The sequence below is a fragment of the Streptomyces brasiliensis genome (assembly GCF_014647875.1).
Lineage (GTDB): Bacteria > Actinomycetota > Actinomycetes > Streptomycetales > Streptomycetaceae > Streptomyces > Streptomyces brasiliensis.
The window spans coordinates 1-57,039 of sequence record NZ_BMQA01000042.1; the positions used below are offsets into that span (position 1 = coordinate 1).

Genomic DNA, 57,039 nt, shown 5'->3' on the forward strand with positions numbered 1-57,039 from the left:
CCGGCGAGAAACCTGTTCGACTTGCATGTTCCATGATCGGTTGAGATACGGCTTCTCAGAACCTTCGTCGCCCGTCAGGCGGAGGGCCGACATGTTTCCGCGGAGCTCACACGGAATGTATGGGCCACTCTGCGCAATACAGCGGAAGCCGGCCGAGCGCGTGGCGCCATGGAGTTCTTCCTCCTGACCACCTCCCGGGACGGCGGCCTTCCCGCCTCACTCCTCGTGTCCTTGGTGCCGCTGGGCGGGACACCAGGTGATCCGCAGAAGTACGCGGCGTGGCTCGAAGCGCGAGAGCCTGACGGCGGGGCACGAAAGCAGGTGTCGGTGGTGGATCTCCCAGCGGGCGCTGCTGTGCGGGTCATCGGCACCACGACGTTGAGCGTCCATGCCCTTGTGCCCGGCGGGGCGGGCTACTTGACGCTCTCCTTCTCAGCACCACTCACAGGTATGTCTGGCCCGATGGAGCGCTTGTGCGACGCCATTGCGAACTCTCTGCGGTGGGTGGTGTGAGACGTTGAGCGGACCGCCTTACGTCTTCGAAGTGGCGGTGCCTGGCGGTGTCTTCGCTCGCTCTCGGGGCGTCGGGAATTCCGTCCGATCTCCACTCACTCGTACGGGGAAACCGTGTCGTGAGTGAAACGTGCAGGCCTCATGGGTAGGCAGTGAGGGTGAGTGTGTGACGGCCCATGGCATGGGATGGTGAGGGGTTCGCTGGCGCACAGGTTCTGGGCGTGTTCGACCCGTGCTGTTCAAGTGGTTTGCAAGCGGCCGTAGTTGCAGAGCCTAACGGCGGTGCGGGTGGCGATCGCGGAGGCGAGCGCGCCTTGAGGGCCTTATGCCCGGCTGATACGGTGCGATCGCTTGACACTCACCTCGGTGCTGGGTAACTGACCAGGTCGGGCGGTGCGTCCAGCGCGTTCCGCGTGTCGCGCACGGGCGTTCGAGGGTGAAGTGTCCGCTTTTATTGAGGACTTGGCAGACATTTTTCGGGGCGTACGGGGAGCGGTTGCGTGAAGATCCAAGAGCGTACGGGGGCGGGCGCGGGTCGTTCCGCCGCTCCGGCTCAGCCGGCGGTCGGTGACCGGCTTCCCACCGCACCTCGCGAGCGCAAACCGGCACTGGCCGCGCTTGCCGTGCTGCTGATTCTGGTGGGTGCCCTTGGCGCTACGACCCTTGTGCTGCGCGCCGGGGACCGGATCGAGGTCATCAAGGTGACCAAGCCGATCGAGGCCGGGGAGTCCGTCAGCGACAGCAACGTGACGTCCGTGATGGTCGCCGCCGACGACAGCATCGACTACGTCAAGTGGGACCAGCTCGCCACCCTGAAGACCCTCAAGGCCAAGTCCACCATCTACCAGGGCACGGTCGTGGTGGGGCAGATGTTCGCCGGGGGCAGCTCGCTTCCCGCCGGAAAGGCGTCCGTCGGCGTCGCCCTCAAGGAGGGGCAGTACCCCGCCGACATCAAGGCCGGTGACACCGTCGCCGTCTACAACGTCGACTCCAGCGGCTCGGGTTCCGAAAAGACGACCGACTCGACCGCGACCTCCAACGGCGGGCTCCTCGTCGCAAACGCGCGGGTCAACTTCAAGAACGACAGCAGTGACTCCACCATCAGCACGGGCAACCTCTCGCTGACCCTGCTCGTCGACGAGGCCGACGCCGCCGCTGTGACGCGTGCCGCGGCCGCCGGTGCGGTCTCCGTCGTGCACGTTCCCGGCAACGGCAACTAGAAGGCGGCCCCGACCCATGGCCCTCATCGCTCTCGCCGCCGACAAGGGATCCCCCGGCGTCACCACCGCGGCCGTCGCCCTCGCGGCGGTCTGGCCGCGTCGGGTGCTGCTCGCCGAGGCCGATCCCGCCGGCGGCGACCTGGTCTACCGCAGTGCCGCCGCGCACGGCGGGCCGCTCAACCCCAACACCGGCATGCTGTCCATCGCGGCCACCGCCCGCCGCGGGCTGGTGCCCGACCAACTCTGGGACCACGTCCAGCCGTTGAGCGGTGGGCTGGAGGTCCTGGTGGGGCTCGGGATCGCCGAGCAGGCCACCGGACTCGCAGGCCTGTGGCCCACCCTCGGGCAGGCCTTCGCCGCCCTCGCCGACTCCCCGAACGCGCCCGCCGACGTCATCGCCGACTGCGGACGCATCAGCGGCGACACCCCGGCCGTGGAACTGTTCCCGCACGCCGCCCTCGTCCTGCTCGTCTCGCGCACCGAGCCCGAGGCCATCGCCCGCGTCCGGGACCGCGCAGCCGCCCTCTCCACCAAGCTGCACGGCGGCCCGCGCGGCGCCGCCGCCCTCGCCACCCCACTCATCGGCGTCGTCCTGATCGCCGACCCGAGCGCCGCGGGCAAGCTCGCGAGCCAGGTCAACGACATGCTGGTGCACGCCCAGACCGGCGCCCGCGTTGTCGGCACCATCGCCGACGACCCGTCCGGCGCCGAGCAGCTGGCCGGCCGCAAGCGAGGACGCCTGGAGAAGTCGCTGCTCATCCGCTCGGCCCGCAAGGTCGCCGCGGACGTCCACCAGCAGTACGGCGCCGCCTGGGCCGTCTCCGCACAGGCGCAGCAGGTCCATCAGCAGACGCATCACATGCCCCAGCAGCCCCACCAGGGCCACGCGGGAGCCGGACGATGACCGCTGTCGACCACCAGTTGGTCAAGCGGTTCCGGCAGGACGCCGGTGACCGTATCGCCGAGCAGCGCCGGCAGGACCAGGTGAGTGGCGTCACGCCGATGTCCACGGAGGACGAGCGGCAGTACGCCCGCGCGGTCATCGCCCAGATCCTGGAGGAGTACGCCCGCACCGAGATCAACGCGGGCCGTACGCCGCTCGACGCCGAGACCGAGGAGCAGTACGCGGCCGCCGTGCACGCCGCGCTCTTCGGCGTGGGCCGGCTCCAGCCGCTGCTGGACAACCCCGACGTCGAGAACATCGACATCAACGGCTGCGACCAGGTCTTCGTCGGCTACAGCGACGGGCGCGAGGTCAAGGGTGACCCCGTCGCCGAGACCGACGAGGAGCTCATCGAGCTGATCCAGGTGCTCGGCGCCTACTCCGGCCTGTCGTCGCGTCCCTTCGACTCCGCCAACCCCCAGCTCGACCTGCGGCTGCCCGACGGCTCGCGTCTGTCGGCCGTCATGGACGTCGCCCGCCGGCCCGCGCTGTCCATCCGCCGCGCCCGCATGGGCAAGGTGTTCATCTCCGACCTCGTCGGCAACGGGACCCTCACCCCCGAGGTCGCGCACTTCATGGCCTGCGCGGTCCGCGCTCGCAAGAACATCATGATCGCCGGGGCCACCAACGCCGGTAAGACGACGCTGCTGCGCGCGCTCGCCAACGAGATCCCGCCGCACGAGCGCCTCATCACCGTCGAGCGGGCACTGGAACTCGGCCTCGACTCTTTCCCCGAACTGCACCCCAACGTCGTCGCGTTCGAGGAACGGCTGCCCAACTCCGAGGGCCAGGGCGCCATCGCCATGGCCGAACTGGTCCGCCGTTCACTGCGTATGAACCCCTCCCGCGTCATCGTCGGTGAGGTCCTCGGCGACGAGATCGTCACCATGCTCAATGCGATGTCGCAGGGCAACGACGGCTCGCTGTCCACGATCCACGCCAACAGCTCCAGCGAGGTCTTCAACCGTATCTCCACATACGCGTTGCAGGCCTCCGAGCGGCTGCCCATCGAGGCCAGCCAGATGCTGATCGCGGGCGCGGTGAACTTCGTCGTCTTCATCCAGCGGCGCAACAACTACCAGACCGGCGGCCGCCTCCAGCGCATGGTGACCTCCGTCCGCGAGGTCAACGGTGTCGACGGCCGCGTGCTGTCCAGCGAGATCTTCGCCGAGACCCCCGACGGACGGGTCGTACCGCACGCGCCCATAGCCTGCCTGGAGGACCTGATGGCGTACGGCTACCAGCCCCACGGGGCGTGGGGGTGAGCATGAACCTCGGTGCACTCGGCTCCATGGGCGGGCTCTTCTCCACCACCGTCCTGTACTCGATCGGCAGCGGTGTCGCCGTCGGCGGCGGACTCGCGCTGTTCCTGGTCGCCGTGCGCGGACTGCCCGTCAAGCCCGACCACGAGAAGCAGAAGGCCAACGAACGGGCCGCCGAACTCGTCCGGTTCGCCGGTCAGCGCGGTTCGCTCGCCGCGATCACCGGGCTCGCCGTCCTGCTGCTGACCCGCTGGGCCGTGGCCGGCGTCGCGGCCGGCGTCCTCGTCTTCTTCTGGGACCGCCTCTTCGGCGGCGCCGCGGAGGAGCGGGCCGCCATGCGCCGTGTGGAAGCGCTCGCCTCCTGGACGGAGTCCCTGCGCGACACGATCGCGGGCGCCGTCGGCCTGGAGCAGGCCATCCCGGCCTCCGCGCGCGCCTCGGCCCCGATCCTGCGCCCCCATCTCGGCGCCCTCGTCGACCGGTTGCGCGCCCGCACCCCGTTGCCGGACGCGCTCCAGATGCTCGCCGACGAGATCGACGACGCGTCCGCCGACATCATCGTGGCGGCCCTCATCCTCAACGCCCGGCTGCGCGGCCCCGGTCTGCGCCAGGTGCTCGGCGCGCTCGCCAAGTCGGCCCGCGAAGAGGTCGACATGCGTCAGCGCGTGATGGCCCAACGTGCCTCCACGCGCCGCTCGGTGCAGATCGTCGTCGCCGTGTCGGTCGCCTTCGTCCTCGGACTCGCCGTCTTCAACCGCGACTTCGTGGCGCCGTACGGCACCGCCGTCGGCCAGCTCGTGCTCGCCGTCGTCTGCGCCCTGTTCGCGCTCGGCTTCTGGTGGCTGCGCAAGCTGTCCACGATCGAGACGCCCGAACGCTTCCTGGTGCGGGACGAGTCGTCCGTGCAGTTCGTACGGCCCCGCGGTGCCGCCCAACCGGCCGCGCAGGCCTCGCCGTTCCAGCAGGAAGAAGGTGTACGCCGGTGAACCTGACGATGCCGATCATCGTCGGCGTGGTCCTCGGACTCGGTGTCTACGCCCTCATCCGCGCCCTCATGCCGTCGAAGCGCAGCGCCGTCGCGCAGGTCGCGCGGATCGACGCGATGCGGGCGCGCGGAGCGGCGTACGAGTCGGCGCGCGGCACCAAGGACACGGGACGCTTCGGCTCGCTGCGGGCCGAAGTCGGCACGCGCGTCGCCGAGTTCTATCTCCAGCAGGGGTGGGAGCAGCGGTCGCTGCGGGCCGACCTCGCGGTCCTGGACCGCAGCTGGGAGAAGTTCCTCGCGACCAAGGTGCTGCTCGCGACGGCGGGTCTCTTCTTCGGCCCGTTCCTGTTCGCGGTGGTGTGGACGATGGGCTTCGGCCGCAGCCCCGTCATCCCGGTCTGGCTCGCCCTGCTCTGCGCCGTCCTGTTCTTCTTCCTGCCCGACCTGGAGGTACGGCGCGACGCTGCCGACAAGCGCCGGGACCTGCGCCGCGTCATCGGGGCGTACCTGGACCTGGTGTCGATGAGCCTGGCCGGCGGGCGCGGTCTGCCCGAGGCGCTGATGGCGGCGGCCGAGGTCTCGGACGGCTGGGCCACGCACCGCATCCGCAACGCTCTGGCCGACGCCCGCATCACCGGCATCAGCCAGTGGCAGGCGCTGGGCGCGCTCGGTGAGGAACTGGGCGTGGAGGAGCTCAAGGACCTCTCCGCCTCGCTAGCCCTGGTCGCGGACGACGGCGCCAAGGTCCGTGAGTCGCTCGCCTCGCGCGCGGAGACCATGCGGCACCGCGAACTTGCCGAGATCGAGGGCAGCGCGGGTGAGAAGTCCCAGTCGATGCTCGTGGCCCAACTGCTGCTGTGCGCCGGCTTCCTGGTGTTCCTGATCTTCCCGGCCGCGATGAGGGTGTTCCAGGTGTGACGCGGATTCGAGACCGTATCCAGAACTGCCCCGACTAGCTTCGAATGACAGCGACCTAGCTTCGAACGACGGCGACGCGAATCGCTTCGAGAGGACAACTCATCATGAACGGACGGAACTTCAGCACCGGGATCCCGGCCGTGGACTTCCTGGTCACCTTCCTGCAGGGCCGGGTGCAGCGTGCCCGCTCCGGCGAACTCGACCGCGGCGCCTCCGCCGTGGAGTGGGTCATCATCTCCGCGGTCGTCGTGGCGATCGTCGGCGTGGTCGCCGCCATCATCAACACCGCGCTGAGCGACGGCGCCAACAAGGTCGGCGACTGCATCAAGGGCGCCAGCGCGAGCAAGACCTGCTGATCGCGCCAGCGACGCGGACGACGGGACGACGGGGACGAGAGCGGGGACGGCGGCGGGGATGCGGGCACAGGTGGCCGGACGGTTGCGCCGGCGCGCGGAGGCGGCGCGCGGCGCCTCCGACTCCGGCATGACCGCGATCGAGTTCGTGCTCCTCACGCCCGTCCTCTTCTTCATGATCTTCGCAACGGTGCAGTTCGCCCTGTACTTCTTCGCCGACCACGTGGCCCAGGCGGCGGCCCAGGCGGGCGCCCGCAAGGCCCGCGCCACGGCCGACGAACAGCCGGGGGCCTGGCGGGGCGAGGCGCGGGACGTCGTGGACGCCTACATCAGCCAACTCGGCCCGCAGCTGGTGCTGGCGCCGAACGTCACGATGCTCCAGCCGGAGCAGAACACGGTGGGCGTGGAGATCACGGCACGGGTGCCGACGGTGTTCCCCGGCCTCGACCTGACGGTGCACGCGCAGTCGTCGGGACCGGTGGAACGGTTCGTACCGGAGGGGCAGAACTAGATGCTGCTCGTGTCCTTCCTGCGCCGGCGAGTCGATGCCGTACGGGCCGACCGGGGTCTGTCCACCGTGGAGGTGGTGATCCTCGCCCCGGTGATGATCATGTTCATCCTGGTGCTGGTGGCCTTCGGGCAGCTGGTCGACGGCCGGGGCGCCCTGGACGGCGCCGCGCGCGACGCGGCCCGCGCGGGCTCGATCCAGAAGGACCATGCGACGGCGATGGCCGAGGCCCGCAAGGCCGCCGAGGCCGACCTGGCGGACGTCTGCTCCGGCCCGGTGTCCGTCGTCCAGACCAGTCAGGGCTTCGAACCGGACACCCTCTTCACGGTCGAGGTCAGCTGCCAGGTGCGGGGCCTGGCGATGCTGGGCCTGGACGTCCCGACGCGGCTGTCGGCGAGCTTCAGTTCCCCGCTGGATCCGTTCCGGAGGTCGGCGTGATCGGCGTGAGGGGTGTCGTACGGGACTGGTGGGCCGAGCGCAGGCAGGTCCTGGACGACCGGGGCTCGGGCGCCGGCGCGGTGATCATCTTCGCGCTGGTCTTCCTCTCCCTGTCCGCGTTCGTGATCGACGGCGGCCTGTCGATCTCCAAACGTGAACGGGCCGCCGACATAGCGGAGCAGGCGGCGCGCTACGCCGCCCAGGACATCGACAAGGAAGCCCTCTACGACAACCAGGGCGGCCCGGCCCCCATCAACTTCCAGGACTGTGACGCGCGGGTGAAGACCTTCGCCCGCGAGATGGACATGAGCGGCGCGGACGTCGCGGCGACCCACTGCGTGGCGGCCAATGCCCAACAGGTCGAGGTCGAGGTCCAGTTGACGTACCAGCCGGTGTTCACCGGGATGTTCTACGGGGGCGACGTGGTGGTGCACGGCCAGGCGGTGGCGGAGAACGAGGTCGGCTGAGCAAGCGGAGCCCGTCGGCGGCAGGTACAGCGGAACCGAGAGAACCGGGGGTGTGGCACACATGAGTGATCAGCAGGCGGACATCGACCGGATCAGGGAGTGCTCCAGGGCACTGACCCGCATCAGAGGCACCTTCTCCGAGCGCGCCGACCCGGCGGACGGATACGGAGTGGGGGAGCTCGGTTCGCAGAAGCTGCTGGACGCCTTCGAGAAGTTCGGCAGCAACTGGAAGATCCATCGCGGGAAACTCACCGAGGAACTGGAGAAGCTCGCCGAGATCACCAAGACTGCGGCGGACTCCTACGACGCGCTCGACCACGAACTCGCGGAAGCCCTCCGGAACGCGGACAGACAGGGCAAGCAGGGTAAGGGGGGGAAGAATTGACCGCGCGTCCCGCCGCCCACCGCTGGGCCGTCCTCGACGAGTCGTCCGATCCGGTGCCCGGCGACCCGGAAGAGGTCGCCGCGCTCGGCCGGCAGCTGCGCAGGACCGCCGAGGCCATCGAGAAGGAGGCCCGCGAGATCAAGGCGCTGGCCTCGGTGGAGAACTGGAAGAGCAAGACCGCCACCGAGTTCCGCGAGGCCGCCGACGGGGCGGGCGACAAGCTGCGCAAAGCTTTCAAGCGGTACGACGAGGCTGCGAATGCCCTCGGCACCCAGGTCCGCGACGGGGTGTGCAGCAACGAGTACGCCTCCGAACTGCACCGCGCCCAGCAGATGGCCGACCAGGCGCTGCATGATGCCGAGGCGGCTCACGACGACCTCGGCGCCGCCCAGCGGTCACTGGACGGCCTGCCCGACGACACGCCGAAGGACGATCCAGACACCAAGAAGTACAACCGGCAGAAGGATCAGGCCTCCTCCTCCCTCTCGGCCGCCAAGGACGCCCTCGAAGCCGCCAAGGGCATCCGTGACCGTGCCGCCAGCGCGGCCGCCGACGCCATCCACGACGTCATCGAGGGCGACGGGCTCAAGGACGGCTGGACGGACAAGTTCAAGAACTGGGTGCACGACAACGCCGGGTGGCTGACCCAGATCTCGAAATGGGCGGGCCGCATCGCGCTGTGGGCGGGCGTGGCGGCCCTCGCCCTGGGCTGGATTCCGGTCATAGGCCAGGCCATCGCCGCCGTCGCCAACGCCGTCGCCCTGGCCGCCAGTGTCGTCGCCCTTGCCGCCGACCTGGTGCTCGCCCTGGGCGGCGAGGGTAGCTGGAAGTCGGTCATCCTGGATGCCGTGGGCGTCGCGACCTTCGGTATCGGGCGGGCGGCCATGTCGGGGGCCCGGGGAGCGGCCGCGGGAACCAAGGCGCTCGCACGCGGCAACCTGTACCGGCAGGCGGTGGCCGCAGGCGCGAAGACGAACAAGGCCTGGAAGATAGCCAACAGGGGTGCGCAGGGGGCGATCCGCGGCAAGAGCGCGGCCAAGGCGCTGGCTGCCATGCCGAAGGGGAAGCTCTTCACCCCGAGCAATCTCAGGGAGGGGTTCAGTCCTGTGTCCATGTACCGGGATACAGTCGACGGAGTGAAGTCGATCAGGAATGCCTTCTCCACACAGGGATGGCGCAACGGTTTCAAGGACCTGGCGGCGCCGCGCTCGGCGGGAACCCTGGATCCGGAACTGGCCAGGACCGCCGCCGGTCTCGACGGCATGGCTCAGGCCGCCAAAGGCATGCCGGACGTCGCCCGTGGGGTGAGCAACTTCCACGGCCAGACGAACGTGTGGCTGGGCGCCACGGCCACGGGGGTCGCAGCCGGCGCCGAGGGTGCGTACGGTGCGGTGACGGGGCTCTACGACAAGGTCACCGGATGATCCCCGAGCCCGCCCTCAGACCGGCCGGCTCTCGTGGACCCGGGCTGGAGCGGTGCCATCGCTCCCGGATCTTCCTGGACCAGGGCGACCTCGTGGTGCGGACGCGCACGCGGTCACTCCGTCGGCCCGTGGGAGAGAACGGGATCGCGCGCGCGGTCTTCGTCGACGCGGGCGGCGACGACATGGAACGCATGGGGCCGACGATCCCCGGCTCCTGGGGCGAGGTTCAGTTGCAGGACCGGGACGGGGCGCTGATCGGCTGGTTCGACATCGAGGACTGGCTCCCCGAGTCGCCTGCGCTGGTCAAGCGGTCCGTCCAGGGTGAGCAGGCGCTCCGCCGTACGGGCGCGGCCGATCTGTTCCGGTCCGCGGGGGTTCCCGTGCACATCGTGCGGGACAGGAACGATCCCAGGGTCGCGCCACGTACCCGTGCGGGGCGGGGCACGGCGCTCGGTCCCGGAAAGTCCTTCCCGGCCTGGTACTGGAACACGCGCGCCGTGGCCGGAGGCGTCTGGTTCGCCACGATCACCGTGATCATCCTCTCGGGTTCGACGGCGCCCTGGCTCGTTCTCCTGTCCGCCGTCGCCGCCCTGGTCGCCCCGACGGCGCGACTGGCTCTGCGAGCCTGGACCCGCCGGCGCCTGAAGCGCTGTGCCCCCGTCGTCCGGGAGCGCGTCAAGCCCGCCCCCGCGGACGAGCTGGGAGCGACCGTCAGGTTCTGCCGCGACACCGAGCTGCGCGTGCAGGACAGCGATCTCGTGCTGCGGGAGCTCGGCGGGCAGGAGTACTGGTTTCCCCTGACCGGACCGCATGCCCTGACGGCCCTGGTCCTGGTGCGCGACCGGACCGGTGCGCCGCTCGGCGCCGAACTGCGCGGACCGGGCGATCAGGTACGCGTCGTGCTCCCCTGGGGCCCCTGGTTCGCGGGGGAGGGCGGCACGGACGGGTGGTCCCGGCTCCGCCGGTCCGCCGGGCTGTCCGTGTCCGAACGCAGCCTGACGGGGAAGGGCACCTGGCCCAAACCGGCGCTGGGGTCCCGGCCCCTGCCGCAATCCGGTAGGGAAGCCCGTGCCATGTCACGCTTCCCGGGCACCGTCGCCGGTGCTTCGTCCACGGCGGTCATGGCGGTCGGTTCCTTCTTCTCCCTCACCCTCGGAGCCCGGATCGAGGACTCCCACCCCGGTGCCGGGGGTGCCGCGATCCTCATGGGCGCGCTGGGAGCCGTACTCCAGGCGCTCCCGTACGGCATCCACCAACTGCGCAGCAGGCTGTGGCTCGACCGCCCGGTGACCCCGGCAGGGCGGCAACCTCTCACGGAGCGGACGGCATGACACCACCCGAGGACACCGCGCCGCCCCCGGGCGACTACCGCCTCCTTCTGCCGGAGGGCTGGTTCCGGATCCTTCTCGATCCGCCGGACCAGCGGGACAAGGCGGTCGCCGCCCTCGTGGAGCGCCAGTTCCACGGCATCGACAACGCGCCGCATCTCAAGGAGGACTTCCGCAAGGACCTTCGGCGGCGGGCCACCAAGGCGGCACGCAGCGGCGGCATCGAGCTCTACCTCAGCCTCCAGGAGGTCGGCCCGATCACCATCCCCGCCTCACTCCTCGTCACCTTCGCCCCGCTCCGGCACCCGAACCCTCAGCCGCTTCCGCTGGAGGCGCTGGCGGACGCGCTGTCCACGGACGCGGAGGGAGAGGCGACGGTGAGCATCGAGGAGCTGCCGTCCGGTTCCGCGGTCCGGGTCCGCAGGCTGACCCGGCAGCCCGATGAGGAAGCCACCGGCCACGCCCACAACTCGGTGTCGGTGGAGTACCACCTTCCCGTCCCCGGTTCGGCGGCATTCCTGCTGCTCACCTTCTCGACCCCACTGGAACCGATCGCCGACGCGATGGCCGGGCTCTTCGACGCGATCGCGGGCTCACTGGCCTGGACGGAGTGATGACACCCATGACGGACGACCTCTCGAACCTGGGCCTGGAGTGCTCGCCGGACTGGGTGCCCCTGCCCGTCACGGACACCGTGGACCTCGACTACTGGGCCCGTTACCAGGCCGCGGAACTCGTCGAACGCTACGCGCGCGACGGCGAGAAGGGTGATGCGGGCCAGCTGGAGCGAAGTCTCAGGAGCGCGGTGACGGACAGCCGCAAGCGCACGCCGCTCGCTGCGTTCGCCCTCTATCTGAGCGGCCAAGCCTTCATGGCGGCGGGCCTCGAACTCGACGCGCTCCATCCGGACGCCGAGTATCCCGAGGTCACCCTCGCTCTGCTCACCGAGCACATGTCGGTCACGGACTTCGGCGAGCCGAACGTCCGCCGGGTACGGCTCCCGTTGGGCGAGGCCGTCCGCATCCGCCAGAACCTCATCGGCGAGAAGAAGCGCTGGTTCGGCGCTCGCCCGGTGATTCGTTCGCTCTTCTACGGGGTCCGTCCGGAGGGCATGGGGACGGCCGTCACGTTGACCCTCTCCTGGGAGGAGGCGGTCCTCGACGAACCGGTCGAGCAGATGGGGGACGCCATCGCCAGGACGCTGACGGTGTGACAGGCGGGAGCCTGAGAATGCGCTGACGCTGTCCGGGTGTTGCGGGATGTCTGAGGGCCTCTGGAAGATGTGGGCCACAGGTTTGCAGACGATGCGTACGCGACGGGGGCTGCGACGGCATGGTGGGGTATCGGCCTGCGGATTGGCATCCGCTGGATCTGGACAGGGACCCGACGCCGGGGGATCCGGACCGGGTGCGTTCGCTGGCCACGCAGTTGCACGACTTCGCGCATGATGTCTCCGAGGCGTTGCGTCTGGTCAAGGGGATGGCGGGCGAGGACACGCTGCTGGAGTGGGCGGGCAAGTCGGCGGAGGTGTTCAAGGAGCAGTTCGGGGATGTTCCGAAGAACCTGAAAAAGCTGAAGACGTCGTACGAGATGTGCGGGGACGCGCTGGCGGACTTCTGGCCGAAGCTGGAGCGTGCGCAGGCGTTGGCGGACCGGGCGCTGGCGAAGGCGAAGGAGGCGCAGGACGACCTCACGTCCGCCAAGTCCCGTCCCTCGTCGGCTGATTCGTGGGTCAACCGGGCCAACAAGGAAGCCGACAAGTACACGGACGACCCCACCGGCCGTAAGTCCGACGGGGACAAGCCGGACGAGGCGAAGGTCCGTGCCGCCACCCGGGACGTGCAGAACGCCAAGTCGGCGCATTCCAAGGACATCTGGCGCTACACCTGGGACGCCGACGACCGGCTCACCTCGGTCGTCACGCCCGACGGCACGCTCTGGCGCTACCTCTACGACCCCCTGGGGCGCCGGGTCGCCAAGCGGCGGATGGCCGCCGACGGGCAGGGGATCGCCGAGGAGACCCGTTTCACGTGGGACGGCGCGCACCTGGTGGAGCAGACCACGGTCCGGGCGGACTCCTCGGAGACGTCCACGCTGACCTGGGAGCGGGACGGCACGCGGCCGCTGGCCCAGACCGAGCGCATCACCCTGGCCGACGCACCGCAGGAGGTCGTCGACGAGCGGTTCTACGCCATGGTCACCGACCTGGTCGGCACCCCCACCGAACTCGTCTCGGAGGGCGGCGACGTCGTCTGGCGCGCCGACGCCACGCTGTGGGGCGTCCCCGGGCCGCAGGAGTCGCTGGACACCTCCACGCCGCTGCGCTTCCCGGGCCAGTACTTCGACCCCGAGACGCAGCTCCACCACAACTTCTTCCGGTACTACGACCCGGTCGCCGCGGCCTACATCAGCGCCGACCCACTGGGCCTCGACGCGGGTCCGAACCCGTGCGCCTACGTCCCGAACCCGCTGTCGTGGCTCGACTATCTCGGCCTCCTCACCTGCGCCGAGAACGCCGACCTGCTGGCGAAGAACCTGGCGCGGGAGGGACGGGCGAAGAGTGCGGGGGAGGCCGCGGCCCATATCGTGCCGTCGGGAATGAAGCGCAACGGGGCGGCGCAGGCACGAGCCCTGCTGGAGAAGTACGGGGTCGACATCAACGACGCCGCGAACGGTATTCCGTTGGGGCATCCCCGGCCGCACAACTTCACGCACCGCAAGATGTTCCTGACACGCGTGAACGCGCATCTGAACATGACGGTGGACAGTATGACGGCTGCCGGCTACGGCGCGCGTGCCATCCGCGGTGCACTGCGTCAGGAACTGCGCTCCATCGGCCGGCAGGTCGAGAGCGAGTTGGCGGGTGGGCAACCAGCGGTGAACGCGATATGGACCGCACCGTGATGGACCATACCGAGAAGACGACGAAGACGACGAATACGGACGGTGGCGCAATGGCTGAGATGCCGGACAAGGGGCTGTCGGTGTACCGGCTCCTGCCGAGCCTGAGTGAATACCAGACGCTGCATCTCAACAATTTTGATGCGGTTGCGCTCATGCGCTGGCAGAGTGCGGGAGGCAAAGCGGACCGGCCCACTCGGCTGCGCGCCGAATGGTTGGGCGAGAAGCGCTGGTCCAAGAGCGAGTTCCCCACCGGCTACCACGGTGCTCCCATCCTCAGCCGTCGTCTTGTCGAGCGCTTCGGGGGCGAGTTGCTCACGGCCGGCAGTCTCGTGCCCGTCGACATCGACAACGCGAAAGACGACGAGTACAGCCTCTACCTTGTGGAACAAGTGGTCGACTGCCTCGACACCCGCAGGTCGTCGAAGCCCAAGCGGAGCGGCGAGATCAAGAAGGAGGTGTTCCTCCCGGAGGCGCTGCCCGTGGACCTCCCGGCCTTCCGCCTGCCGCAGTTCCCCACCGCCGTCCAGTGGAACGGCTGGGCCGCCGACCGGCTCGTCGAGCTGACCGGCGACGAGATCGAGGCCCGGCTGCTGTGGTCCGAGAACCCGAAGGCCACGCCGCACCCCGACCCCTGGGGGATCTGAGCAACTCAGCGGTTGACCGACTGGATCTCCTGGACGTCCATGTCCTGGGTGGTCTCGAAGGTGCCGTCGGGGAGGTCGCCCTCGGCCCCTCCGGTGCCGACCCAGGTGATCTTCCAGGTGACACTGGCCTTCAGGTGGTACGGCGTGCCGCTGGTGGCGCGGAGATACCTGATGCCACAGGGCGGGGTCCTGTCGGCGTCCCCCTTCGCGTACGGCGTTCCGATGGATCCGTCGTCCTTGAACGTGCAGTCACCCGAGGCGGGGTAGGTCTCGGCGTCTTCCGTACCCGGGTCGAGGTGGAGGGAGACGGGTTTGGCGGTTGTCTCGGCCCAGAGACCGGTGCCGGGGAGCTCGGCGCGAACCTTGATGTCTCGGAAGGTTCCCTGGTCCAGCCAGACCCAAGTAGGCAGGTTCACCGTGGACTTGGTGGACGGCTTGAGTTCGGTCTCGGTGTCGGGGACCTGGACCTGGTTGTAGGCGTACTCCGCGAGCGTCTTGGGCGTGGGGGCGTGGGGGATCCTGGGTATCTCGCCCGCGTCCTGCCAGAACATGATCCTGCCGCAGTCCCAGGAGTCGGGGTCGGTGTCGTCCGGTGCCACGCTGCGCCAGAAGTAGCCGTTCTTGCCGATGTTGTAGTCCTTGTACCCCTCGGCGGTGCTGAACGCGTCGTCGAAGTTGGTCTCCGGCTTGCCGTCCCGGTAGTGGTCCGTCCACAGCTCTTTGCCGAACCAGGCCTCGTGGATGCCCACGTCGCCGTTGCCGTCCGTCCGGTCCACGAAGTTCTTCAGCCCTTCGCCCGTGAAGACGGGCTCGTACCAGCAGGCCGGGGGCTTCCAGTTGACGTCCACAGAGGAGATACGACCGCGTTTGCCCCCAGTGGGGCCGCTGACTTGGCGGACCTTGATCCGGGAGTAGGTCGCGGAGGCGTAGATGTTCTTGTCCTTGGTGCCGCCGTGCGATCCGGTGTTGGTGCCTCCGCCGCCGATGGCCTCGGCCGGCGTGGAGGCGAGGAGCAGGCCGGTCAGTGAGACGATGGCCGCAGTTGCCGCACGCCTGGACCTCATCGTCAGCAGCCGCCCCTCTTGCCGCGCGTGGACACGTTCTGCCAGACGCCGTCGGCGTTCTTGGCCAGCGTGACGGTGTAGAAGACCTTGGGGTCCGTGCCTGCCGGATTCCCCTGGACCTCCTTCGTCGCGCGGTTTCTCGTGTACGCCTTGCTCTCGTCCGTGCAGTACGACACCACGGCACGCGTCTTCTTGTCGCCGAGGAGGGTGAACTCGGGGTCGTACGCCGGCAGCTTGCCGAAGACGGTGAGGTTCTTGCTCGTGTACGTCTTGATCCACTGCCGGTCCTGTGAAAGTCCCGACGCCGTGTCGTAGAAGGCGAGGGCGTCACCGCCGTCCGGCTCGTCGGCGATGATCGCCGCGTATCCCGCCCGAAGCTGTTCCTTGGCGTCGTCGAGGACGGCCTGTTCGACGGCGTCGCCGCTCGTCCAGCCGTCGAACGTCAGCTGGAACTCGCCGGGGAGCTTGATGTCGGGGCGCTTGATCCCGGAGGCCTGCGAGGCCGACGCCGAAGCCGAAGGGCTCGTGGAGCCCGTGTCCGCCCCCTTGATGTCGTCCTGCTTGTCGTCGCCGCCTCCGCATGCCGTGAGCAGCAGGGCCGCGGTGGTCGTGAGGACGGTGGCGGTGGTGGTCAGAGCGCGGCGGGCCACGGTTCGGTCTCTCCCCCGGTGTTCGACGTCTGTGCGGCGGGGAACGAAGCTATCAGGGGCGTATGGCGGGGAACCGAGCGGCCGTGGGGGATTGTGTGGGGATTGTGGAGGGGTGGCACGTGGTGGTCGCGAAGGGGGCTCCGGTGCGCAGTTCGTGCGCGTCGGCCGTGTGTTGGCGTTCGCCGCTCACCCCGTCCCTCGCATCCGCACACCCCTTCTCTCGCATTCCGTGAGGAAACGGCCCGTGTGCCTTGCTTGTTGTGCTTCCGCCCTTCGACGCTGTCAGTCCCAGTCAATAGGATCTCTGTAGGCTCGACAGGCTCGACCCACCGCCGCAACCCACTCCTTCCACACACGACCCAGGACACCCGCCATGGCGCGACGCAGCACATCAAGCTCGACGGGAAGCCCGACAGGCCCGCGGAATCGGACACCGCAGCCGGTGCGTATCCGACGGCGTACGTTCGGGGACTTCGTCAGGGCGTTCTTCGCGTTCGTCGCTCTGCTCGTGCTCGTCGTCGGCGTGCCCGGCGCGCTGGCCGTCATCGTCGGCTGGCCCCTGCCGCACGGGGCGCCGAGTCTGGACTGGCTGCAGCGCCCGATCACCGTGACGACGTTCCTGAACATCCTGACGGTGATCGTCTGGCTCGCCTGGGCGCAGTTCACCGCGTGCGTGCTCGTCGAGGTCAAGGCCGCGGTGACCGGTGCCGGTCTGGCCGGGCGCGTGCCCGGAGCCGGCCCCAGCCAGCTGCTCGCCCGGCAACTCGTCGCCGCGTTCCTGCTCGTGGGGGCCACCGCGGCCAGCCTCACCCCGGGTCTGTCGCAGCTCGGACACAGCATCGAGGGCAATCAGAAGCCCACGGTCGCCGCCGCGCAGCAGACCCCGGGACTGTTCGCACAGCAGCAGGAGCAGGCTGCCCACTCCGCGGCCGCCCTCGCCGGACAGGCCTCGCACGCCGCCGCCCAGGCCGACCACGGCGGCGGTACGGCCAGGGACGGCGGGACGAAGTACTACCGGATCCAGCCCCCCGAGGGCCGCCATCACGACTCCCTGTGGGAGATAGCGCAGCGGCACCTCGGCGACGGCCGCCGGTACAAGGAGATCTACGAGCTCAACAAGGACCGCACCCAGCCCGACGGGTCCCGGCTCTCCGAGGCCAGCCTCATCCGGCCCGGCTGGATCATGGAGATGCCCGCCGACGCGCACGGCGGCGAACTCGTCGAGATGCCCGACGCCCACGTCTCCCCGGACGTCCAGCAGCAGATCCACGACTACTCCAGGAGCGGCGACCACGCCCAGCAGCAAGGACAGCAGGAGCACGGCGGGGGCGCCTCCCAGGGTGCCTCTCAGGTCTCGTTGCCCCAGCAGCGGCCCGCCTCCGACGGCGCATCCCGGCAGGGGCACGAGCACGCCGCACCCGCCGTCGCCCACTCCTTCGGTCTGCCCGAAGCCCTCATCGGCGCCCCCCTCCTCGCCGCCGGTCTCCTCGGTGCCCTCGGGCGCCGGCGCCGGCAGTCGATGTGGCAGTCGGCGCTCGGCGCCGTCGGCGGGCGGCGCGGCATGGAGCCGCCCACGCCGACCGGCGATACCCAGGACGTCCAGGACGCGCTGCTCATCGGCGCCGACCCGGAGGGCGTGCGGCTCCTCGACCGGTCGCTCCGCGGCCTCGCCGCGCAGCTCACCGCCGAGTCGCGCGCCCTGCCCGTCGTCTACGCGGCCTGGATGAGCAACGGCGACCTGCACCTCCAGCTCGCCCAGCCCGCCGGCAAGCCGCCCGCACCGTGGCAGCTCGGGCAGGACCAGACGTTCTGGATGCTGGCCCGCGCCGACGCCGAGCGGTACGAGGACGTCGACGCCGCCGCCCCCTACCCCGGCCTCGTCAGCCTCGGCACCATGGACGACTCGCGCCTGCTGCTCAACCTGGAGGCCGTGCCCGGCATCGTCTCCCTCAGCGGGCGCGAGGCCGACCGGGCCGCCCTGTTCGCCTCCGTCGCCGCCGAACTCGCCACCAACGGCTGGTCGGACCGCATGACCATCACCCTCGTCGGCTTCGGCGAGGACCTCACCCCCCTCGCGCCCAACCGGCTGCGCCACCTCGACGGCATCGAGGCGCTCGTCGAGACCATGGAGGCCGAGACGAGGCAGCGGCGGGGCGCGCTGGGCGCGGCCGGGCACGACTCCGTCCTCACCGGGCGTACGGGGCCCGCGCAGCACACCCGTTGGGCACCGCACCTCGTCCTGCTCGCCGCTCAGCCCTCCGCCGAGGACGCCCTCAAGCTCGCCGAACTCGCCGCCGACGCCGCCCGGCTCGGCATCGGCTACCTGGTCGGCACCGAGACCGGCGATCTGCCCGGCGCCGCCTGGGAGATGGAGATCACGGCCGAGGGCAAGCTGCTCGCGCCGCTCCTCGGGCTGGAGTTGGACGCGCAGCTGCTTCCGGCCGTCCAACAGCGCGCGGTCGTCGAGCTGTTCGTCGAGGCCGACCCCGAGCGCGACCCGGACGGACCGGCCACCACCCCGCCGTTCCTCGTCGACATCAGCGAACAGGGACGGCCCGCGGTGTACGCCCGCCTCGTGGGGCCGTACGAGATCATCGGCCTCGACACCCCGGACGGCGAGCGCAGCGCCCTGCTCCACGAGGCGCTCGCGCTGCTGCTTCTGCACCGCGAGGGCGTGCACCCGCGTGTGCTGGCCTCCGCGCTGTGGCCGCGCGGGGTCACGGAGGACGTACGCGACGCGCTGATCGAGCGGTTGCGCGCCTGGCTCGGCGCCGACCCCGACGGCACGCCCCGTCTCGGTGCCGACGCGACCGGGCGGCTCACGGTCGCCAAGTCCGTCGTCTCCGACCTGGACGTACTGCGCTCCCTCTACCACGAGGCCACGCAGGGCAAGGGCGTCGACAGCCGCGCCGTCAGGGGGCGGCTGCTCACCGACGCGCTGGTCCTGGTCCGCGGCCCGCTCCTCGCCGACCGGCCCGAGGGCCGCTACCGCTGGCTCACGCACGAGATCGTCGACGCCCAGCTCCCGCTGCTCGTCGCCGACATCGGGCTCGCGCTGTCCGCGTTCCACCTGGAGAAGGACCGCGCGGAGAAGGCGATCGAGGCACTCGACGCGGCGCTGAAGACCGCCCCGGCCGACGAGCGCCTGTGGAACGAGCTGCTGCGCGCCACCCACGCCACCGGCGACCCGGACCGCGTCCGCTCCCTCGCAGCCGACCTCGTCACCCGCAGCGGCGCCCGCGGCCTGCCGCCGCGTACCGAGGCGCTCCTGGACGAGCTGCTCCCGACGTGGCGCGAGGGCGCGGCCGCGGCCGGATGAGCGACGTGCGGCACGAGAGACAGGGGGGCGCGGTATGAGCAGTGACCTTGCGCTCGTCGTGGTCGCCGCCGTGTGGGGCGCCGCGACCGGCGCCGTGCTGCCGCGCGCCGCCTACCGCTTCTCCGCCCCGGCGGGGGAGCCCTGGCGGGAGCGGTGCCCGGCCGGGCATCCGGTGCGCGGCTGGCTCGGCCGAGCACGCTGCACGGAATGCGCGGGGCAGCCGTACGACCGACCGCCGCACGCCCAACCGTCATACGGCCTCCTCACCCTGCCCCTCGCCACGGCCACCGCCCTCGTCTGTGCCGCCCTCGCCGCCGCCACCGGCACCCGCCCCGAACTCGGTGTGTGGCTGCTCCTCGCGCCCCTCGGTGTGCTGCTCGCGGTGGTGGACTTCCGGGTGCAGCGGCTGCCGGACCCGCTGACCCTGCCCCTCGCGGCCGCCGCCCTCGGCCTGCTCGCACTCGTCACCCTCGCACCGGAGCACGCCGGCGACTGGCTCACCGCGCTGTACGGCGCCCTCGCGCTCGGCGGCGGCTACTTCGTGCTGTTCCTCATCAACCCGGCCGGCATGGGCTTCGGCGATGTGAAACTCGCGCTCGGCATGGGCGCCGTACTGGGCTGGTACGGCTGGGCGACCGTCATGCTCGGCACCTTCGCCGGGTTCCTGTTCGGCGCGCTGTACGGCGGAGCGCTCGTCGTCGCCCGGCGGGCCGGACGGAAGACGGCGATACCGTTCGGGCCGTTCCTGATCGCGGGGGCGTACGCCGGGCTGCTGGTCGGGGCGTACACGGCCTGACATCGGTACGGCGAAACCGCTGGCGTAGGCTGGATCGGTCTGTCCACAACCCCTTGACGAAAGGGACGCCCGGTGTCCGAGAAGGCCGACCTTCAGCCCGTCCTCGACCGTGCCGCCGCCGGTGGGCGGATCACCCCCGAAGAGGCCCTCGTCCTCTACCGCGACGCCCCGCTGCACGCGCTGGGCGCCGCCGCCGACGCCGTACGCCGCCGCAAGTACGCGGGCATCGAGCACATCGCGACGTACATCATCGAGCGCAACATCAACTACACGAACGTGTGCGTCACGGCGTGCAGGTTCTGCGCCTTCTACGCCGCCCCCAAGGACACCGCCAAGGGCTGGACCCGCGACCTCGACGACATCCTGCGCCGGTGCGCGGAGACCGTCGAACTGGGCGGCACGCAGATCATGTTCCAGGGCGGGCACCACCCGGACTACGGCGTCGAGTACTACGAGAAGCACTTCAAGGCCATCAAGGACGCCTTCCCCCAGCTGGTCATCCACTCCCTCGGCGCCTCCGAGGTCGAGCACATGGCCCGGATCAGCGGTGTCTCGGTGGAGGAGGCCATCACCCGTATCCACGCGGCGGGTCTGGACTCCTTCGCGGGCGCCGGCGCGGAGCTCCTGCCCGAGCGGCCGCGCAAGGCCATCGCCCCGCTGAAGGAGAGCGGCGAGCGCTGGCTGGAGATCATGGAGACCGCGCACAACCTGGGCGTGGAGTCCACGTCGACGATGCTGATGGGCACGGGCGAGACCAACGCCGAGCGCATCGAGCACCTGCGGATGATCCGGGACGTCCAGGACCGCACGGGCGGCTTCCGGGCCTTCATCCCGTACACGTACCAGCCCGAGAACAACCACTTGAAGGGCCGCACGCAGGCCACGCTCTTCGAGTACCTGCGGATGATCGCGATCGCGCGCCTCTTCCTGGACAACGTCCAGCACATCCAGGGGTCCTGGCTCACCACGGGCAAGGAGACCGGCCAGCTGTCGCTGCACTACGGTGCCGACGACCTCGGCTCGATCATGCTGGAGGAGAACGTCGTCTCCTCGGCCGGCGCCAAGCACCGCTCCAACCGCCTCGAGATCATCGACCTGATCCGCAAGGCGGGCCGTGTCCCGGCGCAGCGGGCGACGACGTACGAGCACCTGGTCGTCCACGACGACCCGGCGAACGACCCCGTCGACGAGCGCGTGATGTCGCACATCTCGTCCACGGCGATCGAGGGGGGCACGGCCCACCCCGAGCTGAAGCTGCTCGCGTCCAACTGATCCGACTGGCCCTGCCGTGCTGACACTTCACCTCGCCGAGCGCTCCCCCGAGACGGCGGTTCTGGTCGACGGCGCGTCCATCGCCGCCATCGGCCCGTACGAGGAACTGGCCGCCGCCGAACCCGGGGCGAGGGTCCGGCGCTGGCCCGGCATCCTCACCCCGGGGCTGCTGAACCCGTACGGTCCGGAGCTGCTGGAGGCCACCTACCACCCCGACCCGCGCGAGGCCGACGCCCTCGGCACCGAGCCCATCGGAGGGGAGCGGGCGCGGGAGATCTTCCGCAGCGATCCCGCACGCCTCGGCGCGAGCGCGCGGCGCGGGGTGCAGCGGATGCTCGCGCACGGCACGGTGGCGGTGGCCGGGGAGCTGCGCTCGCGGGCCGTCGTCGACGCCGTGCGCAGGGTCGGACTCGCCATCGGGCAGCGGCCCGACCGCCTCCCGGGACCGGCGGCGCTGTCCTCGACCCCCCTGATCCTGCTGCCGCGGCTCGTGCCGGGCGGACCCGCCCGGTTCGCCGTGTTCGACGTCTCGGACCGCGCCGAACTGGTCCGCCGCGGAGCCGGGACCTGCGTGGCGACCGTGATCGCCGGGCGGCTGGTGTACCGGGGGCGCTGATCCCGGGGAACCGGCGCCGAAGGCCTGCGCCGGCCGGCCGTGGGCCGCACGGGTGGAGGTGAGGGCGCTTCCGCGGTGCCGTACCCCCTGCTGCCACAATGGGCGGGTGACCCGCGCATCCCTGGACAAGCAGCCGCACGAAGTCGCCTCGATGTTCGACAACGTGGCGGAACGGTACGACCTCACCAACGACGTGCTGTCCCTCGGGCAGGACCGGCGATGGCGCAAGGAGGTCGCGAAGGCGGTCGACGCGCGCCCCGCACAAAAGGTCCTCGACCTCGCGGCCGGTACAGCCACCTCGTCGCTGCCCTTCGCCCGGACCGGCGCCTACGTCGTCCCCTGCGACTTCTCGATCGGCATGCTCCAGGTCGGCAAGAAGCGCAACACCTGGCTGCCCTTCACCGCGGGCGACGCGACCCGGCTGCCGTTCAAGGACGACACCTTCGACGCCGTGACGATCTCCTTCGGGCTGCGCAACGTGCAGGACACGGACGCCGCCCTGCGCGAGATGTACCGGGTGACCCGGCCCGGCGGGCGGGTCGTGATCTGCGAGTTCTCGCACCCGACGTGGACGCCCTTCCGGACCGTCTACACCGAGTACCTGATGCGCGCCCTGCCCCCGGTCGCCCGCGCGGTCTCCTCCAACCCGGACGCGTACGTCTACCTCGCGGAGTCCATCCGCGCCTGGCCCGATCAGCCCGCGCTGGCCGAGCGGCTGCGCAAGGCGGGCTGGTCGAAGGTGGCCTGGCGCAACCTCACCGGCGGGGTGGTCGCCCTGCACCGGGGGTTCAAGGGGGAGTGAGCGGACCCGGGGTCCACCCAGGACCGAGCGGGCCTGCCAAGGGCTCCCAGGCACACCGAGCCGGACCCTCCGTGGGCCGGCTCATCGGTTGATCACCTCGAAGGCGTCCCCGGGTTCGTCCAGCTCCCGCTGCAGCCCGCCCCTGGGCGGCCTCGGGATGCGTGGCTCGCGAACTCCTCCGCCGCCTTCGCCCTCACCGAAGTCGAACCAGACGTACACCATGGATTCCCGCGGCACCTCGGCACCGGGCTGCGGGTACTGGCGTACGACGTAGTCGACGACGGTGAGGTGGAAGTCCGGGCGGTCCGGCGCGGCGAGGAACAGGCCCTGCGCCCGGGCCGTCTCGCGCGCGTCCACGGCCATCAGACCGACCAGCCGTGGAACGCGCACTTCGGGTGTTTTGGGTGTTATACGCACAGATGTCACCCCCAGCGGTACTGGAAGGGTAACCCGTGCCCACGCCGCTCGGAAGCGCCAAGTGGCTTACTGTAACAGTTGATTACTGTCAGTCACGACGCCGCCGGTTTCAGCTCGAGACGGAAGCAGTGCCCCCGCAGTTGCGACTGCGGGGTGGTGAACGTCTCCGCGAGCCGCATGCCCAGGCGCCGGGTGACCGCGATCGAGCGCTCGTTGCGGGCGTCGACCATCGCCACCACTCCCGGCACGCCCGCCGCCCGCAGCCGCGCCAGGGTCTCGTGCGCCGCCGCCGTGACGAACCCCTTGCCCCAGTGCGCCCTCCCGAGCCGCCAGCCGATCTCGATCTCGCCCGTCGGCCCCCAGTCCCGGTTCCAGGGCTGGGCACCCGTGAAGCCGATGACCTCGCCGGATCCGTCGACCATCGACCACAGGCAGAAGCCGTGCTCGGCATCGTGTCTGCGCTGCCGCGCGGTGAGCTCTTCGTAGACGGACAGCTCCGCGGCCCTGCCGCCGTGGAACTCCATGACGTCCGGGTCGGCGAAGATCCGGTGCCAGGTGACGGCGTCCTCGTGGGTGGGTACGCGCAGCCGTACTTCGGGGAGAGCTCGGTTCACTGGGCAGCCCTTCAGCCGGGTGATCAATTCTGCTGAATAGACTGCCCATGTCCAGTGCCGGTCGGCACGCAGATTTCGACTCTTGGGGAGATCCCGTCGTGACCGAGCCCCACTCCGACAACACCGCCGATGTGATCGTCGTGGGCGCGGGGCCAGCCGGCTCCACGACCGCGTACCACCTGGCCCGGGCCGGCCTCGACGTCCTCCTGCTGGAGAAGACCGAGTTCCCGCGGGAGAAGGTCTGCGGCGACGGTCTCACCCCGCGCGCCGTCAAGCAGTTGGTGTCGATGGGCATCGACATCTCCGAGGAGGCCGGCTGGCTGCGCAACAAGGGTCTGAGGATCATCGGCGGTGGCGTCCGGCTCCAGCTCGACTGGCCGGATCTCGCCTCCTTCCCGGACTACGGACTCGTCCGCAAGCGCGACGACTTCGACGAGCAGCTGGCCCGCAACGCCCAGAAGGCGGGCGCGCGGCTGTACGAGCGCTGCAACGTCTCCGGGCCCATCATCGACGACGTCACCGGCCGCATCACCGGTGTGACGGCCAAGCTCGGCGAGGACAAGCGTGAGGTCACCTTCCACGCGCCGCTCGTCGTCGCCGCCGACGGCAACTCCACCCGGCTGTCCCTCGCGATGGGCCTGCACCGCCGCGAGGACCGCCCGATGGGCGTCGCGGTCCGCACGTACTTCACCTCCCCGCGCCACGACGACGACTACCTCGAGTCCTGGCTGGAACTCTGGGACCGCCGCGGCCCCCAGGACCGCCTCCTGCCCGGCTACGGCTGGATCTTCGGCATGGGCGACGGCACCTCGAACGTCGGCCTGGGCGTCCTCAACACCTCCGCCGCCTTCAAGGAACTGGACTGGCGCGAGATCCTCAAGGCCTGGTGCGCGTCCATGCCCGAGGACTGGGGCTACACCCCGGAGAACATGACCGGCCCGATCCGCGGCGCCGCCCTGCCGATGGCCTTCAACCGCCAGCCGCACTACACCAAGGGCCTGCTGCTCGTCGGCGACGCGGGCGGTCTGGTGAACCCCTTCAACGGCGAGGGCATCGCCTACGCCATGGAGTCCGGCCAGCTCGCCGCCGACGTCATCGTCCAGGCGCACGCGCGCCCGACGCCGGCGAGCCGCGAACTGGCCCTGCGGCGCTACCCGCGCGTCCTCAAGGACACTTACGGCGGGTACTACACGCTGGGCCGCGCCTTCGTGAAGCTCATCGGCAACCCGAAGGTGATGCAGATCGCCGCCCAGCGCGGCCTGACCCACCCGGTCCTGATGAAGTTCACCCTGAAGCTCCTGGCCAACCTCACCGACCCGACGGGCGGCGACGCGATGGACCGGATCATCAACGGGCTGAGCAAGGTGGCCCCGAAGGCCTGACGGGGACACCCCGCGCGTATGAAGTGCGTCAAGGTGCGGGCCGGGGGCCGTTCAGCCCCTGGCCCGCACCCGGCGGGCGCCGCACACTGACCTTGCGGAACCCCTTCGGCCCGGATCGCAGGTGCAGTCCCATGAAGAATCCGGCAGCCCTCCTGCCCCTCGCCCTCGTGGCGGCGGCCCTCGTCGGTGCCACCGTCGTCGCGCGCCGCCGCGGCTACCGCCTGGGCACCGACACCGTCGTCCGGTGCCGCGACGGCCACCTCTCCACGACCATCTGGATCCCGGGTGCGTCCTTCAAGGCCGTACGCCTCGGCCCGTACCGCTGGCAGTACTGCCCGGTCGGCCGCCACTGGGCATGGGTCGTGCCGGTGCGGGACTCCGACCTGACGCCCGAGGACAGGCAGCGCGCCGAGGCGCACCACGACGTGCGGGTGCCCTGACGGCCAGGACGGCCTTCAGGAGCCGTTCAGCGCGGCCTCGTTGGCGGCCCGGCGGGCGAAGACCTCCTCCCGGCGGTCCGCCACCTGCCGCAACGCCTCCTTGCGCTCCCGCTTCGAGAGCCGGTCGATGTACACGTGCCCGTTGACGTGATCGGTCTCATGGGCGAGGCAGCGCGCGAAGTAACCGGTGCCCTCGATGACGAGCGGGTTGCCGTCCTTGTCCTGTCCGCGTACGACGGCCCGGTCGGGACGCGGTACGTCCATCGTCGCGCCCGGCACCGACAGACACCCCTCGCCCTCGTCGAGCAGCCGCCGGTGGCCCGGGCCCGCCTGGTCGAGGACCGGATTGACGATGTGCCCGACATGCCGGACACCGTCGTCGTCGGGGCAGTCGTAGACGAACAGCCGCAGTCCGACACCGACTTGGTTCGCCGCGAGTCCCGCCCCGTCGGCGATGTACATCGTCAGGAACATGTCGTCGATGAGCGCGGCGAGGTCGGGCCCGAACTCCGTGACGTCCCGGCACGGCTTGTGCAGGACCTCCTCGCCGACCTCGGTGATGCGCCGTACCGCACCACGCCGGGCCTCGGGCGCGAGCCGCGGATAGGAGCCGACGGGCCTGCCTTGCACGAACACGCTGGGCATCGCTGTTTCTCCTAGTGCTTGTGAGGATGCTGTGGGTGACAGGGCCGACGGGGTTCCGGCCTGCGGAGCCCCTGCCTACCCTCCGGTTCTCATGACAACAGAACCCGTGCAGCGGTCGCACGAGAACCCCGGACCGACCCGCAGACGCTTCCTGGCGGCCGCCGGGGGAGCGGTCGGCGCCACCGCCTCATGGCCCGCCGGCAGCGCCGCGGCGGCCTCCTCGAGCAAGCGCGTCGCCGTCCTCGGCGGCGGCGTCTCCGGCCTCAGCGCCGCCCAGGAACTCGCCGAGCGCGGCTACGCCGTCACCGTCTACGAGTACTACGACGCCCTCGGCGGCAAGGCACGCTCCATGGACGTCCCCGGCACCGGCACGGACGGCCGCAAGCCCCTCCCCGGCGAGCACGGCTTCCGCTTCTTCCCCGGCTTCTACCGGAACCTGCCGGACATGATGCGCCGCATCCCCTTCCCCGGCAACGCACACGGCGTCCACGACAACCTCCGCAGCGGTACGGAGGCGCTGTTCGCCCGCGACGCCGGTCGTCCGGATCTGCACTTCCCGCTGCGCCGGGCCACCACCCCGCCGGCGCCCGGCGACCTCACCACGAGCTGGATCCGCGACCAGATCCTCTCCGTCCTCGACGAGGGCACCCGCCTGCCCGCGCACGAGGCCGCCTACTTCGCCGACCGTCTCCTGGTCCACCTCACCAGCTGCGACGCCCGCCGCGAGGACCAGTGGGAGAAGACGGCTTGGTGGGACTTCATCCGCGCCGGCGACATGAGCCGCGAATACCAGGTGGTCCTCGGCATCGGCCAGACCCGCAACCTCGTCGCCACCCGCGCCGAGATCGCCTCCACCCGCACGGTCGGCCGCGTCATCATCGAGGCCCTGCTGCTGTGGGGGCTGCTCGGCCGGGGCATGGACGGCGACGCCGACATCGACCGCGTGCTCAACGCCCCGACGAGCGAGGCCTGGATCGACCCCTGGGAGGCCCATCTGCGCTCCCTCGGCGTCGAGTTCGTCCTCGGCACGGAGGCCCGCGAGGTGGTGTACGAGGGCGGCCGCGTGACCGGCGTGCGCGTCGCGGCCCGCGGCGGCGGCCAGGAGCGCACCGTCACAGCCGACCACTACGTCTCCGCGCTGCCCGTCGAGCATGCGCGCCTGACATGGGGCCCGGCCCTGCGCGCGGCCGACCCGCAGCTCGGCCGCTGTGACGCGCTGCGGACGGACTGGATGACCGGCGTGATGTTCTATCTGCGCTCACCCACGCCCGTCGTGCACGGCCACATCAACTGCCTCGACTCGCCCTGGGCGGTGACGGGCATCGGACAGGCCCAGTTCTGGGACGTACGGGACTTTTCGCGCGACTACGGGGACGGCCGGGCTCGCGACTGTCTCTCGGCGATCATCTCCGAGTGGGACAAGCCCGGCATCCTGTACGGCAAGACGGCCCGCGAGTGCACGAAGGACGAGATCGTCGCCGAACTGTGGGCCCAGCTGAAGGACGGCCTGAACGACTCCGGCAAGACGACGCTCAGGGACGAGGACCGGCTCGGCTGGTTCATGGACCCGGCGGTGACCGGCCTCGGCGGCCCCGACCCGCAGAACCGCGAGCAGCTGCTCATCCACCCCACGGGCACGCTCTACAACCGTCCGTCGGCCAGGACGGCGGTGTCGAACTTCTTCCTGGCCGGCGACTACATCCGCACGGACGTGGACCTGGCCACGATGGAGGGCGCCAACGAGGCCGCGCGACGGGCCGTCAACGCGCTACTGGATGCGGACAATTCGGACGTCGAGCGGTGCCGGATCCGGGAACTGTTCCGTCCTCCGGAGATGGAACCCCTCAAGCGGGTCGACGAACTGCGCTACCGCCTCGGCCTGCCCAACACCTTCGACCTGGGCTAGACCGGAGAAAGTCCGGGATGTGGAGGAAGGGCCGCTGCCCCCGAGCGGCTGCGGCCCTTCCGTACGGCGGTGTGCTCAGAGCACCCGCACGGCGCCGGACGGCGGGTCGTACGACAGCGGCTTCTCGACGACGCCGCTGGAGGGGTTCTGCGCGCCGACGAACATGCCGTCGCCGACGTACACCGCCACGTGGTAGGCGCTGCCCGCACCGCCCCAGTAGAGGATGTCGCCCGGCTGCAGGTTGCTCAGCGAGACCTGGGTGCCGGCGGTGGACTGGTCCTGCGCGACCCGCGGCAGGTTGATGCCGACCTGCTTGAAGGCCGCCTGGACGAGACCGGAGCAGTCGTAGGCCGACGGCCCGGTGGCGCCGGAGACATAGGCCTTGCCGACCTGGGCCTTCACGAAGGCGACGACCGTGGCGGCCGAACCGGTGGCTGTGGACGTGCTCGTGGAGCTGCCGCTGCTCGTGGCGGTGGCGGCGAGCGTGGTCCGCTCCGAGGAGCGCGAGGCGGCCTCGGCGGCGGCCTTGCGGGCGGCCGCCGCGGCGGCGGCCTTCTTCTTGGCCTCGGCCTTCGCCCTCGCCTTCGCCTTCGCCTCGGCGAGGTCCGCCTTGGCCTGCTTCGCGGCCTTTGCGGCGGCCGCGTCACGTTCGGCCTGCAGTTGGTAGTTCGCGGCGGCCTGCTGCGTGGCGTACGCGGACTGGGCGATCTGGGTGGCCATGTCCGCCGTCAGGGCGGGCAGTTCGAGCGTCTGGGTCGCCGGCTCGGCGGCGTACGCCGATGCCGACGCACCGGCAGTGGCCAGGCTGAGGACGCCACCGGCAACTCCGGCCCGCATCGCGATGGTCGACGCGCTGCGGTTACGGGGCTTCCGGTGGCTGCGTATGTGAGCGGTGTGGGACATGGGAACAACCGGTATCAGGGGCTCCTTCATATCTTCAAGAAACGTGTGCTGCGCCACAGTTGCTCAATCGAGACCGTGAATCGCGGGCGCGACGTTCTTTATTGACGCCGTAACGGACATTGCGGACGTCGGTGATCAAGCCCATGATCATGGGGTTTCGTCATTACGCCCGAATTGCCCCGCGCTTACCATCCGTTGGAGCGTGTGGCCAAGCCTGGTTCTCAGACGACTCTCATGGATGTGGCGGAGGTCACGGAACGGTTACCGGGACGGCCGCGTCTCACGCGCCCGGAGCACGCCACGACTTCGTGAACGCATGCACGTGTCCACATCGCGCCCCGCGCCTCCCTCTGATGTGTGAATGCCGGGCTCTATCAAGTCGGTCGGTCCAGCGCCAATTTGCATGCAAGGGAACCCTCTTGATATGGAGACGACCCCTCCGGCCTGCGACGACGAGTGAAAATGTCACCTCTGGTGATCGCTCGAACGCTTCGAGTGCGAAGATCACCGCTCATCCGACTTCATGATCCTTCGTCAGGTGGTGGAGATCACAAAGCTTGTGTAATACCCCGTGTCGCAGATCACAGAGCGGCGGGCATAAGATGCGAGGCAGTTGGGCTTGTGACCTGCTTCACATGTTCTCGATCTTCGTCCGGGACGAGCGAGGCGCGTGGGACGGGTGAGGCGGATGCGAGCCCGACGCCAACCGCCAGCAGTCAGTGCCGACTGAGAGGAGCGAGGAGCGGTGAACGCGTATGCGCCCATCCTCGTACTGGGAGCCCTCGGGGCAGGCTTTGCGATCTTCTCCGTGGTCATGGCCACGCTGATCGGGCCCAAGCGGTACAACCGCGCGAAGGTCGAGGCCTATGAATGCGGCATCGAGCCGACCCCCACGCCGGCCGGCGGCGGGCGCTTCCCGATCAAGTACTACCTGACGGCGATGCTCTTCATCGTCTTCGACATCGAGATCGTCTTCCTCTACCCCTGGGCCGTCACCTTCGACGCCCTGGGTGTTTTCGGGCTCGTGGAGATGCTGCTCTTCGTGCTCACCGTCTTCGTCGCGTACGCGTACGTATGGCGGCGCGGCGGCCTGGAATGGGACTGAGGGGCCTAAGGACATGGGACTCGAAGAAAAGCTGCCGAGCGGCTTCCTGCTGACCACCGTCGAGCAGGCCGCGGGCTGGGTGCGCAAGTCGTCCGTCTTCCCCGCGACGTTCGGCCTCGCCTGCTGTGCCATCGAGATGATGACCACCGGCGCCGGCCGTTACGACTTGGCGCGCTTCGGCATGGAGGTCTTCCGCGGCTCGCCGCGGCAGGCGGACCTGATGATCGTCGCGGGCCGGGTCAGCCAGAAGATGGCGCCGGTGCTGCGGCAGGTCTACGACCAGATGCCCAACCCGAAGTGGGTGATCTCCATGGGCGTCTGCGCCTCCTCGGGCGGCATGTTCAACAACTACGCGATCGTCCAGGGTGTCGACCATGTCGTCCCGGTCGACATCTATCTCCCCGGCTGCCCGCCCCGGCCCGAGATGCTGATGGACGCGATCCTCAAGCTCCACCAGAAGATCCAGTCCTCCAAGCTCGGCGTCAACGCCGAGGAAGCGGCCCGCGAGGCGGAGGAGGCGGCGCTCAAGGCCCTGCCCACGATCGAGATGAAGGGGCTGCTGCGGTGAGTGACGCGAACGGCACCAACGGGGTCAACCCCGAGAAGGACCTCGGCGCCTCCAACCTCCCCGGCCAGCGCGGCGAGGGCGGCGAGGAGATCCGCGTCCAGCGCGGCATGTTCGGTGCCGACAACGGCGGGGACACCTCCGGCTACGGCGGACTGGTCCGCTCCATCCGACTCCCCGGGCCTGCGACCCGCCCCTACGGCGGCTGGTTCGACGAGGTCGCCGACGAACTCGAGGGCGCCCTGGAGGAGCAGGGACTCGTTCCCGGGAACGCCATCGAGAAGACGGTCGTCGACCGGGACGAACTCACCTTCCACATCGAGCGCGAGCACCTGCTGCGCGTCGCCCGCACCCTGCGCGACGACCCGGCCCTGCGCTTCGAACTGTGCACCGGCGTGAGCGGCGTCCACTATCTCCAGGACAAGGGCCGGGAGCTGCACGCCGTCTACCACCTGCGCTCGATCACCCACAACCGGCTGATCCGCATCGAGGTCAGCGCCCCCGACAGCGACCCGCACATCCCGTCGCTGGTGTCGGTCTATCCGACCAACGACTGGCACGAGCGGGAGACCTACGACTTCTTCGGGATCGTCTTCGACGGTCACCCGGCCCTGACGCGGATCATGATGCCGGACGACTGGCAGGGCCATCCGCAGCGCAAGGACTACCCCCTCGGCGGCATCCCCGTCGAGTACAAGGGCGCCCAGATCCCGGCTCCGGACCAGCGGAGGTCGTACTCGTGAGCACGCAGTCAGCAGCCGCCCGTGAAACCACCGAGGGCACCGTATACACGGTGACCGGCGGCGACTGGGACGAGGTCGTCCAGACCGCGGCCCGCGCCGACGACGAGCGCATCGTCGTCAACATGGGTCCCCAGCACCCGTCCACCCACGGTGTGCTCCGCCTGATCCTGGAGATCGAGGGCGAGACGGTCACCGAGGCCCGGTGCGGCATCGGCTACCTCCACACCGGTATCGAGAAGAACCTCGAGTACCGCACGTGGACGCAGGGCACCACGTTCGTGACGCGCATGGATTACCTGACGTCCTTCTTCAATGAGACCGCCTACTGTCTCGCCGTCGAGAAGCTCCTCGGTATCGAGGAGCAGATCACCGAGCGCGCCACGATCATCCGGGTGCTCCTGATGGAGCTGAACCGGCTGTCCTCGCACCTGGTGTGCATCGCCACCGGTGGCATGGAGCTGGGCGCCACCACGATCATGATCTACGGATTCCGTGATCGTGAAATGATTCTCGACATCTACGAGCTGGTCACGGGCCTGCGGATGAACCACGCGTACATCCGGCCCGGCGGACTCGCCCAGGACCTGCCGCCGGGCGCGGTGGACCAGATCCGCGAGTTCGTGAAGAAGATGAAGAAGAACCTCCTGGAGTACGACAAGCTCGCCACCGGGAACCCCATTTTCAAGGCCCGTATGCAGGGCATCGGCTACCTCGACCTGGCCGGCTGCATGGCCCTGGGTGCCACCGGCCCGATCCTGCGCTCCGCCGGCCTGCCGCACGACCTGCGCAAGACGCAGCCGTACTGCGGCTACGAGACCTACGACTTCGAGATCCCGACCGCCGACACCTGCGACGCCTACGGCCGCTTCCTGATCCGGCTGGAGGAGATGCGCCAGTCGCTCGGGATCGTCGAGCAGTGCCTGGACCGGCTCCAGCCCGGACCGGTCATGGTCGCCGACAAGAAGATCGCCTGGCCCGCCCAGCTCGCCCTGGGACCGGACGGACTCGGCAACTCTCTCGACCACATCAAGAAGATCATGGGCACCTCCATGGAGGCCTTGATCCACCACTTCAAGCTGGTGACCGAGGGCTTCCGCGTCCCGCCGGGACAGGTGTACGCGGCCGTCGAGTCGCCGAAGGGCGAACTCGGGGTGCATGCCGTGTCCGACGGCGGCACCCGCCCCTACCGGGTCCACTTCCGCGACCCGTCCTTCACCAACCTGCAGGCCATGGCGGCGATGTGCGAGGGCGGCCAGGTCGCCGACGTCATCGTCGCCGTCGCGTCCATCGACCCCGTGATGGGAGGCGTCGACCGGTGACCACCAGTTCTTCGGAGCGGGGCGTCAGCCTGGGCATGCCCGAACTGCCCGCACCCGCGTATCCGGACGACGTCCGGGCCCGGCTGGAGGCGGACGCGCGTGAGATCATCGCGCGTTACCCCGACTCCCGGTCCGCCCTGCTGCCGATGCTGCACCTCGTGCAGTCGGAGGAGGGCCATGTCACGCGCACCGGGATGCAGTTCTGCGCGGACATGCTGGACCTGACCACGGCCGAGGTCACCGCGGTCGCCACCTTCTACACCATGTACCGGCGCAAGCCCTCCGGTGACTACCAGGTGGGTGTGTGCACCAACACCCTGTGCGCGGTCATGGGCGGTGACGCGATCTTCGAGACGCTCCAGGAGCACCTCGGCGTCGGCAACGGCGAGACCACCGACGACGGCAAGGTCACCCTGGAGCACATCGAGTGCAACGCGGCCTGCGACTACGCGCCGGTCGTGATGGTCAACTGGGAGTTCTTCGACAACCAGACCCCGGCCAGCGCAGCGCGCCTCGTCGACGACCTGCGGGAGGGGCGTCCCGTCGAGCCCACGCGCGGGGCGCGCCTGTGCACCTTCAAGGAGACCGCCCGGATCCTGGCGGGCTTCCCCGACGAGCGGCCGGGGGCCGTCGAGGAGAGCGGCAGCGCGGGACCCGCATCGCTGGTGGGCCTTCGCCTGGCAAGGGGAGAGGCCGCACACACGCGTGTGGTCCATCCGCGGGCCCAGGAACCTCAGGACACGCCGTCCAACGGCCCGGCATCCGAGGAGGGGGAGTGATGACCGTGACATCCGAACTCAAGGACACCAGTCCCGAGAAGCTGCTCGCACCTGTGCTGTCGGCCTTCTGGGACGAGGACGGGTCCTGGACGCTGGACGTCTACCGGAGGCACGAGGGGTACGAGGGGCTGCGCAAGGCGCTCGCGATGTCGCCGGACGACCTGATCGCGTACGTCAAGGAGTCCGGTCTGCGCGGGCGCGGCGGCGCGGGATTCCCGACGGGAATGAAATGGCAGTTCATCCCCCAGGGTGATGGAAAACCGCACTATCTGGTTGTCAACGCCGACGAATCGGAGCCGGGAACCTGCAAGGACATCCCGCTCCTCTTCGCGAACCCGCACAGCCTCATCGAGGGCATTGTGATCGCGTGTTATGCCATCAGGTCGTCGCATGCCTTCATCTATCTGCGTGGTGAAGTCGTCCCTGTTCTGCGGCGGTTGCACGAGGCCGTGCGCGAGGCCTACGCGGCGGGCTACCTCGGCGAGAACATCCTGGGCAGCGGACTCGACCTGGACCTCACCGTGCATGCCGGCGCCGGCGCGTACATCTGCGGTGAGGAGACCGCGTTGCTCGACTCGCTCGAGGGCCGCCGTGGTCAACCGCGGCTGCGTCCCCCTTTCCCTGCCGTCGAAGGGCTCTATGCCTGCCCGACTGTTGTGAACAACGTCGAGTCGATCGCGTCGGTTCCCGCCATCCTGAAAAACGGGAAAGAGTGGTTCAGGTCGATGGGGAGCGAGAAGTCCCCGGGCTTCACGCTCTACTCGCTCAGCGGCCACGTCGCGAGCCCCGGCCAGTACGAGGCGCCGCTGGGCATCACGCTGCGCCAACTCCTCGACATGAGCGGCGGGATGCGGTCCGGGCACCGGCTGAAGTTCTGGACGCCGGGCGGCTCCTCGACGCCGATGTTCACCGACGAGCACCTCGACGTCCCTCTTGATTACGAGGGCGTGGGTGCCGCGGGTTCCATGCTCGGCACGAAAGCACTCCAGTGCTTCGACGAGACGACCTGCGTCGTGCGCGCCGTCACCCGCTGGACCGAGTTCTACGCCCACGAGTCCTGCGGCAAGTGCACGCCCTGCCGCGAAGGCACGTACTGGCTCGTCCAGTTGATGCGCGACATCGAGGCGGGCAAGGGCGCCATGTCCGACCTCGACAAGCTGGCCGACATCGCCGACAACATCAACGGCAAGGCCTTCTGCGCCCTCGGCGACGGAGCCGCCGCACCGATCTTCTCCTCGCTCAAGTACTTCCGCGAGGAGTACGAGCAGCACATCACGGGCCGGGGCTGCCCCTTCGACCCGGCCAAGTCGACGGCCTGGGCGGACCGCCCGGAGGTGAACGCATGACCGTGACCACCAGTGCTCCCTCCGGAGGGGGAGAGGCGGCGGTCCCGCCGGAAGACCTCGTCACGCTGACGATCGACGGCGCCGAGATCAGCGTGCCCAAGGGCACCCTGGTCATCCGGGCCGCCGAACAGCTCGGCATCGAGGTCCCCCGCTTCTGCGACCACCCTCTCCTCGACCCGGTCGGCGCCTGCCGCCAGTGCATCGTCGAGGTCGAGGGCCAGCGCAAGCCCATGGCGTCCTGCACGATCACGTGCACCGACGGGATGGTGGTGAAGACCCAGCTCACCTCGCAGGTCGCCGAGAAGGCCCAGCACGGGGTGATGGAGCTGCTGCTCATCAACCACCCGCTGGACTGCCCGGTCTGCGACAAGGGCGGTGAGTGCCCGCTGCAGAACCAGGCCATGTCGCACGGCAACGCCGAGTCCCGCTTCGAGGGCCGCAAGCGCACGTACGAGAAGCCGGTCCCGATCTCCACGCAGGTGCTGCTCGACCGGGAGCGCTGCGTGCTGTGTGCCCGCTGCACCCGGTTCTCCCAGCAGATCGCGGGCGACCCGATGATCGAGCTGCTGGAACGGGGCGCGCTCCAGCAGGTGGGCACCGGCGAGGGCGACCCCTTCGAGTCGTACTTCTCCGGGAACACCATCCAGATCTGCCCGGTCGGCGCGCTCACCTCGGCGGCGTACCGCTTCCGCTCCCGCCCGTTCGACCTGGTCTCCTCGCCGTCGGTGTGCGAGCACTGTGCAGGCGGCTGCGCGACCCGGACGGACCACCGGCGCGGCAAGGTCATGCGCCGCCTCGCCGCCTCCGACCCCGAGGTCAACGAGGAGTGGATCTGCGACAAGGGACGGTTCGCGTTCCGGTACGCGCAGCTGAAGGACCGCCTCGACACGCCCCTGGTGCGCAATGCGGACGGCGTCCTGGAGCCCGCGTCCTGGCCCGAGGCGCTGGACGCCGCGGCCACCGGGCTGTCCGCGGCGAAGGCCAGGGCCGGTGTCCTCACCGGTGGCCGCCTCACCGTCGAGGACGCCTACGCTTACAGCAAGTTCGCGCGCGTGGCGCTCGACACCAACGACATCGACTTCCGCGCGCGCGTGCACAGCGGCGAGGAGGCCGACTTCCTGGCCGCGCGGGTCGCCGGACGCGGACGCGATCTCGACGGTACGGGTGTCACGTACACCTCGCTGGAGAAGGCGCCCGCCGTCCTGCTGGTCGGGTTCGAGTCGGAGGAGGAGGCGCCCGGCGTCTTCCTGCGGCTGCGCAAGGCCTGGCGCAAGCGCAAGCAGAAGGTGTTCTCGCTCGCCACCTACGCCACCCGGGGCCTGGAGAAGGCGGGCGGCACGCTGCTGCCGGCCGCGCCCGGCACCGAGACCGAGTGGCTGGACGCGCTGGCCAGCGGCGTCGGCCTGGAGGACTCCGGCACCACGGCCGCCGAGGCGCTGCGCGCCGAGGGCGCGGTCATCGTCGTCGGCGAGCGGCTGGCCGCCGTCGCCGGTGGTCTGACCGCCGCCGTACGGGCCGCGTCCGCGACCGGCGCGCAGCTGGTGTGGATCCCGCGCCGTGCCGGAGAGCGCGGCGCGATCGAGGCCGGCGCGCTGCCGGCGCTGCTGCCCGGCGGACGTCCGGCGGCCGACCCACGCGCGCGTGAGGAGGTCGCCGCGGCCTGGGGCCTGGCCGAACTCCCGCTCCGCCACGGCCGGGACACCGGCCAGATCGTCGAGGCCGCCGCCACCGGCGAACTGTCGGCCCTGGTGGTCGCGGGCGTGGAGGTCGCCGACCTGCCCGACCCGGCACGCGCGCGTCAGGCGCTCGCGGCGGTCGGCTTCCTGGTGTCGCTCGAGCAGCGGCCCACCGAGGTAACCGAGCACGCCGACGTCGTCCTGCCGGTCGCCGCGGTCGCCGAGAAGGCGGGCACCTTCCTCAACTGGGAAGGCCGGGCCCGCTTCTTCGAGGCCGCGCTCAAGCCCGAGCAGATGACCCGGCGCCTGGCGCCGACCGACGCGCGCGTGCTGCAGATGCTGGCCGACGCCATGGACGTACACCTGGGGCTGCCGGACCTGCGCACCACGCGCGCGGAGCTCGACCGGCTCGGCGGCTGGGACGGGCCGCGGGCCTCCGAGCCGCTGGAGTCGTCGGCCGTGCTGCCGCGACCGGCGGCCGGTGAGGCCGTGCTCGCGGGGCACCGGCTGCTGCTCGACCAGGGCGTCCTCCAGGAGGGCGACGACGCGCTCGCCGGCACCCGGCACGCGGCACGCGCGCGCGTGTCGGCCGCGACCGCTGCCGAGGCGGGCGTCAAGGACGGCGACCTCCTCGCCGTCAGCGGGCCCGCCGGGACGGTCGAACTTCCGCTCCAGGTCACCGGGATGCCCGACCGGGTGGTCTGGCTCCCGCTCAACTCCGCCGGCGGGGGCGTGGCCTCCGACACCGGGGCGCTGCCCGGCGCCCTCGTCCGCATCGGCCCGGCGCCGCTCGCCGGTGAGGCCCCCAAGGAGGTGGAGGCATGAGCCCGTACCTCGCCGCTGAAGACCTCTCGATGTTCGGCACCGATCCGTGGTGGCTGGTCGTCGTGAAGGCCGTCTTCTGTTTCGCCTTCCTCATGGTGACCGTGCTGTTCTCCATCGTCTGGGAGCGCAAGGTCGTCGCCTGGATGCAGTTGCGCATCGGTCCCAACCGGCACGGCCCCTGGGGCATGCTCCAGTCGCTCGCCGACGGCGTGAAGCTGATGCTCAAGGAAGACGTCATCGTCAAGCGCGCCGACAAGGTGGTCTACATCCTCGCGCCGGTCGTCGCGGCCGTCCCGGCCTTCATGGCGATCGCGGTGATCCCCTTCGGGCCGGCCGGAAACGAGATCTCGGTCTTCGGCCACCGCACCACGATGCAGCTCACCGACCTGCCGATCGCGATGCTCTACATCCTCGCGGTCGCCTCGGTCGGCATCTACGGCATCGTGCTGGCGGGTTGGAGTTCCGGATCGACCTACCCGCTGCTCGGCGGACTGCGCTCCTGCGCGCAGATGATCTCGTACGAGATCGCCATGGGCGCCGCGTTCGCCTCCGTGTTCCTCTACTCGGGGTCGATGTCGACGTCGACGATCGTCGAGCAGCAGCAGGACCGCTGGTACATCCTCCTGCTGCCGGTCTCCTTCATCCTGTACATCGTCACGATGGTCGGCGAGACCAACCGCGCCCCCTTCGACATGCCGGAGTCCGAGGGCGACCTGGTCGGCGGCTTCAACACCGAGTACTCGTCCATCAAGTTCGCGCTGTTCATGCTCGCCGAGTACGTGAACATGGTGACGGTGTCGGCCGTGTCGACCACGCTCTTCCTCGGCGGCTGGCGCGCTCCGTGGCCGATCAGCACCTTCTGGGAGGGCGCGAACCACGGCTGGTGGCCGATGCTCTGGTTCGTCATCAAGGTCCAGTTGCTGCTCTTCTTCTTCATCTGGCTGCGCGGCACGCTCCCGCGCGTGCGCTACGACCAGCTGATGAAGCTCGGCTGGAAGGTGCTCATCCCGGTCTCCGTGGTCTGGCTGATGCTCGTCGCGACCGTACGGACCCTCAGGAACGAGAACTACGACTTCGCCGACATCGCCCTCTACGTCGGCGGCGGTGTCCTGGCCCTGTTGCTGCTGTCGTTCGTCGTCGACATGTTCCGCGACAAGGCGAAGCCGGCCGAGCGGCCCGCGGCCGAGATGATCGGGTTCGACCCGATGGCGGGCGGATTCCCCGTACCGCCGATGCCCGGCCAGGAGCTGCCGCCGGTGCCCAGGCGTCGTCCCCGCCGCGAACGCGAGCTGATTGTCAGTGGCGGGTCGGACACTGTCAGTGACGGATCTTCGGATGGAAAGGAGGCGTCCGATGGCTGAGGAGCCGAAGGAGACCGAGCAGTTGAAGCCTGGCTTCATGAACCCCGTAGCCGGCTTCGGCGTGACCTTCAAGGCCATGTTCAAGAAGCGGCTGACCGAGCAGTACCCGGAACAGAAGAAGACCACGGCTCCGCGGTTCCACGGACGGCACCAGCTCAACCGCCATCCGGACGGCCTGGAGAAGTGCGTGGGCTGCGAGCTGTGCGCCTGGGCCTGTCCCGCCGACGCCATCTATGTGGAGGGCGCCGACAACACGGACGAGGAGCGCTACTCCCCGGGTGAGCGGTACGGCCGCGTCTACCAGATCAACTACGCCCGCTGCATCCTGTGCGGCCTGTGCATCGAGGCGTGCCCCACGCGCGCGCTCACGATGACCAACGAGTTCGAGCTGGCCGACTCCAGCCGCGCCAACCTCATCTACACCAAGGAGCAGCTGCTCGCCGGTCTGGACGAGGGCATGGTCGACACCCCGCACGCGATCTTCCCGGGCACGGACGAGCAGGACTACTACCGGGGCCTCGTCACGGAGGCCGCGCCCGGGACCGTACGCCAGGTGGCCGTCTCCAAGGGCGAGCAGCCGGAAGACCAGGAGGTGGACGCATGAGTGCGCAGCTCGCCGCCTACACCACCTCCACCGGCGAGGCCTTCCAGTTCTGGGTCCTCGGCACCGTCGCCGTGATCGGCGCCCTGGGCACCGTCTTCATGAAGAAGGCCGTGCACAGCGCGCTCAGCCTCGCCGGGACCATGATCGTCCTGGCGGTGTTCTACCTCGCCAACGGCGCGTACTTCCTGGGCATCGTGCAGATCGTCGTCTACACCGGCGCGATCATGATGCTGTTCCTCTTCGTGGTGATGCTCGTCGGCGTGACCGCCGCGGACTCCCTGAAGGAGACCATCCAGGGCCAGCGCTGGCTGGCCCTGCTGTGCGGGGTCGGCTTCGGGGTCCTGCTGCTCGGCGGGATCGGGAACGCGACGCTGACGGAGTTCAACGGCACCGGCCGGGCGAACGCGAACGGCAACGTGGAGGGCCTCGCCGCCCTCATCTTCACCAAGTACGTCTTCGCCTTCGAAATCACCGGCGCCCTGCTCATCACGGCCGCCGTCGGCGCCATGGTGCTCACCCACCGCGAGCGCACCGAACGCGCCAAGACCCAGCGCGAGCTGGCCGAACAGCGCGTGCGCGAGGGCAAGCACGTCCCGCCGCTGCCCGCACCCGGTGTCTACGCCCGGCACAACGCCGTGGACATCGCGGGCCTGCTGCCCGACGGCACCCCGTCCGAGCTCACCGTCAACAAGACGCTGCGCGAACGCGGCCAGATCCGTGACGTGTCGGCCGAGGCCCTCAACGACCTCAAGGCCCTGGAACAGCGCGCCGAGGAACGGCTGGAGCGTACGGCGATCGAGCCGGCCAACCTCAAGCGGGCCGAGGAGGCGTCGAAGTGAACCCGGTCAACTACCTCTATCTCGCCGCCCTGTTGTTCACGATCGGCGCGACCGGCGTGCTGATCAGGCGCAACGCGATCGTCGTGTTCATGTGCATCGAGCTGATGCTCAACGCCTGCAACCTCGCGTTCGTCGTCTTCTCCCGGATGCACGGCAATCTCGACGGCCAGATCATCGCCTTCTTCACGATGGTCGTCGCCGCCGCGGAGGTCGTGGTCGGGCTCGCGATCATCGTGTCGCTGTTCCGTACCCGCCACTCGGCCTCGGTCGACGACGCCAGCCTGATGAAGCTGTAAGGGGTCGCTGAATCGTGGAGAACCTGATTGCGCTGCTGATCGCGGCGCCCCTGCTCGGAGCGGCGCTGCTGCTGACCGGCGGCCGCCGCCTGGACTCCGTCGGCCACTGGATCGGCACGCTGCTGTCGGCGACCTCCTTCGTGTTCGGCGTGATCCTCTTCGCCGACCTGCTGGGCAAGGACGCCGAACACCGCACCCTGACCCAGCACCTGTACACCTGGGTCCCGGTCGAGAGCTTCCAGGCGGACGTCACCTTCCGCCTCGACCAGCTGTCGATGACGTTCGTCCTGCTGATCACCGGCGTCGGCTCGCTGATCCACCTGTACTCGGTGGGGTACATGGAGCACGACGAGCGCCGGCGCCGCTTCTTCGGCTATCTGAACCTGTTCCTCGCGGCGATGCTGCTGCTCGTCCTCGCCGACAACTACCTGCTGCTGTACGTCGGCTGGGAGGGCGTCGGTCTCGCCTCGTACCTGCTGATCGGCTTCTGGCAGCACAAGCCCAGCGCCGCCACGGCCGCGAAGAAGGCCTTCCTGGTCAACCGCGTCGGCGACATGGGCCTGTCGATCGCGATCATGCTGATGTTCACGACGTTCGGCACGTTCGCCTTCGGGCCGGTGCTCGGCAGCGTCGGTGACGCATCCGAGGGGAAGCTCACCGCCATCGGCCTGATGCTGCTGCTCGCCGCCTGCGGCAAGTCCGCCCAGGTGCCGCTGCAGTCCTGGCTCGGGGACGCGATGGAGGGCCCGACCCCGGTCTCGGCCCTCATCCACGCCGCGACGATGGTGACCGCGGGCGTCTACCTGATCGTCCGCTCCGGCGCCATCTTCAACGCGGCGCCCGACGCCCAGCTCGTCGTCACGGTCGTCGGCGCGGTCACGCTCCTGTTCGGTGCGATCGTCGGTTGCGCCAAGGACGACATCAAGAAGGCACTGGCCGGCTCGACCATGTCGCAGATCGGCTACATGATCCTGGCGGCGGGCCTCGGCCCGATCGGCTACGTCTTCGCGATCATGCACCTCGTCACGCACGGCTTCTTCAAGGCCGGACTGTTCCTCGGCGCCGGTTCGGTCATGCACGGCATGAACGACGAGGTCGACATGCGCAAGTACGGCGGCCTCAGGACGTACATGCCGATCACGTTCGTCACCTTCGGCCTCGGCTATCTGGCGATCATCGGCTTCCCGTTCCTGTCCGGCTTCTACTCCAAGGACGCCATCATCGAGGCGGCCTTCGCCAAGGGCGGCACCCAGGGCTGGATCCTCGGTGGCGTGGCCCTGCTGGGCGCGGCCATCACCGCGTTCTACATGACGCGCGTGATGCTGATGACGTTCTTCGGCGAGAAGCGCTGGCAGCCCGACGAGAACGGCAACGAGCCGCACCCGCACGAGTCGCCGAGCGTCATGACGATCCCGATGATCGTGCTCGCGGTCGGCTCGGTCGGCGCCGGTTTCTTCTTCCACCTCGGCGACCGCTTCCTGAACTGGCTGGAGCCCGTCACCGGGCACGAGGAGGGCAACTCGCCGGTCGGCGCGGGCGCGATCACCGCCGCCACCCTGGTGCTCCTGGTCGTCGGCGCGGGCATCGCCTACCTGCAGTACGGCCGCAAGCCCGTCCCCGTCACCGCCCCGCGCGGCTCGCTGCTCGCCCGGGCCGCCCGGCGCGACCTGCTCCAGGACGACTTCAACCACGTCGTCCTGGTCCGCGGCGGAGAGCACCTCACGCGCTCCCTGGTGTACGTCGACCACACCCTGGTCGACGGGGTGGTCAACGGTACGGCGGCCTCGTTCGGCGGCCTGTCCGGACGGCTGCGGCGGCTGCAGAACGGCTTCGCGCGCAGCTACGCGGTCTCGATGTTCGGCGGTGCGGCACTCCTGGTCGCCGCGACCCTGCTGATGAGGGCGGTCTGATACCGATGTCCTTTCCTCTGCTGACAGCGACGGCGGTACTCCCGGCCGTCGGGGCGATCGCCACGGCCGCCGTACCGGCCGCCCGGCGCACCGCCGCCAAGTGGCTGGCGTTGCTGGTCTCGCTCGCCACGCTGGCCCTGGCGATCGTCATCCTGGTCCGCTTCGACCCGGGCGGCGCGCGCTACCAGCTCACCGAGTCCCACGCCTGGATCTCGGCCTTCGGGGTCAGGTACGAACTGGGCGTCGACGGCATCGGCGTCGCCCTCGTCGCGCTGACCGCCCTGCTGATCCCGTTCATCGTCCTCGCGGGCTGGCACGACGCCGACCCGCTGGAGACCGGCAGCAAGCGGTGGCGGCCCACGCAGGGCTTCTTCGCGCTGATCCTGGCCGTCGAGGCGATGGTGATCATCTCCTTCGAGGCCACCGACGTCTTCCTCTTCTACATCTTCTTCGAAGCCATGCTGATCCCGATGTACTTCCTCATCGGCGGCTTCGGGGACCGTGCCCACGAGCACGGCGAGGAAGCGGCGTCGACGCAACGGTCGTACGCCGCCGTGAAGTTCCTCCTCTACAACCTGGTCGGCGGTCTGATCATGCTGGCCGCGGTGATCGGCCTCTATGTGGTCGCCGGGAACTTCAGCCTCCAGGAGATCGTGCAGGCGCGGGCCAATGGTTCGCTGCACATGGCGACGAGCACCGAACGCTGGCTGTTCCTGGGCTTCTTCTTCGCCTTCGCGGTGAAGGCGCCCCTGTGGCCGCTGCACACCTGGCTTCCCAACGCGATGGGGGAGGCCACTGCTCCGGTCGCCGTCCTCATCACCGCGGTCGTCGACAAGGTCGGCACCTTCGCGATGCTCCGCTTCTGCCTCCAGCTGTTCCCGGAGGCGTCGAAGTGGGCGACGCCGGTCATCCTCGTCCTGGCGCTCATCAGCATCGTCTACGGGGCGCTGCTCGCGGTCGGCCAGCGCGACATCAAGCGGCTGGTGGCGTACGCGTCGATCTCGCACTTCGGCTTCATCATCCTGGGCATCTTCGCGATGACCAGCCAGGGTCAGTCCGGTGCGACGCTGTACATGGTCAACCACGGCATCTCCACGGCCGCACTCATGCTGGTCGCCGGCTTCCTGATCTCCCGGCGCGGCTCGCGGCTCATCGCCGACTACGGCGGGGTGCAGAAGGTCGCCCCGGTGCTCGCCGGCACGTTCCTGATCGGCGGCCTGGCGACGCTGTCGCTGCCCGGACTGGCACCGTTCGTCAGTGAGTTCCTGGTCCTGGTCGGCACGTTCACGCGCTACCCGGCCATCGGCATCATCGCCACCTTCGGCATCGTCCTCGCCGCGCTGTACACCCTCGTGCTCTACCAGCGCACGATGACGGGCCCGGTGAAGCCGGAGGTCACGGCGATGCCCGACCTCAGGGCGCGGGAGCTGGTGGTCGTGGCGCCGCTGATCGTGCTGCTGATCTTCCTGGGCGTCTACCCGAAGCCTGTCACGGACATCGTCAACCCGGCGGTCAAACAGACCATGTCCGACGTACACCAGACCGACCCCAAGCCCGAGGTGGAGGCCGCCAAGTGAGCACAGCAGCCGTCCACAGCCTGTGGACAACCGCGTCCGACCCGATCGCGAAGATCGGCGCGCCGAAGATCGAATACGGACAATTGTCGCCGACCCTGATCGTCGTCGGCGCGGCCGTCGTCGGGGTGCTGGTCGAGGCGTTCGTCCCCCGCAAGTCCCGCTACTACGCGCAGGTGTTCGTCGCCGTCGTCGCCCTCTGCGCCGCCTTCGCGGCGGTCGTCGCACTGGCGGCCGACGGATACGGCACCACGAAGGCGCGCATCGCGGCCATGGGCGCCATCGCGGTCGACGGGCCCGCCCTGTTCCTGCAGGGCACGATCCTGCTGGCCGGCCTGGTCGCCCTGTTCACCTTCGCCGAGCGGCGACTGGACCCGGCAGCGCACGGCAACCGGGTCGACTCCTTCGCCGCGCAGGCCGCGTCCGTGCCGGGCAGCGACAGCGAGAAGGCCGCGGTCAAGGCCGGATTCACGACCACCGAGGTCTTCCCGCTGCTGCTCTTCGCGATCGCGGGCATGCTGATCTTCCCTGCGGCCAACGACCTGCTGACGCTCTTCGTGGCCCTGGAGGTCTTCTCCCTCCCGCTGTACCTGATGTGCGCCCTGGCCCGCCGCAAGCGCCTGATGTCGCAGGAGGCCGCGGTCAAGTACTTCCTGCTCGGCGCGTTCGCCTCCGCGTTCACACTGTTCGGCATCGCGCTGCTGTACGGCTACGCGGGCTCGGTGTCGTACGGCACGATCGCTCAGGTCGTCGAGGGCACGATCCCCAACGTCGACCCGGCGCTCGCCGACACCATGGGCAACGACGCGCTGCTGCTCATCGGCGCCGCGCTGGTCGTGATGGGGCTGCTGTTCAAGGTGGGCGCCATCCCGTTCCACATGTGGACCCCGGACGTCTACCAGGGCGCGCCCACCCCGGTGACCGGCTTCATGGCGGCGGCGACCAAGGTGGCGGCGTTCGGCGCGCTGCTGCGGCTGCTCTACGTCATCCTGCCCGGCCTGCGCTGGGACTGGCGGCCGGTCATGTGGGCCGTCGCGATCATCACGATGCTGGGCGGCGCGATCGTCGCGATCACCCAGACCGACATCAAGCGCCTGCTGGCGTACTCGTCGATCGCGCACGCGGGATTCATCCTCGCGGGTGTCATCGCGACCTCGAAGGACGGCGTGTCGTCCGTCCTCTTCTACCTCGCCGGGTACTCCTTCGTGACGATCGGCGCGTTCGCCGTGGTCACGCTGGTGCGCGACGCGGGCGGCGAGGCGACGCACCTGTCCAAGTGGGCCGGGCTCGGCCGCCGCTCGCCGCTCGTCGCGGCCGTGTTCGCGGTGTTCCTGCTGGCCTTCGCGGGCATTCCCCTGACCTCCGGCTTCGCGGGGAAGTTCGCGGTCTTCAAGGCGGCGGCGGAGGGCGGAGCGGCCCCGCTGGTCGTGATCGGAGTGATCTCCTCGGCGATCGCGGCGTTCTTCTACATCCGCGTGATCGTGTTGATGTTCTTCAGCGAGCCCAGGCCGGAGGGGCCGACCGTGGCCGTGCCGTCCCCGCTCACCATGGCAGCGATCGCCGTGGGCGTGGCGGTGACGCTGGTCCTCGGTGTGGCACCGCAGTACTTCCTGGACCTGGCGAGCCAGGCGGGAGTCTTCGTGCGCTGACGTGACACCGGCGCACATGGCGGCCCGGCACCCCGTCCACGGGTGCCGGGCCGTTCTGCTGCCGGGGAGCCTGTGGACAACTCCGGGGATGTCGGTGCGGAGCCCTATCGTGGACGCAGTGGTCGAGGGACGACGTACGGGGGCACGGTGATGGGCGGGACGGGCGGGATCGGCGGGATGACAGGGGTGAGCGAGAGCGAGGCGCTGGCCACGCTGCACCGGGTCTTCGGGTACGAGGCGTTCCGGGGCGAGCAGGAAGCGGTCATCGAGCATGTGGTGGCGGGCGGCGACGCCGTGGTCCTCATGCCGACCGGCGGCGGAAAGTCGCTCTGCTATCAGATCCCGGCCCTGGTCAGACCGGGTACGGGTGTCGTGGTCTCGCCGCTCATCGCGCTCATGCAGGACCAGGTGGACGCGCTGCGGGCGCTCGGCGTGCGCGCCGGGTTCATCAACTCCACGCTGGACTTCGACGAGCGCCGCGTGGTCGAGGCGGAGTTCCTGGCGGGCGAGCTGGACCTGCTGTACCTGGCCCCGGAGCGGCTGCGCCTGGACGCCACCCTGGACCTGCTCTCCCGCGGCAAGATCTCCGTCTTCGCCATCGACGAGGCGCACTGCGTGTCCCAGTGGGGCCACGACTTCCGCCCCGACTATCTGACCCTCTCCGTGCTGGGCGAGCGCTGGCCGGACGTCCCGCGGATCGCCCTCACGGCGACGGCGACGCGCGCGACGCACCAGGAGATCACGCAGCGGCTGACCATGCCGGCGGCCCGCCACTTCGTCGCGAGCTTCGACAGCCCCAACATCCAGTACCGGATCGTGCCCAAGGCCGACCCCAGGAAGCAGCTGCTCGCCTTCCTGCGCGAGGAGCACGCGGGCGACGCGGGCATCGTGTACTGCCTGTCGCGCAACTCGGTGGAGAAGACGGCCGAGTTCCTGACCGCCAACGGCATCGAGGCAGTGCCCTATCACGCCGGACTGGACGCGGGCACGCGCGCGGCGCACCAGGCCCGGTTCCTGCGCGAGGACGGCCTGGTCGTGGTCGCCACGATCGCCTTCGGAATGGGCATCGACAAGCCGGACGTACGGTTCGTCGCCCACCTCGACCTACCCAAGTCGATCGAGGGCTACTACCAGGAGACGGGCCGCTCGGGGCGCGACGGCCTGCCCTCGACGGCCTGGATGGCCTACGGCCTCAATGACGTCATACAGCAGCGCAAGCTGATCCAGTCCGGCGAGGGCGACGAGGCCTTCCGCCGCCGCGCCGCCGCTCATCTGGACTCGATGCTCGCGCTGTGCGAGACGGTCCAGTGCCGTCGCGGCCAGCTGCTCGCCTACTTCGGCCAGGATCCCGACCCGGCGGGCTGCGGCAACTGCGACACCTGTCTGACCGCGCCGGAGACCTGGGACGGCACGATCGCCGCACAGAAGGTGCTGTCGACCGTGGTGCGGCTGCAGCGGGAGCGCGGGCAGAAGTTCGGCGCGGTGCAGATCATCGACATCCTGCTCGGCAAGCGCACCGGCAAGGTGATCCAGTTCGACCACGATCAGCTGTCCGTCTTCGGCATCGGCGAAGAACTGGCCGAGGGGGAATGGCGGGGCGTCGTACGGCAGTTGCTGGCCCAGGGGCTGCTGGCGGTCGAGGGGGAGTACGGCACCTTGGTGCTCACCGAGGCGAGCGGCTCGGTGCTGCGGCGGGAGCGGGAGGTGCCGCTGCGCAAGGAGCCGAAGAAGCCTGCGGTGGCGCGGGGTTCGTCGTCCTCGGGCAAGGGGGAGCGCAAGGCCAAGGCCGTCGCGGTCGAGTTGGAGGAGGAGTTGCTCCCGGCGTTCGAGGCGCTGCGCGCCTGGCGCGCCGAGCAGGCCCGCGAGCAGGGCGTCCCGGCGTACGTCATCTTCCACGACGCCACGCTCCGGGAGATCGTCAGCCGTTGGCCGGGCTCGGTGGCGGAGCTGGGCACGGTGAGCGGGGTCGGCGAGAAGAAGCTGGCGACGTACGGGGACGGCGTGCTCGTGGTGCTGTCGTCGTTGTCGGCGCCCGGCACGGCCGCCGGATCGGCACAGGCGAGCGGTGTGGCGCCGGACGACGACTGGCCGGAGCCGGACGAGGAACCGGGGCCGGACGACTGGACATAGGAGCCCGGCGGGCACTCACCAGGTTCTGGCCAAGCGGTCGTCCGGCATTCACCAGGCGGCCGGGCCGATCCGTCAGGTCAGTGCCGTCAGCCCCGGGGCGAACGTGATCACCAGGGGCAGGAGCGGTACCAGCGCGGCCACCGTCGTCGTCAGGGCCCGGTGCCTGCGAAGGAGCCGCGGTGGGGGTTCGAGGAGCCGGTCGACGCGCTCGCCGAGCAGGCGGCGGCTGGAGGCGCAGGACAGGACGCCCCGGTGCTGGTTCAGCTCGATCAGCGCGAGGGCGGTGGTCAGGTGGCCGCAGCGCCGGGAGGCCGCGTCGTCGGCGGCGAGTTCGACGAGACGGTGGGTCTGGTCGCAGAAGTGGGCGAACAGCGGCACCCGCGGGAAACCCGTGGCCAGTGCCGTGGAGAGATGGAGCAGCCAGTCGTGGTGGGCGCGGGCGTGACCGCGCTCATGGGTGAGGACCGCGTCGAGCTGATGGTCGGTGAGGCGCTGCAGCGCACCAGTGGTGACGACCAGCTGGGGCGGATGGCCGGGCATCCACCAGGCGTCCGGGTACTCGTCCTCCAGCACCAGCATCGGACCGCGCGCGGCCGGTAGCCCGGCGGGCAGCTCCGGGGCGCGTTCACGCAGGTGCGCGCGGGTAAGGTCGCGGCGCCGGCGGGCCTCGGTGAGTTCGCGGGCCAGCATCGCCGTCGTCCACGCCGCTCCGCAGGCGAGCAGCAGCGTGAGGGCGACGGCCCAGACCGGTGCGACGGAGAGGTCGTACGCGGCGGCGACGGCGGGTGGCGCGGGCGCGAAGACGCGGTCCCGCACGGTGTGGAAGACCGCGGCCGCGCCGAGCGTCAGCGCGGCCAGGCAGCACAGCAGCACGGTGGCGACCAGGCACTGCCACACCCACAGCCCGACCACGGGTTCCCGCTCGGGCCAGGCCGCGCGGGTCAGCGCGCGCGGTGCGGGCACGGCGGCCGTCAGGGCGACGAGGCTCAGCAGGAGCAGGCAGACGGTCATGCCGGCGGCTCCGGTTCCTGGTCGAAGAAGCGGGCAGATGAGAGGTGGTGCGTATGCGGAACGTCGGTGGTGCGTCGGATGGTGCTGTGTCCCGCAGCCAGTATGACGGCCGCGGGCCACAGCGGTCAGGAGCCGAGGAGGAATCCGGCGCGGATCGGGCGGCCCGGTCCGGGCGGCCGACCGGCCCCGTCGCTCAGCCCGCCACGATCCGTCCGGTGACCTCACCGAGCCCGACGCGGTTCCCGTCGGCTCCCGGGGCCCACGCCGACAGGGTCACCACGTCCCCGTCCTCGAGGAACGTCCGTTTGCCGTCGGGGAGCTCGAGGGGGTCGCGGCCGTTCCAGGTGAGCTCGAGAAGGGAGCCGCGCTGGTGTTCCGAGGGGCCGCTCACGGTGCCCGAGCCGTACAGGTCGCCGGTGCGCAGGGAGGCGCCGTTGACCGTCATGTGGGCGAGTTGCTGGGCGGCAGTCCAGTACATGGTGGAGAAAGGGGGTTCGGACACCACGTGGCCGTTGATCGCGACGGAGATCCGCAGGTCGTATCCGCCGGGCTCCGCGTCCGCTCCGGAGTCGTCGAGATACGGCAGCAGGGGGTGCGTGCGCTCGGGTGGCGCCACCTTCGCGTCCTCGAGGGCCTCCAGCGGGGTGATCCACGCCGACACGGACGTCGCGAAGGACTTGCCGAGGAACGGGCCGAGGGGGACGTACTCCCAGGCCTGGATGTCCCGCGCCGACCAGTCGTTGAGCAGGCACAGCCCGAAGACGTGCTCGCGGAAGTCGCCCAGCGCCACCGGACTGCCCATCGCGGACGGGACACCGACCACGAAGCCGACCTCGGCCTCGATGTCGAGACGGACGGACGGCCCGAAGACCGGTGCCGCGTCGGCGGGGGCCTTGCGCTGGCCGGAGGGGCGTACGACATCAGTGCCCGACACCACGACCGTGCCGGAGCGGCCGTGGTAACCGATCGGGAGGTGTTTCCAGTTGGGCGTCAGCGAGTCCGCCGCGTCGGGGCGGAAGATCTGACCGACGTTGCGGGCGTGGTTCTCGGACGCATAGAAGTCGACGTAGTCGGCGACCTCGAAGGGGAGGTGCAGGGTCACCGACGACAGAGGGTGGAAGAGGGGCTCGATCGCCTCGCGGTGCGAGGGCACCGTCACCCACGCGGTCAGCGCGCGCCGTACGTCGGACCAGGTCGTGCGGCCGGCCGCCAGCAGTGCGCCGAGGGCCGGGCGGGCGAGCAGGGAGTGGTACGGCGAGCCGAGCGAAGCGGCTGCCGCGCCCGCGTCGAGGACGTGGTCGCCGAGCCGGACGCCGATCCTCCGTTCCTTGCTGCCCGCGGGCGAGAACATGCCGTACGGAAGGTTGTGCGGGCCGAAGGGGTCGCCCTCGGGGACGTCGAAGGGGGGCATGGGGTGCTGCCTCACTCTCATCCGTGCCGTGCGTGGCCAGACGTTCCATGTGGTCGCGGCACACGTTACGGGGGCGTTGCCCGTCTTGGGCAGTGTCTGAAGAGTTCGCAATGTCCGAATAGGCGTTGTCGGACGGGCCCGCACCGACCGGACCGGTCTTGCACAGCCCCCAGCACCACGACCTGAGCCGGTTCTCCGGCAAGGAGCTGATCGTCGTCGGCGCCGGGCAGTCCATGTCGAAGACGACGACGGGCAGCGGGCGGCCGAAGAGCTTCTCGACGCGGCCGCTCGCGTGCAGGTCGCGGGCCAACCGGGCGCATGCGTCGGCGAAGTGGAGGCGCAGCAGGTCGCGTCTGGCCTCGGTCTCGTCGGCCTCTTCATCATGGTCGTCGTCGCCGGAGCCGTCACCGGGGTCGATGCGGGAGCAGCGCCGGACGTCCCTCTGTCCCGTTCGTGCGGTGGGGCAACCTATCGTGGAACACCGGCAGTTGAACAGCCGAGGACATCGGGGTGAGTGGGACAGACGTGTTGTCCGTATTCTCTGATCATGGCCGCTCCCCCCGGATATTCCCTTGTCGCCACCGACTTGGACGGAACGCTCCTGCGCGGTGACGACACCCTCTCCGACCGGACCCTGGCCGCACTTGCGCGCGTGACCGAGGCCGGTGCCCGGCATCTCGTGGTGACGGGCAGGCCGGCGCCGAGGGTAAGGCCGCTGCTCGACGTCCTCGGCTGCACGGGGCTCGCGGTGTGCGGACAGGGCGCGCAGGTGTACGACGCGGGCGTGGACCGCCTGTTGTGGTCGGTCACCCTGGACCGGGAGCTGGCCGAGACCGCACTCGGCAAGATCGAGGCCGAGGTGGGGCAGGTGTACGCCGCCGTCGACCAGGACGGGGTGGAAGGGCTCACGCTCATCGAGCCCGGGTATCTGATGCCCCACCCGACCCTGCCCGCCGTCCGGGTGGAGCGGCGCGACGACCTGTGGTGCGAGCCCATCAGCAAGGTCCTGCTGCGTCATCACAGCCTGTCCGACGACGAGTTGGCGGCGACGGCCCGTTCGGTCGTGGGCTCCCTGGCGACGGTCACCATGTCGGGGCCGGGGACCGTCGAGCTCCAGCCCTGCGGCATCACGAAGGCGACCGGGCTCGCGCTGGCCGCCGAGCATCTGGGGCTGAGCCCCCGGCAGGCCGTCGCCTTCGGGGACATGCCCAACGACATCCCCATGTTCGACTGGGCCGCCCACGGGGTGGCGATGGCCAACGCCCACCCCGAACTCAAGGCGGTGGCCGACGAGGTGACCATGTCCAACGAGGACGACGGCATCGCCGTCGTCCTCGAGAGACTTTTCGCGTGAGCGGTGGGCCCGTGGGAGCTCGGGGGCGCGGGCCCGTGGATCAGTAGGCGCCGAAGACGTTGTCGATGGAGCCGTAGCGCGCGGCGGCGTAGTTGCAGGCGGCGGTGATGTTGGCGACCGGGTCGTAGACGTCGAACGACGTGCCGTCCACGTGGTAGGCCTTGAACGTCGGGTCGATCACCTGGAGCAGGCCCTTGGACGGGATGCCCTTGGCCGCGTTCGAGTCCCAGAGGTTGATGGCGCGCGGGTTGCCCGAGGACTCGCGGATGATGTTGCGGTAGATGCCGTTGTAGGTGCCCGGGATCTTCTTCTCGGCCATGATCGCGAGCGACTCGCGGATCCAGCCGTCGAGGTTGTTCGGGTATCCGGCGAGAGTCGTCGACGGCGTGGTGGTCGACGTGGTGGCCGCGGAGGCGGCGGTCGCGCCGATGAGCGGGAGGGCGAGCACGGCGGCGCCGGTGCCGGCGACGGCGAGGGTGCGCACGAGGCGCTTGGTGCGGGTATGGCGGTGCTGAGCGTCAGCGGGCATTACGAACTTCCTCTCCGGCGCCTGCGAGGTGAGCTGTCGGGTTCGGGCGGGGAGGTGCCCGGCCGTTTCGCCGCAAAGCGATACGACTTCACCCCGAGCCGTTCCGGTACGACGTGTGCCGTACCGTTCCGGCGGCTTACCTGGGTCCCCCGCTCCTGCCGTACGTGAATGAGTTCGTCGATGGGTTTGTCGGGCGCCGGCAGGATTCGGCGTCCGCCCGACAGCTCGGGAAGCTATGCGACAGCACATGTCCGAAACAAGTGCCGGATGCATATCTCGTACCAATTGACCTTGGTCTGGTGCGTATGAGGTACTTGATCCTTTGCGGTTGCCAACCCTCAACTTGCGCCCTGCGCAAGGGCGGGAGGGGGTTGTCGCAGATATTCCGACGAAGGGGCGGAAGTGACCCAACTCACCCCCCTAAAGCCCTAAGCGCATTTCCCGCCAAGGGGAATTGGAATGCTAATAGCGGCAAATTGGACACATCGTCCCAAGTCTATGGAATTAACTCTTTTGTTCCCGATGGAAGGCCGCCCTGTTGTCTCGGGTTCGCGTTGCGGTCGGCCGCGAGGCTGTACGTGACCCTGCTCACGTCCGCCGAGGGGTACCGGTGGTGCCGGTGTGGGGGAGTCCGTCGGGGGGCATTCGTGCGTACAGCCGGGTGCCGCCGGGAGGAGGGTGCGGACCCCCTGTGCGGGTGAGGTCGCGCGGGTCAAAAGATGCCGTGTAGTGCGGAGTCGAGAAATATCAGTCATATACGCCATATCAGATGATCAAGAACATACCGTCCGTGATGTGATACCGCCCGGCCTGGCCGGGTGGGCGCTATCGGTGATCGAAACCTGACCGGATAGGCTGACTCGAGTGATGGCAGCGACCTATCGACAAACCGTGTAACCGCCAGCAGACACCAGCAGACAGGAGACCCCTCGTGACCGTCGTCGGGCCGTTCGGGCTGAGCGTGCGGGACCAGGCTCTGGAAGCCGATGTCCAGGCCGGATTGGCGGCTGTCGAAGAAGGCTTGCTCGAAGCCACCAAGAGCGAGGTCCCGTTCATCACGGAGGCCGCGCAGCACCTGGTGCGCGCGGGCGGGAAGCGGTTCCGGCCGCTGCTCGTGATGCTCGCGGCCCAGTTCGGCGACCCGTACGCGCCGGGTGTCGTCCCCTCGGCCGTCGTGGTCGAGCTGACCCATCTCGCGACGCTGTACCACGACGACGTGATGGACGAGGCGGCGGTACGGCGCGGGGTCGACAGCGCGAACACCCGCTGGGGGAACTCAGTTGCGGTCCTCACCGGTGACTTCCTGTTCGCCCGCGCCTCGCAGATCCTCGCCGACCTCGGGCCGGAGGCGGTCCGCGTCCAGGCCCTCGCGTTCGAACGACTCGTGACCGGGCAGATCCTGGAGACGGCCGGGCCCTCCGACGGCCGTGACCCGGTCGAGCACTACCTGGACGTGCTGGGCGGCAAGACGGGGTCGCTGATGGCGGTGTCGTGCCGCTTCGGAGCGATGATGTCGGGCGCCGACGAGACGGTCGTGGACGTGCTCACGCAGTACGGCGAGCGGCTCGGGGTCGCCTTCCAGCTCGCGGACGACGTGCTCGACATCGCGTCCGACTCGCACGAGTCCGGGAAGACGCCCGGTACGGATCTGCGCGAAGGCGTGCCGACACTTCCTGTGCTACGGCTGCGAGAGCGGGCGGCGCGGCTGGGGCTGGCCGAGGACATCGAACTGTGCGAGCTGCTGGACTCGGACCTCACGGATTCGGCACGGCATGCCGCTGCGCTGGCCGCGCTGCGGGAGCATCCGGCGTTGGAGCAGGCCCGGCGGGACACCGTGCGGTACGCGGAGGATGCGCGGGCGGCGTTGGCTCCGTTGCCGGCGTGCGATGCGAAGGTCGCGCTGCTGGAGTTGTGCGACGCGGTGGTGCATCGGGCGGGGTGATTCGCCCACCCGCCCGCCCGACTCGGTAGGACAGGAGGTCCCGCCACGGGGCTCCGCCCCGGACCCCGGCGAGGCTCCGCCCCTGCACCCCGGCGGGGACTCCGTGCCCTGCGTCCCTGGCGGTGCTTCGCCCCTGCGTCCCCGGCGGCGGCTCCGTCTCCTGTACCCCAGCGGGGACTCGGGGTCCTCTGCACCCCGGCGGGCTTCGGCCCTGCCCCCGCGGGGCTCCGCCCCTGCACCCCGGCGGGGACTCCGTCCCCTGCACCCCGGGGGGTTTCGTCCCTGCACCCCGGCGGGCTTCGCCACTCGCGGGCGCCCCGTTCCCTGCGCCGGGCGTGTCTCCGCCTCAACCCCTACGGGTCAAGTCGCACCCCTCCACCCCGTGTCATACCGGAGGTGTACACGGAGTTGAGCCCGAGGGCTGACGCTTCAGGGTCGGTGATTTGGTCAGATGGAGACCACGGAAATCACCACTCCTCACCGATTCGGGTGAGAATGGCGGCTCAGGGTGGGAAAGTGCGAGGACAGCCGCCGCCGACGACGGAGGTAAGGCAGACATGGCACCGTACGAATCCGACGGCAACACGGGCGCCGAGGAGGTCGAGGACCTGCGCTCCGGGCGGCGCAAGGCCGCTCGGTACGTCGTCCCGGTCGCGGTGGTGGGGGTGGCGGCGGCGACCATCGGGCTCGTCCCGGCGCTCGCCGACTCCGGTGACCCCGATCTCCCGAAGATCACCGCGCAGCAGCTCATCGAGAAGATCGCCAAGTCGGACGTCGAACAACTGTCCGGCACGGTGAAGGTCACCACGGACCTGGGCCTGCCCGACCTGGGCGGTCTCGAGAACAGCCTGGTCTCCGGCGCGACCCCGTCGGGCGACGGATCGTCCGCCGACCCGACCTCCAAGCTCACCGAACTGGCCGCCGGCACGCACACGCTGCGTGTCGCCGCCGACGGCCCGGACCGGCAGAAGCTCTCGCTGATCGAGAACGCCGCCGAATACAGCCTCATCCACAACGGCAAGGACGTGTGGGGCTACGACAGCAAGTCGAACGAGGTGTACCACGGGACCGCGGACGAGGCCGGGAAGCAGTCGGAGCACGAAGTTCCCGCCACGCCGAAGGACTTCGCCGACGAGGTCCTGAAGTCCGTCGACGACACGACGTCCGTGACCGTCGACGGCACTGCGCAGGTGGCCGGCCGCGACGCCTACAAGTTGCTCGTCAAGCCCAAGCAGTCCGGCACCACGGTCGGCGCGATCAGCATCGCCGTCGACGCGAAGACCGGGCTGCCGCTGAAGTTCACGCTGACCCCGTCGAGCGGCGGCGCCGCCGTGGTCGACGCGGGCTTCACCCAGGTCAGCTTCGCCAAGCCGGCTGCCTCGACCTTCGACTTCACCCCGCCCAAGGGCGCCAAGGTCACCGAGGACGGCCACGCGGAGAAGACCGCTCCCGCGCCCTCGGGCAAGCCCGGTGAGGACTTCCTCAAGGGGGACGAGGGGTCCAAGGGCTTCGACGGCTCCAAGGTCATCGGCGAGGGCTGGAACGCGATCACCACGTTCGACACCGGCAGCAAGGGCGGTGTGCCGTCCGGCGCGGCCGGCGGCGACCTGGGCGGTTTCCTCGGCTCGCTCGGCGACCAGGTGAGCGGCAAGTTCGGCAAGGGCACTGTGTTCTCGACCCGCCTGATCAACGCCCTGATCACGGACGACGGCAAGGTGTACGTCGGTGCGGTGACCAAGAACGCCCTGGTCGACGCGGCGAACACAGGCAAGTAGCCACCCTGTGGGCACGACGAATCGAGGGAGCCGATGGACGAACCGTCCGCCACGGGGCACCAGGCGGGAGACACGGGAGACGATGACGCCCGCGCGAGCGTCATGAGCGTCATCGAAACCCGCGGCCTCACCAAGCGCTACCGCGGCGGACAGCTCGCCGTCGACGGTCTCGACCTGACCGTCCCGGCAGGCAGCGTCTTCGGCTTCCTCGGTCCGAACGGCTCCGGCAAGACCACCACCATCCGCATGCTGATGGGCCTCATCGAGCCCACCTCCGGCACGGCCCGCGTGCTCGGCCGCCCCATGCCGCGCTCCACACGGACCGTACTGCCGCAGGTGGGCGCGCTCATCGAGGGCCCCGCGCTGTACGGCTTCCTCTCCGGCCGGGACAACCTCCTGCGCTACGACGCCGCCGACCCCACCGCCGACCCGCGCACCCGGCGTACCCGCGTCGCCGCGGCGCTGGACCGGGTGGGGCTGACGGCCGCCGCGGGCAAGAAGGCGCGGGCGTACTCCCTGGGTATGAAGCAGCGCCTCGGCCTCGCGGCCGCGCTGCTCCAGCCGCGCAGACTCCTCGTCCTCGACGAGCCGACCAACGGCCTCGACCCGCAGGGCATGCGGGAGATCCGTTCGCTGGTACGGGAGTTGGCCTCCGACGGAACCACCGTCTTCCTGTCCTCGCATCTCCTCGACGAGATCGAGCAGGTGTGCACCCACGCCGCGGTGATGGCCCAGGGGCGGCTCGTCACCCAGGGTGCGGTCGCCGACCTCGCGGCCGGTGCGCGCGGCCGGCTGGTCGTGACCACGCCCGACACCGGGGACGCGGCCCGGGTGCTGAAGGAACAGGGGGTCGCCGACGTCGTCATCACCGAGGACCGGGTGACCGGAGAACCACCGGAGGGCGAACTCGCCGACCTGAACAGCGCGTTGGTGACGGCGGGCGTCCGTGTCCGCGGCTTCGGGGTCGAACGGGCCTCGCTGGAGGACGCGTTCGTGGCGCTGACCGGGGAGGGTTTCGATGTCGCAGGCTGACATACAGGCGGCCGACGGCGATGTGGCGGCCGTACGCGCCCCTCGTCCGCTGTGGACCTTCGGGCTCCTGTGCAGCGAACTGGTCACCACCTTCCGGCGCTGGCGCACGCTCGCCCTGTTGGGGGTGCTGGCCGCCGTACCTATCC

At 70.0% G+C, this 57,039-nt stretch carries 54 protein-coding genes and 1 riboswitch (1 of these 55 only partly in view); of the genes, 45 read left to right on the forward strand and 9 right to left on the reverse strand.

Going from position 1 to position 57,039, the window contains the following annotated elements:
* Window positions 1-168 precede the first annotated feature (168 nt).
* The 17 genes from IEZ19_RS36625 to IEZ19_RS36705 all read left to right on the forward strand — a co-directional run bounded on the left by IEZ19_RS36625 (window position 169) and on the right by IEZ19_RS36705 (window position 14,292).
* Window positions 169-513 (forward strand): hypothetical protein, encoded by a 345-nt coding sequence (locus IEZ19_RS36625; RefSeq protein ID WP_229841246.1) that lies wholly within the window; start codon window positions 169-171, stop codon window positions 511-513.
* A 500-nt stretch (window positions 514-1,013) separates the two neighbouring features.
* A complete protein-coding gene (locus IEZ19_RS36630) occupies window positions 1,014-1,733 on the forward strand; it encodes a hypothetical protein (protein ID WP_189315712.1) in 720 nt (239 codons plus the stop codon).
* A gap of 16 nt (window positions 1,734-1,749) precedes the next feature.
* Entirely contained in the window at window positions 1,750-2,637 is an 888-nt protein-coding gene (locus IEZ19_RS36635) for a hypothetical protein (protein WP_189315713.1), read from the forward strand.
* Window positions 2,634-3,941, forward strand: coding sequence for a TadA family conjugal transfer-associated ATPase (locus IEZ19_RS36640; RefSeq protein ID WP_189315714.1), 1,308 nt, complete (start codon window positions 2,634-2,636; stop codon window positions 3,939-3,941). The genes IEZ19_RS36635 and IEZ19_RS36640 overlap by 4 nt, the downstream gene beginning before the upstream one ends.
* A gap of 26 nt (window positions 3,942-3,967) precedes the next feature.
* Entirely contained in the window at window positions 3,968-4,924 is a 957-nt protein-coding gene (locus IEZ19_RS36645; protein ID WP_189315767.1) for a type II secretion system F family protein, read from the forward strand.
* Window positions 4,921-5,841, forward strand: a complete 921-nt coding sequence (locus tag IEZ19_RS36650; protein WP_189315715.1) for a type II secretion system F family protein — start codon at window positions 4,921-4,923, stop codon at window positions 5,839-5,841. Before IEZ19_RS36645 ends, IEZ19_RS36650 begins: the two co-directional genes overlap by 4 nt.
* 104 nt (window positions 5,842-5,945) lie before the next feature.
* Window positions 5,946-6,197, forward strand: coding sequence for a hypothetical protein (locus IEZ19_RS36655; protein ID WP_189315716.1), 252 nt, complete (start codon window positions 5,946-5,948; stop codon window positions 6,195-6,197).
* A 58-nt stretch (window positions 6,198-6,255) separates the two neighbouring features.
* Window positions 6,256-6,705, forward strand: a complete 450-nt coding sequence (locus IEZ19_RS36660; protein WP_189315717.1) for a TadE family protein — start codon at window positions 6,256-6,258, stop codon at window positions 6,703-6,705.
* Window positions 6,706-7,140: a TadE/TadG family type IV pilus assembly protein gene (locus IEZ19_RS36665; protein WP_189315718.1), complete on the forward strand. Its 435-nt coding sequence runs from the start codon at window positions 6,706-6,708 to the stop codon at window positions 7,138-7,140.
* Window positions 7,141-7,145: 5 nt separating this feature from the next.
* Window positions 7,146-7,607 (forward strand): pilus assembly protein TadG-related protein, encoded by a 462-nt coding sequence (locus tag IEZ19_RS36670; protein ID WP_189315768.1) that lies wholly within the window; start codon window positions 7,146-7,148, stop codon window positions 7,605-7,607.
* Between the two features lie 61 nt (window positions 7,608-7,668).
* A complete protein-coding gene (locus tag IEZ19_RS36675; protein ID WP_189315719.1) occupies window positions 7,669-7,992 on the forward strand; it encodes a hypothetical protein in 324 nt (107 codons plus the stop codon).
* A complete protein-coding gene (locus IEZ19_RS36680) occupies window positions 7,989-9,416 on the forward strand; it encodes a hypothetical protein (RefSeq protein ID WP_189315720.1) in 1,428 nt (475 codons plus the stop codon). The genes IEZ19_RS36675 and IEZ19_RS36680 overlap by 4 nt, the downstream gene beginning before the upstream one ends.
* A 128-nt stretch (window positions 9,417-9,544) precedes the next feature.
* Window positions 9,545-10,747 (forward strand): hypothetical protein, encoded by a 1,203-nt coding sequence (locus IEZ19_RS36685; protein ID WP_229841248.1) that lies wholly within the window; start codon window positions 9,545-9,547, stop codon window positions 10,745-10,747.
* A complete protein-coding gene (locus IEZ19_RS36690) occupies window positions 10,744-11,358 on the forward strand; it encodes a hypothetical protein (protein ID WP_189315722.1) in 615 nt (204 codons plus the stop codon). The genes IEZ19_RS36685 and IEZ19_RS36690 overlap by 4 nt, the downstream gene beginning before the upstream one ends.
* Before the next feature lie 8 nt (window positions 11,359-11,366).
* Window positions 11,367-11,957, forward strand: coding sequence for a hypothetical protein (locus IEZ19_RS36695; protein WP_189315723.1), 591 nt, complete (start codon window positions 11,367-11,369; stop codon window positions 11,955-11,957).
* A 119-nt stretch (window positions 11,958-12,076) separates the two neighbouring features.
* A complete protein-coding gene (locus IEZ19_RS36700) occupies window positions 12,077-13,648 on the forward strand; it encodes an RHS repeat domain-containing protein (protein ID WP_189315724.1) in 1,572 nt (523 codons plus the stop codon).
* 50 nt (window positions 13,649-13,698) lie between these two features.
* Complete coding sequence (locus tag IEZ19_RS36705) at window positions 13,699-14,292, forward strand: hypothetical protein (protein ID WP_189315725.1); 594 nt, start codon at window positions 13,699-13,701, stop codon at window positions 14,290-14,292.
* Between the two features lie 5 nt (window positions 14,293-14,297).
* On the opposite strand, the gene IEZ19_RS36710 is transcribed toward IEZ19_RS36705, so the two are convergent.
* Both IEZ19_RS36710 and IEZ19_RS36715 read right to left on the reverse strand, forming a co-directional pair.
* On the reverse strand, window positions 14,298-15,356 hold the full coding sequence (locus IEZ19_RS36710; protein ID WP_189315726.1) for a hypothetical protein: 1,059 nt from the start codon (window positions 15,354-15,356) through the stop codon (window positions 14,298-14,300).
* Between the two features lie 2 nt (window positions 15,357-15,358).
* Complete coding sequence (locus IEZ19_RS36715; RefSeq protein ID WP_189315727.1) at window positions 15,359-16,006, reverse strand: hypothetical protein; 648 nt, start codon at window positions 16,004-16,006, stop codon at window positions 15,359-15,361.
* Between the two features lie 373 nt (window positions 16,007-16,379).
* Here IEZ19_RS36715 and IEZ19_RS36720 point away from each other — a divergent pair, with 373 nt between their 5' ends.
* From IEZ19_RS36720 to IEZ19_RS36740, 5 genes are all read left to right on the forward strand, one after another.
* Complete coding sequence (locus IEZ19_RS36720) at window positions 16,380-19,325, forward strand: bacterial transcriptional activator domain-containing protein (RefSeq protein WP_189315728.1); 2,946 nt, start codon at window positions 16,380-16,382, stop codon at window positions 19,323-19,325.
* 34 nt (window positions 19,326-19,359) lie between these two features.
* Window positions 19,360-20,121 (forward strand): prepilin peptidase, encoded by a 762-nt coding sequence (locus tag IEZ19_RS36725; RefSeq protein ID WP_189315729.1) that lies wholly within the window; start codon window positions 19,360-19,362, stop codon window positions 20,119-20,121.
* 72 nt (window positions 20,122-20,193) lie between these two features.
* On the forward strand, window positions 20,194-21,393 hold the full coding sequence (gene mqnC / locus IEZ19_RS36730; protein ID WP_189315730.1) for a cyclic dehypoxanthinyl futalosine synthase: 1,200 nt from the start codon (window positions 20,194-20,196) through the stop codon (window positions 21,391-21,393).
* Between the two features lie 16 nt (window positions 21,394-21,409).
* Entirely contained in the window at window positions 21,410-22,009 is a 600-nt protein-coding gene (locus IEZ19_RS36735) for an amidohydrolase family protein (RefSeq protein ID WP_189315731.1), read from the forward strand.
* Window positions 22,010-22,115: 106 nt separating this feature from the next.
* Window positions 22,116-22,811 carry a demethylmenaquinone methyltransferase gene (locus IEZ19_RS36740; protein WP_189315732.1) on the forward strand — a complete coding sequence of 232 codons (696 nt, stop codon included), beginning with the start codon at window positions 22,116-22,118 and terminating at the stop codon, window positions 22,809-22,811.
* Window positions 22,812-22,892: 81 nt separating this feature from the next.
* Here the strand turns inward: IEZ19_RS36740 and IEZ19_RS36745 are convergent, their stop codons facing one another.
* Together IEZ19_RS36745 and IEZ19_RS36750 are read right to left on the reverse strand one after the other, a co-directional pair.
* Window positions 22,893-23,201, reverse strand: coding sequence for a PASTA domain-containing protein (locus IEZ19_RS36745; protein WP_189315733.1), 309 nt, complete (start codon window positions 23,199-23,201; stop codon window positions 22,893-22,895).
* A 119-nt stretch (window positions 23,202-23,320) separates the two neighbouring features.
* Window positions 23,321-23,842, reverse strand: a complete 522-nt coding sequence (locus IEZ19_RS36750; RefSeq protein ID WP_229841250.1) for a GNAT family N-acetyltransferase — start codon at window positions 23,840-23,842, stop codon at window positions 23,321-23,323.
* 47 nt (window positions 23,843-23,889) lie between these two features.
* Between IEZ19_RS36750 and IEZ19_RS36755 the strand changes: the two genes are divergently transcribed.
* Complete coding sequence (locus IEZ19_RS36755) at window positions 23,890-25,224, forward strand: geranylgeranyl reductase family protein (protein WP_189315735.1); 1,335 nt, start codon at window positions 23,890-23,892, stop codon at window positions 25,222-25,224.
* 131 nt (window positions 25,225-25,355) lie between these two features.
* On the forward strand, window positions 25,356-25,664 hold the full coding sequence (locus IEZ19_RS36760) for a hypothetical protein (protein ID WP_189315736.1): 309 nt from the start codon (window positions 25,356-25,358) through the stop codon (window positions 25,662-25,664).
* A gap of 15 nt (window positions 25,665-25,679) precedes the next feature.
* Here the strand turns inward: IEZ19_RS36760 and def are convergent, their stop codons facing one another.
* Window positions 25,680-26,309 carry a peptide deformylase gene (def, locus tag IEZ19_RS36765; RefSeq protein ID WP_189315737.1) on the reverse strand — a complete coding sequence of 210 codons (630 nt, stop codon included), beginning with the start codon at window positions 26,307-26,309 and terminating at the stop codon, window positions 25,680-25,682.
* Between the two features lie 91 nt (window positions 26,310-26,400).
* Between def and IEZ19_RS36770 the strand changes: the two genes are divergently transcribed.
* Window positions 26,401-28,215, forward strand: a complete 1,815-nt coding sequence (locus tag IEZ19_RS36770; protein ID WP_189315738.1) for a hydroxysqualene dehydroxylase — start codon at window positions 26,401-26,403, stop codon at window positions 28,213-28,215.
* Window positions 28,216-28,290: 75 nt separating this feature from the next.
* Here IEZ19_RS36770 and IEZ19_RS36775 read toward each other — a convergent pair whose 3' ends face one another.
* The gene (locus IEZ19_RS36775) at window positions 28,291-29,118 is read right to left on the reverse strand and encodes a C40 family peptidase (protein ID WP_189315739.1); all 828 of its coding nucleotides are present in this window, start codon (window positions 29,116-29,118) and stop codon (window positions 28,291-28,293) included.
* 745 nt (window positions 29,119-29,863) lie between these two features.
* Here IEZ19_RS36775 and IEZ19_RS36780 point away from each other — a divergent pair.
* The 15 genes from IEZ19_RS36780 to recQ all read left to right on the forward strand — a co-directional run bounded on the left by IEZ19_RS36780 (window position 29,864) and on the right by recQ (window position 47,839).
* Window positions 29,864-30,223, forward strand: coding sequence for an NADH-quinone oxidoreductase subunit A (locus tag IEZ19_RS36780; RefSeq protein WP_189315740.1), 360 nt, complete (start codon window positions 29,864-29,866; stop codon window positions 30,221-30,223).
* Window positions 30,224-30,236: 13 nt separating this feature from the next.
* Complete coding sequence (locus IEZ19_RS36785; RefSeq protein WP_006133126.1) at window positions 30,237-30,791, forward strand: NuoB/complex I 20 kDa subunit family protein; 555 nt, start codon at window positions 30,237-30,239, stop codon at window positions 30,789-30,791.
* Entirely contained in the window at window positions 30,788-31,531 is a 744-nt protein-coding gene (locus IEZ19_RS36790; RefSeq protein ID WP_189315741.1) for an NADH-quinone oxidoreductase subunit C, read from the forward strand. The genes IEZ19_RS36785 and IEZ19_RS36790 overlap by 4 nt, the downstream gene beginning before the upstream one ends.
* Window positions 31,528-32,850 carry an NADH-quinone oxidoreductase subunit D gene (locus IEZ19_RS36795; RefSeq protein WP_189315742.1) on the forward strand — a complete coding sequence of 441 codons (1,323 nt, stop codon included), beginning with the start codon at window positions 31,528-31,530 and terminating at the stop codon, window positions 32,848-32,850. The genes IEZ19_RS36790 and IEZ19_RS36795 overlap by 4 nt, the downstream gene beginning before the upstream one ends.
* On the forward strand, window positions 32,847-33,629 hold the full coding sequence (gene nuoE / locus IEZ19_RS36800) for an NADH-quinone oxidoreductase subunit NuoE (RefSeq protein WP_189315743.1): 783 nt from the start codon (window positions 32,847-32,849) through the stop codon (window positions 33,627-33,629). The genes IEZ19_RS36795 and nuoE overlap by 4 nt, the downstream gene beginning before the upstream one ends.
* Entirely contained in the window at window positions 33,629-34,975 is a 1,347-nt protein-coding gene (nuoF, locus tag IEZ19_RS36805) for an NADH-quinone oxidoreductase subunit NuoF (protein WP_373297110.1), read from the forward strand. Before nuoE ends, nuoF begins: the two co-directional genes overlap by 1 nt.
* Window positions 34,972-37,476 carry an NADH-quinone oxidoreductase subunit G gene (locus tag IEZ19_RS36810; RefSeq protein WP_189315745.1) on the forward strand — a complete coding sequence of 835 codons (2,505 nt, stop codon included), beginning with the start codon at window positions 34,972-34,974 and terminating at the stop codon, window positions 37,474-37,476. Before nuoF ends, IEZ19_RS36810 begins: the two co-directional genes overlap by 4 nt.
* Window positions 37,473-38,837, forward strand: coding sequence for an NADH-quinone oxidoreductase subunit NuoH (gene nuoH / locus IEZ19_RS36815; RefSeq protein WP_189315746.1), 1,365 nt, complete (start codon window positions 37,473-37,475; stop codon window positions 38,835-38,837). Before IEZ19_RS36810 ends, nuoH begins: the two co-directional genes overlap by 4 nt.
* On the forward strand, window positions 38,830-39,441 hold the full coding sequence (gene nuoI, locus IEZ19_RS36820) for an NADH-quinone oxidoreductase subunit NuoI (protein WP_189315747.1): 612 nt from the start codon (window positions 38,830-38,832) through the stop codon (window positions 39,439-39,441). The genes nuoH and nuoI overlap by 8 nt, the downstream gene beginning before the upstream one ends.
* The gene (locus IEZ19_RS36825; RefSeq protein WP_189315748.1) at window positions 39,438-40,280 is read left to right on the forward strand and encodes an NADH-quinone oxidoreductase subunit J; all 843 of its coding nucleotides are present in this window, start codon (window positions 39,438-39,440) and stop codon (window positions 40,278-40,280) included. Before nuoI ends, IEZ19_RS36825 begins: the two co-directional genes overlap by 4 nt.
* A complete protein-coding gene (nuoK, locus tag IEZ19_RS36830; protein ID WP_073901863.1) occupies window positions 40,277-40,576 on the forward strand; it encodes an NADH-quinone oxidoreductase subunit NuoK in 300 nt (99 codons plus the stop codon). Before IEZ19_RS36825 ends, nuoK begins: the two co-directional genes overlap by 4 nt.
* A gap of 14 nt (window positions 40,577-40,590) precedes the next feature.
* On the forward strand, window positions 40,591-42,486 hold the full coding sequence (nuoL, locus tag IEZ19_RS36835) for an NADH-quinone oxidoreductase subunit L (protein ID WP_189315749.1): 1,896 nt from the start codon (window positions 40,591-40,593) through the stop codon (window positions 42,484-42,486).
* Window positions 42,487-42,491: 5 nt separating this feature from the next.
* Entirely contained in the window at window positions 42,492-44,063 is a 1,572-nt protein-coding gene (locus IEZ19_RS36840; RefSeq protein WP_189315750.1) for an NADH-quinone oxidoreductase subunit M, read from the forward strand.
* The gene (gene nuoN / locus IEZ19_RS36845; protein ID WP_189315751.1) at window positions 44,060-45,709 is read left to right on the forward strand and encodes an NADH-quinone oxidoreductase subunit NuoN; all 1,650 of its coding nucleotides are present in this window, start codon (window positions 44,060-44,062) and stop codon (window positions 45,707-45,709) included. The genes IEZ19_RS36840 and nuoN overlap by 4 nt, the downstream gene beginning before the upstream one ends.
* A gap of 150 nt (window positions 45,710-45,859) precedes the next feature.
* On the forward strand, window positions 45,860-47,839 hold the full coding sequence (recQ, locus tag IEZ19_RS36850) for a DNA helicase RecQ (RefSeq protein WP_189315769.1): 1,980 nt from the start codon (window positions 45,860-45,862) through the stop codon (window positions 47,837-47,839).
* A gap of 72 nt (window positions 47,840-47,911) precedes the next feature.
* Here the strand turns inward: recQ and IEZ19_RS36855 are convergent, their stop codons facing one another.
* Together IEZ19_RS36855 and fahA are read right to left on the reverse strand one after the other, a co-directional pair.
* Entirely contained in the window at window positions 47,912-48,850 is a 939-nt protein-coding gene (locus IEZ19_RS36855) for a M56 family metallopeptidase (protein ID WP_189315752.1), read from the reverse strand.
* Between the two features lie 193 nt (window positions 48,851-49,043).
* Complete coding sequence (gene fahA, locus IEZ19_RS36860) at window positions 49,044-50,261, reverse strand: fumarylacetoacetase (protein WP_189315753.1); 1,218 nt, start codon at window positions 50,259-50,261, stop codon at window positions 49,044-49,046.
* Between the two features lie 547 nt (window positions 50,262-50,808).
* On the opposite strand from fahA, the gene IEZ19_RS36865 reads away from it, so the two are divergent.
* A complete protein-coding gene (locus IEZ19_RS36865) occupies window positions 50,809-51,615 on the forward strand; it encodes an HAD family hydrolase (RefSeq protein ID WP_189315754.1) in 807 nt (268 codons plus the stop codon).
* 40 nt (window positions 51,616-51,655) lie between these two features.
* Here IEZ19_RS36865 and IEZ19_RS36870 read toward each other — a convergent pair whose 3' ends face one another.
* Window positions 51,656-52,144 (reverse strand): transglycosylase SLT domain-containing protein, encoded by a 489-nt coding sequence (locus tag IEZ19_RS36870; protein WP_189315755.1) that lies wholly within the window; start codon window positions 52,142-52,144, stop codon window positions 51,656-51,658.
* Window positions 52,145-52,147: 3 nt separating this feature from the next.
* A riboswitch (cyclic di-AMP (ydaO/yuaA leader) is annotated at window positions 52,148-52,334 on the reverse strand.
* 741 nt (window positions 52,335-53,075) lie between these two features.
* Between IEZ19_RS36870 and IEZ19_RS36875 the strand changes: the two genes are divergently transcribed.
* From IEZ19_RS36875 to IEZ19_RS36890, 4 genes are all read left to right on the forward strand, one after another.
* Window positions 53,076-54,086 carry a polyprenyl synthetase family protein gene (locus IEZ19_RS36875; protein ID WP_189315756.1) on the forward strand — a complete coding sequence of 337 codons (1,011 nt, stop codon included), beginning with the start codon at window positions 53,076-53,078 and terminating at the stop codon, window positions 54,084-54,086.
* A 557-nt stretch (window positions 54,087-54,643) separates the two neighbouring features.
* Window positions 54,644-55,861 (forward strand): LolA family protein, encoded by a 1,218-nt coding sequence (locus tag IEZ19_RS36880; protein WP_189315757.1) that lies wholly within the window; start codon window positions 54,644-54,646, stop codon window positions 55,859-55,861.
* A gap of 33 nt (window positions 55,862-55,894) precedes the next feature.
* Window positions 55,895-56,893, forward strand: coding sequence for an ABC transporter ATP-binding protein (locus IEZ19_RS36885; RefSeq protein ID WP_189315758.1), 999 nt, complete (start codon window positions 55,895-55,897; stop codon window positions 56,891-56,893).
* A protein-coding gene (locus IEZ19_RS36890; protein WP_189315759.1) for an ABC transporter permease crosses the window boundary here: on the forward strand, window positions 56,880-57,039 show its beginning. Its footprint extends 740 nt past the window's final position; 160 of the gene's 900 nt are visible here — the first part of the coding sequence; its start codon is at window positions 56,880-56,882; its stop codon lies beyond the right edge, outside the window. Before IEZ19_RS36885 ends, IEZ19_RS36890 begins: the two co-directional genes overlap by 14 nt.

Excerpts from the sequence above, each read along its gene's own strand:
- fahA (WP_189315753.1), bottom strand. The coding sequence starts at position 50,261 with ATGCCCCCCTTCGACGTCCCCGAGGGCGACCCCTTCGGCCCGCACAAC.
- IEZ19_RS36760 (WP_189315736.1), top strand. The coding sequence starts at position 25,356 with ATGAAGAATCCGGCAGCCCTCCTGCCCCTCGCCCTCGTGGCGGCGGCC.
- IEZ19_RS36880 (WP_189315757.1), top strand. The coding sequence starts at position 54,644 with ATGGCACCGTACGAATCCGACGGCAACACGGGCGCCGAGGAGGTCGAG.
- IEZ19_RS36775 (WP_189315739.1), bottom strand. The coding sequence starts at position 29,118 with ATGTCCCACACCGCTCACATACGCAGCCACCGGAAGCCCCGTAACCGC.
- IEZ19_RS36675 (WP_189315719.1), top strand. The coding sequence starts at position 7,669 with ATGAGTGATCAGCAGGCGGACATCGACCGGATCAGGGAGTGCTCCAGG.
- IEZ19_RS36640 (WP_189315714.1), top strand. The coding sequence starts at position 2,634 with ATGACCGCTGTCGACCACCAGTTGGTCAAGCGGTTCCGGCAGGACGCC.
- IEZ19_RS36655 (WP_189315716.1), top strand. The coding sequence starts at position 5,946 with ATGAACGGACGGAACTTCAGCACCGGGATCCCGGCCGTGGACTTCCTG.
- IEZ19_RS36885 (WP_189315758.1), top strand. The coding sequence starts at position 55,895 with ATGGACGAACCGTCCGCCACGGGGCACCAGGCGGGAGACACGGGAGAC.
- IEZ19_RS36810 (WP_189315745.1), top strand. The coding sequence starts at position 34,972 with ATGACCGTGACCACCAGTGCTCCCTCCGGAGGGGGAGAGGCGGCGGTC.
- nuoH (WP_189315746.1), top strand. The coding sequence starts at position 37,473 with ATGAGCCCGTACCTCGCCGCTGAAGACCTCTCGATGTTCGGCACCGAT.
- IEZ19_RS36865 (WP_189315754.1), top strand. The coding sequence starts at position 50,809 with ATGGCCGCTCCCCCCGGATATTCCCTTGTCGCCACCGACTTGGACGGA.
- IEZ19_RS36755 (WP_189315735.1), top strand. The coding sequence starts at position 23,890 with ATGTCCAGTGCCGGTCGGCACGCAGATTTCGACTCTTGGGGAGATCCC.
- IEZ19_RS36625 (WP_229841246.1), top strand. The coding sequence starts at position 169 with ATGGAGTTCTTCCTCCTGACCACCTCCCGGGACGGCGGCCTTCCCGCC.
- IEZ19_RS36870 (WP_189315755.1), bottom strand. The coding sequence starts at position 52,144 with ATGCCCGCTGACGCTCAGCACCGCCATACCCGCACCAAGCGCCTCGTG.
- IEZ19_RS36770 (WP_189315738.1), top strand. The coding sequence starts at position 26,401 with ATGACAACAGAACCCGTGCAGCGGTCGCACGAGAACCCCGGACCGACC.
- IEZ19_RS36690 (WP_189315722.1), top strand. The coding sequence starts at position 10,744 with ATGACACCACCCGAGGACACCGCGCCGCCCCCGGGCGACTACCGCCTC.
- IEZ19_RS36720 (WP_189315728.1), top strand. The coding sequence starts at position 16,380 with ATGGCGCGACGCAGCACATCAAGCTCGACGGGAAGCCCGACAGGCCCG.
- IEZ19_RS36825 (WP_189315748.1), top strand. The coding sequence starts at position 39,438 with ATGAGTGCGCAGCTCGCCGCCTACACCACCTCCACCGGCGAGGCCTTC.
- IEZ19_RS36840 (WP_189315750.1), top strand. The coding sequence starts at position 42,492 with ATGTCCTTTCCTCTGCTGACAGCGACGGCGGTACTCCCGGCCGTCGGG.
- nuoF (WP_373297110.1), top strand. The coding sequence starts at position 33,629 with ATGACCGTGACATCCGAACTCAAGGACACCAGTCCCGAGAAGCTGCTC.
- IEZ19_RS36710 (WP_189315726.1), bottom strand. The coding sequence starts at position 15,356 with ATGAGGTCCAGGCGTGCGGCAACTGCGGCCATCGTCTCACTGACCGGC.
- nuoI (WP_189315747.1), top strand. The coding sequence starts at position 38,830 with ATGGCTGAGGAGCCGAAGGAGACCGAGCAGTTGAAGCCTGGCTTCATG.
- IEZ19_RS36855 (WP_189315752.1), bottom strand. The coding sequence starts at position 48,850 with ATGACCGTCTGCCTGCTCCTGCTGAGCCTCGTCGCCCTGACGGCCGCC.
- IEZ19_RS36665 (WP_189315718.1), top strand. The coding sequence starts at position 6,706 with ATGCTGCTCGTGTCCTTCCTGCGCCGGCGAGTCGATGCCGTACGGGCC.
- IEZ19_RS36705 (WP_189315725.1), top strand. The coding sequence starts at position 13,699 with ATGGCTGAGATGCCGGACAAGGGGCTGTCGGTGTACCGGCTCCTGCCG.
- IEZ19_RS36700 (WP_189315724.1), top strand. The coding sequence starts at position 12,077 with ATGGTGGGGTATCGGCCTGCGGATTGGCATCCGCTGGATCTGGACAGG.
- def (WP_189315737.1), bottom strand. The coding sequence starts at position 26,309 with ATGCCCAGCGTGTTCGTGCAAGGCAGGCCCGTCGGCTCCTATCCGCGG.
- IEZ19_RS36725 (WP_189315729.1), top strand. The coding sequence starts at position 19,360 with ATGAGCAGTGACCTTGCGCTCGTCGTGGTCGCCGCCGTGTGGGGCGCC.
- IEZ19_RS36695 (WP_189315723.1), top strand. The coding sequence starts at position 11,367 with ATGACGGACGACCTCTCGAACCTGGGCCTGGAGTGCTCGCCGGACTGG.
- IEZ19_RS36660 (WP_189315717.1), top strand. The coding sequence starts at position 6,256 with ATGCGGGCACAGGTGGCCGGACGGTTGCGCCGGCGCGCGGAGGCGGCG.
- recQ (WP_189315769.1), top strand. The coding sequence starts at position 45,860 with ATGGGCGGGACGGGCGGGATCGGCGGGATGACAGGGGTGAGCGAGAGC.
- IEZ19_RS36785 (WP_006133126.1), top strand. The coding sequence starts at position 30,237 with ATGGGACTCGAAGAAAAGCTGCCGAGCGGCTTCCTGCTGACCACCGTC.
- IEZ19_RS36645 (WP_189315767.1), top strand. The coding sequence starts at position 3,968 with ATGGGCGGGCTCTTCTCCACCACCGTCCTGTACTCGATCGGCAGCGGT.
- IEZ19_RS36635 (WP_189315713.1), top strand. The coding sequence starts at position 1,750 with ATGGCCCTCATCGCTCTCGCCGCCGACAAGGGATCCCCCGGCGTCACC.